The sequence below is a fragment of the Rosenbergiella nectarea genome, from assembly GCF_900111105.1.
In the GTDB taxonomy this organism is placed as follows: Bacteria; Pseudomonadota; Gammaproteobacteria; order Enterobacterales; family Enterobacteriaceae; genus Rosenbergiella; species Rosenbergiella nectarea.
In genome coordinates this window covers 531,233-588,903 of the sequence record NZ_FOGC01000001.1, presented here as the reverse complement: position 1 = coordinate 588,903, position 57,671 = coordinate 531,233, and the positions used below count along the sequence as shown (strand labels likewise).

Below are 57,671 nucleotides of genomic sequence, written 5' to 3'. Positions count from 1 at the left end.
ACTAACCACTGGTCTGCATGCTGGCTTAATCCATGATGAATATAGATAGCGCGTAAAGAGAGCGATTGAGTAATTCGTAATTGCGATAATTGATGTAATAAAACGGTGGAATCAAGTCCCCCACTAAAGCCAATCAGAAGCTTTTGATGACCCTGAAGCTTCAAATCACTCAACATCGTCTAGTCCATCTTGATAAAATTCCAGCGGTAAGCCATCAGGATCACTAAAGAAGGTAAAAGCTTTATCCGTAATAGGATCAATGCGGATCGGTTCACATTCAATATGATGCGATGTTAAACACTGTATTGCCTGCTCAAGATCTTCCACAGCAAAGGCGAGATGACGTAACCCACATGCCTCAGGATAACTGATACGAGGAGGGGCATCAGGGAAGGAGAAGAGTTCGATAACATACCGTCCGTCTAGCGCGAGATCCGCCTTCCAAGATTGACGCTCAGCACGATAGGTTTCGTTGAGTAGCTGAAGACCTAGTATTTCACAGTAGAAATGTCGACTCTGTTGATAATTGGAGGCGATAATCGCGATATGGTGGATACCTTTAAGATTCAGCATAGCCGCTCTCCCCTTATAAAACGTGATAAAAAAAGGCCGCCAAAGCGACCTTATTTATTAGCGAATGCTTAGGCGTAACCGTAGCTCATCAGACGCTCGTAACGGCGATCTAATAGCTCTTCGGTGGAGAGTTGATCAAGCTCGGCCAGATCCGATAATAATTGCTCTTTAAGCGCTGCAGCCATCTCTTTAGGGTGACGGTGTGCCCCCCCTAATGGCTCAGGGATCACAGAGTCAATTAGCTCAAGTTCGGAAAGACGATCAGCAGTAATGCCCATTGCTTCGGCAGCCAACGGCGCCTTATCCGCACTCTTCCACAGGATTGACGCACATCCTTCTGGCGAAATAACAGAGTAGGTGCTGTATTGCAGCATGTTGACTTTATCGCCCACACCGATTGCCAATGCACCACCCGAGCCGCCTTCACCAATAACGGTACAAATTACTGGTACCGTTAAACCTGCCATTTCACGTAGGTTACGGGCAATCGCTTCTGCCTGACCCCGTTCTTCAGCCCCGACACCTGGGTAAGCCCCTGGGGTATCGATAAAGGTGATGATAGGCATTTTAAAGCGCTCAGCCATTTCCATCAGACGCAGTGCTTTACGGTATCCCTCTGGCGCAGGCATACCAAAATTGCGGCGAATTTTTTCTTTCGTCTCGCGACCTTTTTGATGACCAATAATCATCACTGGACGCCCGTCTAAACGTGCGATACCACCAACGATTGCTTTGTCGTCTGCATAAGCCCGATCACCCGCTAACTCATCGAAATCATCAAACGCATTACGCACATAGTCCAAGGTGTATGGGCGCATTGGATGACGCGCTAATTGTGCAACTTGCCAAGCGCCTAAATCTGCGAAGATTTTTTTAGTAAGCTCAACACTTTTGCCACGCAAGCGTTGAATTTCATCATCAAGATTAATGTCGTGCTTTTCATCTTGAGGGCCAAGGGATTTCAGTGAATCAATTTTCGCTTCAAGTTCAGCGATAGGCTGTTCAAAATCCAGGTAATTAAGACTCATAATGTTCCTGTTTTAATCAAACTCCAGTTCAACCTGCTCCGTTCCGATGACGAGACGTAGATCGTTGAGTAAACGATCACTCGGCGTTACCCGCCAAGTTGCCCCAAATCGCAATTTAGCCCGAGCATCGTCTCTTTGGTAATAGAGATTCACCGGGATGGTGCCTGAACGGTGAGGTTCAAGAACCTGTCGAAGACGGTTTAAAAGCTGGTCATCAATTTGCCTGTCCATTAGTGAGAGAGCAAGCCCGCGAGCATATTTTTCGCGAGCTTCATCAATATCCATCACTTCTCTTGCAATCATTTTAAGACCACCAGAGAAATCATCGAAACTGACCTGTCCACTAACGATCAGAATTTTATCTTTTTCCAGTAACTGCTGATATTTGTCTAGCGCGTCAGTATATAACATTACTTCTAAACGGCCAGAGCGATCATCCAGTGTACAAATACCAATTCGGTTGCCACGTTTAGTAACCATGACTCTTGCAGCCAGGACTAACCCTGCGGCGATGGTTATTTTTCCACGCTCAGTAGGATGCATATCTTTTAAACGCATCCCGCCAACATAACGTTCGATTTCCTTCAGATACTGATTAATCGGATGACCTGTGAGGTATAATCCCAACGTCTCCCTTTCACCGTCTAACTGTACCTGTTCTGGCCATCGATTTATACTGGCATATGACTGTTCGATTTGTTCGGGTTCTTCTGCGAGAACACCAAACATATCGCCCTGCCCTGTTGCTTCTGCCTTTGAATGCTGATCAGCAGCCTTGAGTGCATCATTTAGCGCACTCATCAATGCCGCCCGATGTGGCCCTAATCGGTCGAAGGCACCGGACATTATCAGTTTTTCCATCACACGGCGATTAATTTTTTTGATATCCGTGCGCGCACAGAGGTCAAATAGCTCCTTAAAATAACCGCCTTGATTCCTCGCTTCAAGTATTGCTTCAATTGGACCTTCACCGACACCCTTTATTGCACCTATCCCGTAAACAATTTCACCGTCGTTATTGACGTGGAATGGATAGAGCCCAGCGTTAATATCGGGTGGTAGGACCTTTAAGCCCATTCGCCAACATTCATCGACTAACCCAACCACTTTTTCCGTATTATCCATATCAGCGGTCATGACGGCGGCCATAAACTCAGCCGGGTAGTGTGCTTTTAGCCATAATGTTTGGTAGGAAACCAGCGCATAAGCCGCTGAGTGGGATTTGTTAAAACCATAGCCAGCGAATTTTTCCACTAGGTCGAAGATCTTCATCGACAATTCGCCATCGACGCCCATTCGCTCTGCGCCCTCTTTAAAGACTGAGCGCTGCTCAGCCATCTCTTCGGGTTTCTTTTTACCCATCGCCCGGCGCAACATGTCAGCACCGCCTAGTGTATAGCCGGAGAGTACTTGCGCAATCTGCATGACCTGTTCTTGATACAAAATAATGCCATAGGTTGGCTCAAGTACTGGTTGCAAAGTTTCATGCTGCCACTGAATGTCCGGGTAAGAGATTGCTTCACGGCCATGTTTACGGTCAATGAAGTTGTCAACCATTCCTGACTGTAATGGCCCGGGGCGGAATAACGCTACCAATGCGATCATGTCTTCAAAGCAGTCGGGCTTTAATCGCTTGATCAGATCTTTCATCCCGCGCGATTCAAGCTGGAATACGGCGGTGGTTTCCGCGCGCTGAAGCATATCAAAGCTTTTTTTATCATCGAGCGGGATCGCATCAATATTGATCGGCGGCTCGCCTTGCTTCTCGCGCCGTGCATTGATCATCTGCAATGCCCAGTTGATGATAGTTAGCGTCCGTAAGCCTAGGAAGTCAAATTTGACCAGTCCTGCATATTCCACATCGTTTTTATCGAATTGCGTGACAGGATGTTGGCCGAGTTCATCACAGTACAGTGGGGCAAAATCGGTGATTTTAGTCGGCGCGATAACCACGCCTCCCGCATGTTTGCCAGCATTACGCGTCACACCTTCGAGCTTACGAGCCATATCGATAAGCGCTTTAACTTCTTCATCCGCTTCGTAGATCTCAGGTAGCTGAGGCTCAGCAATAAAGGCTTTCTCTAATGTCATCCCCGGGTCAGGTGGGATTAATTTTGAAATACGATCAACGAAGCCGTAAGGATGCCCGAGAACTCGACCGACATCACGAATAACCGCTTTCGCCGCCATGGTTCCAAAGGTAATAATCTGTGATACCGCTTCGCGACCATACATCTCGGCCACATGATCAATGACTAAATCACGTTTCTCCATGCAAAAGTCAACATCGAAGTCGGGCATCGAGACACGTTCAGGATTTAGGAACCGTTCAAAAAGTAGATCAAATTCTAATGGATCGAGGTCAGTAATTTTCAGTGCATAGGCGACTAATGATCCGGCACCGGATCCCCGACCAGGGCCAACAGGCACGCCATTATCTTTCGACCACTGGATAAATTCCATCACGATAAGGAAGTATCCGGGGAAGCCCATCTGGTTGATAACCGTTAGTTCTATCTCTAATCGTTCATCATAGGCTGGGCGCTTAGCCGCACGGATTTCATCGTCTGGGAATAGGAAAAGTAGCCTCTCTTCCAATCCTGCTTTGGAACTCGCGACCAAAAAGTCTTCCGTGGTCATCTCCCCCGTTGGAAATTGAGGGAGAAAATACTCACCGAGTCGGATGGTGACATTACAACGACGGGCTATCTCGACACTGTTAGCCAGTGCTTCGGGAATATCGGCAAAAAGTTCGCACATTTCTTCTTCAGTACGAAGGTATTGCTGTTCCGTATAAAGCTTGGGACGCTTGGGATCATCAAGCGTGTAGCCATCGTGGATGGCAACTCGAATTTCGTGTGCGTCAAAATCTTGTCGGCTGAGGAAACACACATCATTACTTGCTACGACGGGAATTTGATGATTAACCGCTAATTGTAGCGCTTGGTGCAAATAGCTCTCTTCCTCGTTACGACCCGTTCGTGTGAGTTCAAGATAGTAATTATTTGGGAAGTATTCTTGGTAAAAGGCAAGACACTGTTCTGCCAGCGCAACGTTACCTCTCAACAAGCTGTAACCCACATCCCCTTTAAAGCCCCCCGACAAAAGGATAAGACCCGAGGCATGCTCAGTTAACCATTGTTGATCAACAATCGGCCCTTGATGCCCGTACCCTCGTTGATAGGCTTTAGAAATAAGCAGTGTCAGGTTCTGATAGCCATCATTGTTGGCCGCGAGTACCGTTAACTGCATCGGCTCGTCACCCAACAGAGGAGTGATGACCTTGAGGTCAGCACCAATGATCGGTTTAACACCCGCGCCTAACGCTGCACCATAAAATTTGACCAATCCACACAAGTTCATATGGTCCGTGATACCCAGAGCAGGCATGCCTAAACTCGCAGTTTTTTTTACTAAGGCACCGGTTTTAGCGATACCATCAATCATGGAGTAATCGCTATGGACATGAAGATGAATAAAACGTGGGTTAGCCATAATGCTCGCTTATCGGGTTTACCGTTCTCTGATTAGTTTGACAGGGCGGCCAATATATTTCTGACCGGCGCAAAACTGCGACGATGTTCAGGAATTGGACCAAAACGTGCCAATTGCTCAAGATGCTTAGCGGTAGGATAGCCTTTATGCTGAGCAAATCCATACTGTGGGTATTGCTCATCGAGTAACGCCATTTCGTGGTCTCGAGTAACCTTCGCGATAATAGAAGCCGCACTGATCTCAGCCACTAAACTATCGCCCTTCACCACCGCTTGAGCAGGCATTGATAAGGCTGGACAACGATTACCATCAATCAATACAAAGTCAGGCGTAATTGAAAGCCCGGTCACGGCACGCTGCATTGCAAGCATCGTAGCATGAAGGATATTGAGCTGGTCAATCTCTTGCGGCTCTGCACGACCAATCGACCAAGATAACGCTTTTTCCTTGATTTCGCTGCATAACATCAGCCGTTTCTTTTCACTTATTTTTTTCGAGTCCGCTAATCCCAAAATAGGTCTATTGGGATCTAGAATGACTGCAGCCGTGACAACAGCGCCCACCAAAGGTCCACGTCCCACTTCATCAACACCAGCAATACAGTGGGCGATGGGGTAAACTAACTCAGGCATCGATAAGTTCCAGTACTGCTTGTGCAGCTTGATTATCAGCATCCCAACGTATTTGCTGATGCAATGTTTGAAAAGTTGCGAGCAGCTCCTGCCGCTCGGTGCTGTCATGCAACAACGGCTCAAGCGCTGTGGCTAAATGTTGGGGGGTACACTCTTCTTGAAGCAGCTCTTTCACCAATTCCCTGCCAGCGAGAAGGTTGGGTAAGGATACCCATTCTGTTTTCACTAATCGTTTTGCCAGCCAGAAAGTAAAAGGCTTCATTCGATAGCCAACGACCATTGGACATTTCGCTAACATACATTCTAATGCCGCAGTACCCGAAGCCAATATTGCTGCATCGCTCGCGATCATCACTTCACGCGCTTTCCCCTCAACCAAATTTAGCGATAACGTCGGCGCGACCTCCTGCTTGATGGCAAGGAATTGCTCGGCACGATGTGCATTGGCGGCAGGAACGATAATTTCAAGATCGGGGTAACGCTCTCTTAGCAAGACCGCTGCACGGATAAAATCTGCACTCAGCATGTCAACCTCACTCGAGCGACTGCCGGGAAGTAGTGCTAAGCAGCGGGCTTGAGGGGGAATATTTAACGTCTGTCTCGCCGCTAACTTATCAGGGTGCAGGGCGATATCGTCCGCCATTTTATGGCCGATAAATTGGCAAGGCACATCAAAACGATCGTAAAAGGCTTTTTCGAAAGGTAGAAAAGCTAACACCAAGTCAGTATTGCGACCTATTTTGAAGACTCTTTTTTGACGCCATGCCCAAACAGAGGGACTGACATAGTGAATGGTCGGGATCCCTGCTCGCTTTAATTTACCTTCTAAGGGAATATTGAAATCGGGGGCGTCAATACCAACGAAAACATCAGGCTTAAGCGCCGTCAACCGCTCAGTTAACTCACGACGGATGTGCAGCAACCTTCTTAAACGGCCCAGTACCTCGACAATACCCATTACCGCCAACTCTTCCATTTCGTACCATGCCTCGCAACCTTCAGCTTGCATGAGCGGGCCAGCGACCCCAACGAATCGGATATTTGGATTTTTTTGTTTAAGCGAACGGATTAATCCGGCACCTAAAATATCGCCGGAGGTTTCTCCGGCGATAAGGGCAACAGTCAAAGGGCGCATGAGAACCTTTTATCGTATTAGACCGCGTGTCGAGCGAGCGAAGAAATCATAGAAAGGTTGAACTTCACTGTGTTCTTGAGCCAAGGCAGCGATTTCTGGCTTAACCTCTTCGAGAGGTCGGCCACTGCGGTAAAGTAATTTATAAGCATTACGAATTGCGTGTAGAGCTTCCTTACTGAAACCGCGGCGTTTTAGACCTTCGATATTGATACCATAAGGTGAAGCGTGATTACCCTGTGCAATCACATAAGGTGGAACATCTTGTACCACCCCAGAGCAACCACCAACCATCACGTGAGCACCAATAGTGCACCATTGATGCACTGCGGTCATTCCACCAATGATAGCGTGATCATCCACTGTTACATGCCCGGCAAGGGTAGCATTGTTAGCAAAAATACAGTGATTACCAATCAGCCCATCATGCCCAACATGGGTATTCCCCATCAGAAGGTTATGATTACCGATTCGGGTAACACCTCCTCCTTGCACACTACCACGGTGAATAGAACAGCCTTCACGAATACTATTATGATCACCGATGATCAGCTTAGTATCCTCTCCCGCATATTTTAGATCTTGGTTAACTTCACCAACAGACGTAAATTGGAAGATGAGATTATCTTGTCCTATCTGCGTGAAACCATTGACCACCACGTGAGATTTCAATACCGTTCTGGCACCGATTTCGACATTCTTTCCAATGATTGAAAAGGGACCAATCGTCACTTCAGGGCCGATTTTAGCACCTTCTTCGACAATTGCGGTGGGATGGATGCGAGCTGATTGATCAATCACTTTACGCCTCCCGGCTACGGGCACACATCATAGTCGCTTCACAGACGACTTTACCGTCAACGGTTGCGACCCCTTTGAAGCGAGTCAGTCCACGGCGAGTTTTTTCAAACGTGACTTCCATCACCATCTGATCACCAGGGACAACAGGCTTTTTAAAGCGCGCGTTATCGATACCAGCAAAATAGTACAGTTCACCAGGCTCTAGACCCCCCACGCTTTTAAACGCGAGGATCCCTGTGGCTTGTGCCATCGCTTCCAGAATCAATACGCCTGGAAAAATAGGCTTACCGGGGAAGTGACCTTGGAAGAACGGTTCATTAACACTGACATTTTTAACCGCACGCAAAAAAGTATGTGGTTCAAAATCTAAAACGCGATCAACGAGTAAAAACGGATAGCGGTGTGGAAGTAGATCAAAGATCTCTTCAATCGCCAGAGTATGTGTTTCAGTAGTCAAGATACTCTTCCTGCTCTAAAATGTTAGCAAAAAACGACACGATAAAAAAAGTTAATCGGTCGCAAAGGGTAAACAGGCCGCGCACATTTCATTGTTTATATAATTATGCAACGATGACGTGAGGATGGCCTTTGGCTCTTAAGTGTCGCTGTTCGAGGTAGCTTGACGTTCGAGCGTTTTCAAACGTTTATTGATCTCATTGATGTTCATGACCAATGCAGCAGTCTTACGCCACTGCTTATTAGATTGTAACGGAATACCTGAAGAATAGATGCCTGGCTCGGTGATTGGCCGCATGACCATTCCCATTCCTGTTACCGTTACTTTATCACAAATTTCCATGTGGCCATTGATGACACTAGCGCCGCCAATCATGCAGTAACGTCCAATTTTTAAGCTACCTGCCATGATGACACCACCCGCCACTGCGGTATTGTCGCCAATAATGACATTATGTGCAATCTGACATTGATTATCGATAATCACACCATTACCGATTTGCGTATTATCTAACGCGCCGCGATCGATTGTCGTACATGCGCCAATTTCAACACGGTCGCCAATCACAACGGTACCGAGCTGAGGGATTTTTATCCAATTGCCTCGATCGTTTGCGTAACCGAATCCATCTGCACCGATCACGGTGCCAGACTGAATTAAGCAATGGCTACCAATTTTGATTTCATGATAAATCGATACGTTTGCCCACAGCCGCGTATGGGATCCGATTGTCGTCTTTTTCCCGACAAAACAGCCTGGGCCAATCACGACATTATCCCCTAACACCACACCTGACTCTATGACAGCATTAGCGCCTATAGAGACGTTATTACCTAATGAAACGTCACTCGCGATAACGGCAGAGGGTGCAATGTTTTCTGCTGGTTGAGGTGTCGTATCTAAAATTTGCGCTAATTTCGCATAAGTAAGGTAGGGGTTATTAACCACTAATGCCGCACTGTGACAAAATTCTAAATCAGCTTCCGTCAGCACCACAGCTGCAGCGTTGCACTGAGAGAGTTGCTCGCGGTAGCGACTGTTTGCGAGAAAAGTGATCTGTTCGGCACCCGCAGATTGCATCGACGCAATGCCGGAGATGGCGATATCGCCATCTCCATGCACCGTTGCATCTAATTGGCGGGCTAGTTCAGCCAGACTAATAGATGCCATCGGTTATTTAACCTGTTTCAGCACATCAGCAGTGATGTCTTTAGAATTCGCTGCATAAGCAACTGAGTTGGTATCTAAAACTACGTCATAGCCTTCATCATCCGCAACTTTCTTCACTGCAGTTTGGATGTTAGAGAGAATCTTGTTACGCTCTTCCATTTGACGACGACGGTTGTCTTGTTCAAAAGCTTGTGCTTTGTTCTCAAAGCTTTGACGCTTAGCCATGATGTCTTTCTCTAAGCTTGAACGCTCGCTTGCTTTCATGGTTGAACCATTACGTTGCAAGTTCTGCATTTGAGCTTGGATAGCACGCTCTTGTGCTTGAAGATCAGTCGCACGACCTTTGAACTCATTTTCCAATTGCTTCGCAACGGTTGCACGTTGGGGTAATTGTTGGAAAATATTGGAGACGTTCACTACTGCAATTTTATCAGCAGCTTGTGCAGCTGATGCAGCTAATGCCAATCCAAGACCCGCGGCACATAACAACTTTTTCACTATATACTCCTTTCCATTACCTTGAGTGCGTAAAACACCATTTTATGCAAAATGACAGGGAGAATTCCCTGCCATCGCAATTGATTTACCGATAATATATTACCACGTTTTACCGATATTAAACTGGAACTGTTCCGATTTGTCGCCTTCGTATTTCTTAATCGGTAGTGCATAAGAGAATACAAGTGGTCCAAGCGGAGACATCCATTGTAGAGCGACACCCGACGAAACGCGAATGTTGCCTGGTTTGCTGTAGTCAGGAATGCCTAGCGCACGCATTTGTGCAGTATCGTCCCAGTTAGTATCCCAAACCGTCCCCGCATCAACAAAGACAGAGGTTCTTAACGAGTTAGAGTATTTTTCGCTGACAAACGGAGTCGGAGTAATAAGTTCTAAACTCGCCACTGCCATCGCGTTACCGCCCACCGCATCATTCGACTTACAAATTGCGCTGGTTGAATTATCACAATTTGAAGAAGAACCGTAGTTATAGTAAGCGGCTTTCGGTCCGATAGTGTTCGATTGGAAACCACGAACAGTGCTTGAACCCCCTGCATAGAAGTTCTCATAGAACGGCATCTCTTTACCGCCTAGCCCATCGCCGTATCCTAAGCGACCACGACCTAATAGGACCCAAGTACGGTCCTTATCAAGTGGGACATATTGTTGGCTATCCAGCGTCACTTTGTAGAACTTGTTATCCGATCCAGGAATCGTGACTTTACCGTTCACATTGGTCTGGTTACCCGATGTTGGGAAGAATCCACGATCAAGTGTGTTATAAGTCCAGCCCAGATTAAGGGTGAAGTCATCAGTAGAGTAATCGCTGTCGTCATTACTGGTAGGGAAGTTTTTGCCTACTGATTTAAAATAACGCCACATCGCGACTTGCGGTTGCATGTCAGACAGATCGTTATGCACATAACCCAGGCCAACACGTAAGGAGTTGTCTTCGTTAATCGGGAAACCTAAGGTTCCATCTAAGCCATAACTTCTATTGGTATAGTCAGACAGGTCTGCATCGTCAGCTTTGAAGTCGTTATAGAATAGGCGCCCACCTAAACTCACTCCGTCAACGGTAAAGTACGGGTCAGTCATGGAAAGCTCAGCGTAGGTTTGGTAGTCGTTTTTCGTCCCACTAATCCCTACAGTGTTACCTGTTCCCATCCAGTTATCTTGTGTAACACCCACTTGGAAGCTGACGCCACTTTCAGTACCGTAGCCCACACCGATGTTAAAGGTACCTGTATTGCGTTCTTTAACCTTATAGACAACATCAACTTGGTCAGCGGAACCTGGAACACGTTGTGTATCGACATCAACGGTTTCAAAGTAACCGGTACGGTTTAAACGCTCTTTACCTTGGTCGACAAGTCCGCTTCCTAGCCAAGACCCTTCCATTTGACGCATTTCGCGACGTAAGACTGAATCTTTAGACGTGGTATTACCTTCAAAGCGAATTTTACGGACGTAGAAACGATTACCCGAATCAACACTGATATGCAGTTTAACGGTCTTATCCGTATCGTTGATCTCAGGTTGAGTCATCACACGTGGATACGCGTAACCATAGTTGCCCAGCAGTTTTTTGATGTTATCTTCAATCTGCGTAACCTTGGCACCGTTGTAAAGTTCACCTGGCTCAATTTTAGCCAGCTTTTCAATTTCAGCTGAGTGACCGGCCATGCTTCCGTTAACATCAACACCGGCAATTTTATATTGGCTGCCTTCGTTAATGTTGACAGTAATATAAATACCCTTCTTATCAGGGGTTAAACTCACTTGGGTCGAGTCGATATTAAAACGTGCATAACCACGGTCTAAATAAAAACTGCGTAGGGTTTCTAAGTCACCGGCAAGTTTTTGTTTCTGATATTTCTGATCAGCAACGAGGTTCCACCACGGTACATCATCACGTAATTGGAAGCGCGAAATTAGCTCGTCAGAGCTAAATGCCTTATTCCCTACGATATTGATCTGCTGAATTTTGGCAGAAACACCTTCAGAGAAGACAAATTTGAGATCGACGCGGTTACGTGGCAGTGGCGTAACGATAGCCTTAACGCTAGCGGTATACTTACCGACACTGTAGTAGAAGTCTTCAAGTCCCTTCTCAATAGAGGAGATAGTCGTGCGGTCAAGCGCTTCGCCGACACGGACTCCAGAAGCCTCTAGGTTTTGTTTAAGTTGGTCCTCTTTGACTGCCTTATTACCTGAAAAGGTAATACTTGCAATCGTCGGGCGTTCTTTGACTTGAACAATCAGGTTATTACCATCACGCAATACCTGAACGTCTTCAAAGTTACCCGTCGCAAAGAGGGAACGAATACTGTTTTTAATGTCATCGTCGTTGACTGTATCACCAACACGTACCGGCATACTGAGCAGGGCCGCGCCGACAGCGACTCGCTGCAGGCCTTCGAAATGAATGTCTCTCACCACGAAATCGTCTGCACCGTACACGGTGGCGCTGCTGAACAGCAGCGACGCTATGAGCAATTTTTTCATCGCCATCGTTTTTTTGCGTGTTCCTAACTAATCCTCACAAGTAGATTATCGTCTACAAGCGAGAGAAATCATTGAAAAGTGCCAGGCCCATTAACAGTATTAGTAGTACTGAACCAATACGATAACTGAACGCCTGAACTCGCTCTGACACTGCTCCGCCTTTGATTTTCTCAATCAAGAGGAAGAGTAAGTGACCTCCATCTAACACAGGTAAGGGAACTAAGTTGATAATCCCTAAATTCACACTAATTAATGCCAAAAACATTAAATAGTAAATCATACCATAACCCGCTGAAGCCCCTGCACCTTGTGCAATCGAAATTGGACCGCTAAGGCTATTCAGCTTGATATCGCCTAACACTAACTTACCAAGCATTGTCACAGTAAGCTTTATCAGTTGCCAGGATTTAGTCGTGGCCTCTGCCAAGGCAGATAATGGACCGTAACGGTGCTCGGTTTTATAAGCATCCGGTAGCGGTTCAACACGAGGTATTACCCCTGCAAAGCCTTCTTTACTTGAGCCCGGCTTAGCTTCTGGCGTTAAGGTCAACGCCACCAAACTTCCCCCGCGCTCGACGTCAACTTTCAACGGCTGTTGTGGACTGTCTTTAATCACCTTGGCAAAAAAGGCCCAATCGTTCACCTGCTGACCGTTGACTTTAGCGATCCTATCGCCAGCTTGCAAACCTGCTTTATCAGCTGGAGAATTTTTTTGCACTTGGGCGAGCACTTGTTCTATTTTTGGTTGAACCGGAATCAAGCCTAATGCGACCAACGGATCCTGCTTTTCAGGGTCAAATTTCCACTGTCTTAAATCGACATGTTTTTCGATCTGCCCCTGTTGACCACTCAGCGTTACCATTAGTTCAGCAGAAGGATCACCAATTTTTGATATCAAGGCTAAACGTGCAGCATCCCAGTCAGGCGTTTCGATACCATCTATCGATTTTAGTTCCGTCCCAGCCACCAAATGAGATTGCTCAGCGATTGAGCCACTCATTACCTGCCCGATAATGGGTTTGACTGCCGGAACGCCATGCATGAAAACTAACCAATAGGCCACTATCGCAAACAGGAAATTTGCCACCGGCCCCGCTGCAATAATGGCACTACGTTGCCCCACGGTTTTAAAGTCAAATGCTTCGTGACGGCGGTTTTCTGGAACGGTTTCAACGCGGCTATCCAGCATCTTAACGTAGCCGCCAAGGGGAATAATCGCGATAACAAACTCAGTCCCTTGCTTGTCCTTACGTCGCCAGATGGCGGGGCCAAAACCTATTGAAAAGCGTTCAACCCAAACTCCACAACGCCGCGCTACCCAAAAATGTCCAAATTCGTGGACAGTAATAAGAATCGCTATAGCAACAATAAAGGCTGCAAGACTCCAGAAAAAACTTCCCAAAGGTTAACTCCTTATTTCACCTGAAATATGAGTAATAACACGCAAGTAAAGACGGGGACTGCAGCCGTCAAACTATCGATTCTGTCGAGAATACCGCCGTGTCCTGGGATCAAGTTGCCACTATCTTTAATTCCTGAGGCACGCTTGAACATGCTCTCAGTCAAATCACCCAGCACAGAAGCCAACGCGGCAACTACTGCACTACAGATTAGGCTAGTCGGCGCAACGTTGAGGGGCGCATAATACGCGAAAACCCAGGCAATCCCCGCAGAGGTCGCTAACCCACCTAAACAGCCTTCTAGCGTCTTACCCGGTGACACTTTAGGCGCAAGTTTATGTCGACCAAATAGCTTTCCAAAAAGGTAGGCTCCTGAATCGGCGCCCCACACTAAGAGAAGGACAAATAACAGCCACCACGCACCAGCGTAACGGTCAAAATCATAATGATATTGGCGTAGAACCAGCATGCCCCAGAAAAAAGGAACGAGTGTTAAGGCACCGAAAATTAAAGGTAAAAATCGTGAGCGTTCCCATAAAATTTTCGATTTTGGGTAGGCAAGTACCATCAGCAGTGCGACACACCACCAACTCAGTGAGATCCACAATGAGAGTGCGACATAGGGTTGGTGTATATCCCGTTGATAGGGAGGGAGCATAAACACCATACCCGCGAGTAACAATCCGAATACCAACGCTAAAAGAATACGCTGCAAAGGTGTCTTAAGCCCTGCGAACTGTCCCCACTCCCATGCAGCTAGCATAGTGATGGCTAATACGACCAGAATAAAGCCGTCGGCGGGTAGGAAAAAAAGTGCCGCAATAACAAGTGGTATCAGAATTATTGCAGTTAAGAGACGAGACTTTAACAAAAAAACCCCCGGATATTAAGATTCATTGGAGACAACACCGCCAAATCGGCGTTCCCGTTGGGAAAAAGCATCCAAAGCACCTTGAAATTCTTGTTCATCAAAATCGGGCCAAAGCACCGGGCTAAAATAAAACTCTGCGTACGCCACTTGCCATATCAAGAAATTACTAATTCGATACTCACCACCGGTTCTAATCACGAGATCTACTGCAGGTAAGTCCGAGAGGCAGAGCTGCGAGTTCAAGCTATCTTCCGTAATATCTTCTGGTTGTAGTACTCCCTTTTTCACTTGTTCCGCTAGCTGTTTTACGCCGTGAACGACATCCCAACGTCCACCATAGTTCGCGGCTATGTTTAAGGTTAACCCACTATTATTTGCCGTTAACATTTCCGCTTTAGTAATGCGGTCTTGGATTTTTTTATTAAAGCCTGAGGTATCGCCAATCACGCGTAAGCGGACATCATTTTTATGTAAAGATTTTACTTCGCTCTCTAAAGCCCAGATAAAAAGTTCCATTAACGCAGTCACTTCTTGAGCCGGACGGCTCCAATTCTCGCTACTAAAAGCATAAAGAGTGAGCGCCTTAATGTGGTGTTTAGCCGCAAAACGCACCGTTTTCCTCACTGCTTTGGCGCCAGCTTTATGGCCTGACACCCTTAATTTACCGCGATTTTTCGCCCAACGCCCGTTCCCATCCATGATGATAGCAACGTGTTGTGGTAAAACTTGAGGTAGCCATTCTGCTTCATTTTGGCCTTGTGACAACATATCGGGCTTTACTCTCTATTAAAAACGCATCGATTTATTCGCAACTTTTTCCCGGTAGCCTATTCCAATCAATTAAGAGTACGAGTGAAATCAGAAAAAGACGGCGAGCGACTATACCATTTTCCGCATAGAGCGACAAATCTGTTGCCCTGCTGAAAAGGCTTAGAAGTGTCTTTCTATCCGTTGACGCGCTAAGGCGCGACTCTCTTCATCAATTTGTAAAACGTCGTCGATACTCTTAGGCTCATTAAAGTGTATTTGACCTAAAATATCTGAATTAAGTGCCGCAACGTCAGTAAATAAAATTCGCCCTTCTAAAAAAGCGGCTACAGCAACTTCGTTGACTGCATTTAATGCCGTTGTAAAGGACTGCCCTTCATCACACGCATCGATAGCCAGTGCTAAGCAAGGGTAGCGTTGGTAATCAGGTTGATTGAAGCTCAGAGACTGCAGCTGCGTGAAATCTAACGGTTTGCCGCCGGTACTCACGCGATTCGGCCAAGCCATTGAGTGAGCAATCGGCGTTTTCATATCCGGTGTCCCCAGCTGAGCAATAACACTCCCATCCCGATAACGCACCATAGAGTGAATCACTGATTGCGGATGAATGATGACCTCCATCTGCGAGCGCTGGGCATTGAATAACCACCTTGCTTCAATATATTCCAGCCCTTTATTCATCATGGTCGCAGAATCTACGGAGATCTTTCTGCCCATTGACCAATTAGGGTGAGCACAGGCTTGATCGGGCGTTTTATTTACCAATTCTTCTACTGGCGTCTGTCTAAAAGGCCCGCCTGACCCCGTAAGGATGATTGAATCCACACCATTTTCGCTTAGGTCACCATACCCAAGTTGTTGCTGTAAAGTCTCAGGTAAACTCTGAAAAATAGCATTGTGTTCACTATCTACCGGTAGCAAACGCGCATTGAAGTCATGGACTGCATCCATAAACAATTTGCCGCACGTCACTAAGGACTCTTTGTTAGCTAATAGAACGCGTTTGCTTGCTTTGATCGCGGAGAGTGTAGGCAGGAGTCCAGATGCGCCAACGATGGATGACATGACTTGGTCAACTTCAGGTAAAGCCGCTAATTCTGACGCTGCCTGTATTCCCGAAGAGACATCAACCGTCAATTTCAATGTAGCCAGTCTCTCACGAAGTGCGTTAGCTGATTCTTCATCCGCCATCGCGACGTAATCTGGTCGAAATTCTGCACACTGCTCTGCCATTAAAGTCGAATTTTTTCCACCGACTAATGCACTCACCTTATATAGATCGGGATTTTCTCTCACCACATCCAAGGTATTGGTGCCTATCGAGCCGGTAGAACCCAGTATCGTTAATCGTTGCATTGATTTTCCATTCTCTTAGTGAGGTGAGAACCCATCATTCCTAAATGACATAAACAAAACGCCGTAAGAAAACTCAATCGCTGAGCCTTCATTACGGCGTTGTGAAGCAGAATTAATGCTTAGAAATCGAGAAGTTCTTTCTCTTTATCCGCAAGTGCGGCATCAACTTTTTTGATGCTCACATCAGTAAGCTTTTGAACATCATCTTGTGAGCGACGATCGTCATCTTCACTGATTTCTTTATCTTTTAATAATGCCTTCACTTTATCATTCGCGTCACGACGTACGTTACGAACCGAGACACGACCTTGCTCAGCTTCTGCTCGAACAATCTTGATTAAGTCTTTACGACGCTCTTCCGTCAGCGCGGGAAGTGGCACACGAATATCAGCCCCTGCAGAACTTGGGTTTAATCCCAAGTCTGACGCCATAATCGCTTTTTCGACTGCCGGGCCCATAGAACGATCAAACACGTTGATCTTCAACGTTCGTGAATCTTCTACCGTGACACTGGCTAATTGGCGCAGTGGCGTAGGGGTACCGTAGTATTCTACGACAATACCATCCAGTAGTGACGGGGACGCACGTCCGGTACGAATTTTGCTGATTGCTGTTTTGAATGCTTCGACGCATTTGTCCATGCGGACTTCAGCATCTTTTTTAATATCGTTAATCACGTTAAAACCCTTGGATTGTTAATGCACTTCGATAACTCTCGAAGTTATTCACTTTACCTGTCACTCTGGCCGACAGCCCCGAACGAACTTATCTCTACCAGAATATACCTTATTTTCTAAGACACAGGAATTATTGCGAAATTAATGTGCCTTCATTTTCGCCCATTACAACGCGGCGTAGCGCACCTGGCTTGTTCATGTTGAAAACACGGATCGGTAAATTATGGTCACGCGCTAGCGTAAATGCAGCGAGGTCCATCACTTTCAGCTCGCGTTCTAAGACATCTTGATAACTGATTTTATCGTGAAGCACTGCATCAGGGAATTGGACGGGATCGGCAGAAAAGACTCCGTCAACTTTTGTTGCTTTTAAGACGACGTCTGCTTCAATTTCGATACCGCGCAGACATGCAGCAGAGTCGGTGGTGAAGAACGGATTTCCCGTACCTGCCGAGAAGATAACGACTTTATTTTGGCGCAACAAGCTAATGGCTTCTGCCCAGCTATAGTTATCACATACACCGTTCAAAGGAATGGCTGACATTAAGCGAGCATTGACGTATGCACGATGAAGTGCATCACGCATCGCCAAGCCATTCATTACCGTCGCGAGCATTCCCATGTGATCGCCGACAACACGGTTCATACCCGCTTTCGCTAGACCGGCTCCACGGAATAAATTGCCGCCTCCAATAACGACACCGACCTGGATACCAAGTTCGACTAACTCTTTAACTTCCTGAGCCATGCGGTCTAAGATACTCGCATCAATTCCAAACCCTTCAGTCCCCTGAAGCGCTTCGCCACTCAGTTTTAGAAGAATACGTTGATATACAGGTTTTGCGTTCGTCGCCATAATAGTTTATTCCCGGAAATTGGCTGAATAATAGGAGTGGTTTTCGGGTTAATCATCCCATATTTTTCGTTGAAAAAAACAGAATGAGAAAAAATCGGATAGTGTTACCTTTGACAAAAAAGAACCGCCTGACTGGCGGTTCTTTTTAGCATTAAGACTGCTTAGACATTGCTGCAACTTCAGCAGCGAAATCAGTCTCAACTTTCTCAATACCTTCACCCACTTCAAAGCGGATAAAGCCCGTTACGTCAGCGCCTTTTTCTTTCAGCAGTTGACCAACAGTTTTGCTTGGATCCATAACGAAGCTTTGTCCAGTCAGTGAGACTTCACCGGTGAACTTCTCCATACGGCCTTTAACCATTTTTTCTGCGATTTCTTTGGGCTTACCAGATTGCATCGCGATGTCGAGCTGTACTTGGTACTCTTTCTCAACAACTTCAGCAGAAACGTCTTCAGGCTTAACGAATTCTGGCTTGCTTGCAGCGATGTGCATAGCAATTTGCTTGACCAGCTCTTCGTCTGCACCGGTTGCTGCGACAACAACACCGATACGAGCACCGTGCAGGTAGCTACCTAAAACGTCGCCTTCTAGTACTGCAACGCGACGGATGTTGATGTTTTCGCCAATTTTAGCGACTAGTGCAACGCGCTCTTCTTCGAATTGCGCTTTTAATACTTCAACATCCGCTACTTTATCAGCAGCTGCAGCGTCTAACACTTTATCAGCGAACGCTTGGAAACCAGCATCTTTAGCAACGAAGTCAGTTTGGCAGTTAACTTCTAAGATTACAGCGAAATCGCCAGCAATCTTAGTTTTGATCACGCCATCTGCTGCGACGTTACCCGCTTTTTTAGCCGCTTTGATCGCACCAGATTTACGCATGTTTTCGATTGCAAGCTCGATGTCGCCACTCGCTTCAGTCAGCGCTTTTTTACAATCCATCATGCCTGCGCCAGTACGCTCACGCAGTTCTTTTACCAGAGCAGCGGTAATTTCAGCCATTCTATTTTCCTCGGTTAACTGTGACCTGTTTACTTCCATTATTGGGCCTAAACAGCATCATTTTCGTAGGAGTGGATATGTATCAAACGATAAGAGGACGTTCAATACATTGAATATACGAAGGGGCCATTGCTGGCCCCTGACAGATTACATCTGATGCCAGTACTCTTTCGAGTAAAGATTATCAGGCGTTTTCTAAAGATGCAGCTTCTGCTTGTGCAGCCAGATCTTGTGAACGCGCTTCGCGAACAGTTGTCGCTACAGCGGTCAGGTACAGGGTGACTGCACGGATCGCATCGTCGTTACCAGGGATGATGTAATCAACACCATCTGGATCAGAGTTGGTATCAACGATAGCAAATACTGGAATACCTAAGTTGTTTGCTTCTTTGATTGCGATGTGTTCGTGATCAGCATCGATGACGAATAATGCATCAGGCAGGCCGCCCATGTCTTTGATACCGCCTAAGCTGTTTTCCAGTTTAGCCAGTTCACGACCACGCATTAACGCTTCTTTCTTAGTTAACTTCTCGAAAGTACCGTCTTGTGATTGTGCTGCAAGATCTTTCAGGCGTTTGATTGACTGACGAACAGTTTTCCAGTTAGTCAGCATACCACCTAACCAGCGATGGTTAACGAAGTACTGGTCACAGCTTAGTGCTGCTTCTTTAACAGCTTCGCTTGCTGCGCGCTTAGTACCAACCATTAAGATTTTCCCTTTACGAGAAGAAATCTTGTGCAACTCAGCCAGAGCGTCGTTGAACATTGGTACAGTTTGCTCAAGGTTGATGATGTGAACTTTATTACGTGCTCCGAAAATGAAAGGTTTCATTTTTGGATTCCAGTAACGAGTTTGGTGACCGAAGTGAACACCAGCCTTCAGCATATCGCGCATTGAAACAGTTGCCATTATAACCTCTAAAATTTTAATTGGGGTTGAGCCTCCATGTACCCCATACCACCGACCTTTGCAGGCACCCCGGAGTATGTGTCGGTACATGTGTGTTTTGGTTTGACCTTCACAGTAAACTGCGAAAACCACCTTTCACATAATGAGTGTAAGTGATGCCCTATCTTTCGAGAGGAGAGATAAAGAATCATCGGCGCGCTTTATACCATAAAATAGTCCTTGGTGCTATATTTTGTTCACTTTTTAGAGACTTCAATAGTGCTTTACGACGGGGATATTGGCAGCGCAGGGGCAGCCTGTGTTAACCTATGTCGCAATTATTAGGTAATCGCCAGCACTGTGTATTCTGGCTACTTTGGAAACGAAATTTATGGCTATCTCAATTAAAACACCTGAAGAAATCGAAAAAATGCGTGTGGCAGGCCGTCTTGCCGCTGAAGTGCTGGAAATGATTGGTGCACACATTAAACCCGGTATATCCACGGGTGAGCTAGATCGCATCTGCGCGACGTATATTACCGAACAGCAGCAAGCAGTCTCAGCATGTTTGGGTTATCACGGCTTCCCAAAATCCGTCTGCATCTCTATCAATGAGGTGGTTTGCCATGGTATTCCCAGCGACGAACGCTTATTAAAAGAAGGCGATATCGTCAATATCGACGTCACCGTAATCAAAGACGAGTATCACGGCGATACCTCAATGATGTTTATCGTGGGTAAACCGACTATTCTGGGTGAGCGTCTGTGTAAAATTACTCAAGAAAGTCTTTATCTGGCATTACGTTTGGTGAAACCGGGTATTCGCTTACGTACTCTGGGTAAAGAAATTCAGAAGTTTGTTGAAGCCCAAAACTTCTCTGTAGTCCGTGAATATTGCGGCCACGGTATCGGTAAAGGCTTCCACGAAGAGCCACAAGTGTTGCACTACGATGCCGATGATCAAGGTGTGCTGTTGCAAGCAGGGATGACGTTTACTATCGAACCGATGGTTAACGCTGGTGACTATCGTATTCGCAGCATGAAAGATGGTTGGACAGTAAAAACTAAAGATCGAAGCTTGTCTGCACAATACGAGCATACTATTGTGGTCACAGATACTGGCTGTGAGATTTTAACGCTTCGTAAAGATGAAACCCTACCTGCGGTGTTAGTTAACTAAGTAAGATCTTACTGAATTAATCATAAAGCCGGCAACCTGCCGGCTTTTTTTATGATGAGAATAAGTAAATGAGCGTGCCTGTTCCTCAAGCTTTGACTGCATTAATCCACGTTCCAGAGAGTTGGCAAGACGACCAATTGCAGCGTGATAGTATAAAAGCCGCTCTTGACCGCTTTCAGCAACTCTCCGCTGAAGCTTTTGATCAAGGTGTAGCCGTTGAAGAACTTATCGTTGCACGAAGTCTTTTTATCGATCATCTCTTGCAGCGGCTCTGGAAATTGTATCACTTAAGCGAATCTCCGGAACTCGCGTTAGTCGCCGTCGGAGGCTATGGCCGTCAAGAATTGCTGCCCCTTTCAGACATTGATCTATTAATTATTAGCCGCCAGCCCCTTACTGAGCATCAAGCCCAGCATGTTAGTGAACTTATTACCCTGCTCTGGGATGTAAAGCTTGAAGTGGGGCAAAGCGTTCGCACACTTGATGAGTGTCTAACTGAGGGCCTGGCAGACTTAACCATTGCCACCAATTTGATTGAATCAAGAATGTTGATCGGCGATGTCTCGCTATTTCTTGAACTTCAAAAGAATATCTTCAGCGAAGAGTTCTGGCCTTCAGTCCACTTTTTCTCAGCAAAAATTAAAGAGCAAACCGAGCGCCATCTTCGCTATCACGGCACCAGTTATAATTTAGAGCCCGATATTAAAAGTAGCCCGGGGGGATTACGTGACATTCATATGTTGCAATGGGTTGCACACCGCCACTTCGGCGCAACATCCTTAGACAATATGGTGCAATTTGGGTTTCTTACCGTCGAAGAACGCGATGAACTTAAAAAATGTCAATCATTCCTCTGGCGGTTACGTTTTGCCTTGCATCAAACCTTAACGCGCTATGACAATCGGTTGTTGTTCGATCGCCAGCTCTCTGTCGCAACACGCCTGAATTACCTTGGCGAAGGTAATACCCCCGTTGAAAAGATGATGAAGGACTACTATCGAGTGACCCGTCGTATCCGCGAGCTGAATACGATGTTATTACAGTTGTTTGATGAAGCCATTCTCACTCTACCGACCACCGAACGTCCCCGCCCTATCGATGACCTTTTCCGCTTAAGGGGAGACCTGATTGAACTACGGGATAGCCAGAGCTTTACGCAATCGTCAGAAACGATCTTAAAAATGTTTCTAGTGATGGTTCGCCATCCAGAAATCACCGGAATCTATTCAGCTACGCTGCGTCAACTTCGGTTGGCGCTGCAGCAGTTGGAAAAACCGCTATGCGATATAGCGGCCGCCAGACCTCTGTTTCTCGAAATTTTAGGGAGTAGCGGCGCGGTGAGTCGAGCGTTGATGCCGATGCACCATCATGGTGTGTTAGCAGCCTATCTGCCGCAATGGGAGTCGATAGTCGGTCAGATGCAGTTTGATCTGTTCCACGCCTACACCGTTGATGAACACACTATGCGGGTGCTGCAGAAGCTCGAAAGTTTCGGCAGAGAAGACGTCCGACCTCAGCACCCGTTGTGTGTAGAAATTTGGCAACGTTCACCCAATCACCTGATTTTAATCATCGCCGCTATCTTCCACGATATTGCCAAGGGTCGCGGGGGCGACCATAGTTTACTGGGTGCAGAGGATGTTTACGCCTTTGCCAGGCTGCATCAGCTTAATTCACGCGACAGTGCACTGATTGCTTGGCTGGTCGAACATCATCTTTTGATGTCAGTCACTGCGCAACGTCGAGATATTCAAGACCCCGAAGTTATTCGTCAATTCTCAGAAATAATGGTCAATGAGCGCCAACTTAAGTTCCTGACCTGCCTAACAGTGGCTGATATTTGTGCAACCAATGAGAGCCTGTGGAATAGCTGGAAACAGAGCTTATTACGTGAACTCTTCTTTGCAACCGAAAAACAGCTGCGTCGTGGCAAAGATAAACGGCCCGACCTCCGTTCTCGTGTTAGACATAACCGCCAACAAGCGCTAGCGCTATTACGCATGAACGATGTGGACGAAAATCGCCTGTTCCATTTATGGAATCGTTGTCGAGCAGATTATTTCTTACGCCATACTCCGACACAATTAGCTTGGCATGCACAGCATTTGCTCAATCATACGTTGTCCGAGCCGTTAGTATTAATTAGCCCACAATCCGCCCGGGGCGGGACAGAGATATTTATTTGGAGTCCAGACCGCGCCTATTTATTCGCCACCGTTGCCGGTGAATTAGACAGAAGAAATTTAAGTGTTCACGACGCACAAATTTTTACTAACCGTGATGGTATGGCGATGGATACTTTTATTGTCTTAGAGCCAGAAGGTTCCCCTTTAGCGCAGGATCGTCATGCCTCAATCATCCAAGGTCTGACGCAATCCTTACAGCAAGAGAAATGGACAATACCGAAAACGAGACGGACTTCGTCACGCTTGCGCCACTTTACCGTTGAAACGCGGGTGCATTATTTACCGGGGCATACGGACCGCAGAACATATTTGGAGCTTGTTGCTTTAGATCAGCCCGGACTACTGGCGCAGATTGGCGCGATATTTGCTGAGCTTGATATATCACTCCACGGCGCCCGTATCAGTACAATTGGTGAGCGTGTTGAAGATTTATTTATTCTTGCAGACAACGAACGCCGAGGATTGAGTAAAAAAATGCGCGAGCAGTTACGTCAAAGGTTGACAGAGACCCTCAATCCAACCGATAAAATGTAGTTCAAGGAAGATCGTAATGGGTAAAGTGTTGATGCTTTACCCCACACTGGTAGTTAAGTTTTATTTACTGCTTACTTAGACAATGAGAATTTTTGGGAAATTATGATGCAACAGTTAGAAAAAATCATCGAAGCTGCTTTTGAACGCCGTGCAGAAATCACGCCTAACAACGTTGATAGCGAAACGCGCGATGCCGTAAATCAGATCATTCAACTGATCGATAAAGGTGAAGTACGTGTCGCCGAGAAAATCGACGGTGAGTGGGTAACGCATCAGTGGCTTAAAAAAGCAGTTCTTCTATCGTTTCGCATCAATGATAACCAAGTGATGGATGGGGCTGAAACCCGTTATTTCGATAAAGTCCCTTTAAAATTTGCAGACTACGATGACGCTCGTTTCCGTCAAGAAGGCTTACGTGTTGTCCCACCCGCAGCCGTCCGTCAAGGGGCGTATATTGCCCGTAACACCGTGCTAATGCCTTCCTATGTCAATATTGGTGCTTATGTCGATGAAGGGACAATGGTCGATACTTGGGTGACCGTTGGCTCTTGTGCGCAAATCGGTAAAAATGTTCACCTTTCAGGTGGTGTAGGGATTGGCGGGGTATTAGAGCCGCTTCAAGCAAATCCTACTATCATCGAAGATAACTGCTTTATTGGCGCACGTTCTGAAATTGTAGAAGGTGTCATCGTCGAAGAGGGTTCGGTTATTTCCATGGGCGTTTATATTAGCCAAAGTACGCGTATCTATGATCGTGAAACCGGTGAAGTCTTCTTTGGCCGTGTTCCAGCTGGCTCAGTAGTCGTTTCTGGTAGCATGCCAGCCAAGGACGGTAGTCACAGCCTATACTGTGCCGTTATCGTGAAGAAAGTTGATGCGAAAACCCGCGCCAAAGTTGGCGTGAACGAATTACTTCGTAGCATTGACGATTAATTGATCCACTCGCTTCTTGTCTATGATGTGATTGATTTTTGACAAAGGTGAACTCAAGAGGTTAACAACTATGTTTGATAATTTAAAAAGCTTAGGGATCACCCATCCTGAAGTAATCGATCGCTACAATCTTCGCCAAGAAGCGCATCACGATATTTTAAAGATTTATTTTAGGAAGGATAAAGGCGAGTTTTTCGCGAAAAGCGTCAAATTTAAATATCCTCGCCAAAGCGAGTCAGCTGAACAGTTATCTGAAAACGAGGCTCAACGGATCAACCCCAATCTCTCTTATGTGATTGAAGAGCTGGATCAGTTATGCCAACAAAATCCACTAGAGGTCGATTTGAAAAATAAAATCCTTGAAGACCTGCGTCATTTAGAGGCGGTAGTCTCTAATAAGATCGCGGAAATTGAAGCTGATCTCGATCGACTTACTCGCTTTAAGTAATCGTAGATAAAAAAAATCCCGCATTACGCGGGATTTTTTTATGTGATAGTTAACTGCTCCGGTCAACACCTTCATCGCTATCGTAACTATCACTGCATCTAAAAAATTAGATAGCAACAACGTTTGCAGCAGAAGGGCCTTTCGCGCCGCTCTCAATTGAGAACTCGACTTTTTGACCTTCGTCTAACGTTTTAAAATCGTTGCTTTGGATCGCAGAGAAGTGAACGAACACATCTTTACTGCCATCTGCAGGAGAGATAAAACCAAAGCCTTTACCTGCATCAAACCACTTTACTAAACCAGTCATTTTATTAGACATCGTTGAATCCTTACTTATCGATTCGCTCAGAATGGCGAATCTGATCTGCTATACAGTAAATGGCTTATGGTCACTTAGAAGAAGGCACATGAGGAAGGATATCGATGGATAACGCTTGAACTGATGACTGCTTTACTAAAATTGCTTACATAAGGTCTGTACTACAAACCGATGCCTCTATAATAGCCACACTCTTAACGATTACACAACTCTTTTCGAAAAAAAAATCATAGCCTGGCGTCGGCTAAATCACGACATCCCTTGTTCTACGCAGCCCACAGAGTCTATGTGGGCTGACAGTAAAACCTGAAAAAGTGGGTATTTTATTGCGCAAGTAAATATAAAACGTCGTTTCCACGCTTGATATTTAAGGCTAACACTGCAGGTTTTGAATCTAATACCTTACGGAGTTCACCAAGGTTAGCAATGGATTGCTGGTTGATGCCAAGGATAACATCGCCTTTGCGTAAACCAATGCGTGCGGCAGTTGAGCCAACTTTAACAGCATCCACATGTACACCTTTCTGTCCGTTACTCACTGAATTACTTAACTCTGCCCCTTCAATTCCAGCGTAAATCGTTGCTGAAGAAACGTTATCTTGGCGACTTTGTTGCAATTCGAGCGTAACATTTACCGGTTTACCATCACGGATAATACCGAGTGATAACTTGGTGCCGACAGGGAGTGACCCGACTTCTGCCCGTAAGGCTGCAAAGCTATTCAACGGCTTACCGTTCATCGAAACAATGACATCTCCCGGTTTAATTCCCGCTTTTTCTGCTGAGGAGTTAGGTAAAACTTGGCTAATAAAGCCCCCGCGCTGTGCATTGACATTAATAGCTTTAGCTAACTCTGAGTTGAGTTCTGTCCCCATGATGCCCAATTCCCCGCGCTTAACCTGACCATATTCGATCATCTGTGCCGTGAGGTTTTTCACCATATTGCTAGGGATAGCAAAGCCAATACCAATATTACCGCCATCTGGCGCAAGGATAGCAGTATTGATACCGATCAGCTCGCCATTGAGATTAACTAAAGCCCCTCCAGAGTTCCCGCGGTTTATTGCGGCATCGGTTTGAATAAAGTTCTCATAATTATCAACATTTAATCCACTGCGACCGAGTGCCGAGACGATGCCCGAGGTGACAGTCTCTCCCAATCCATAAGGGTTACCAATCGCCACAGTATAATCGCCGACTTGCAGATTATCAGAGTCAGCCATCTTAATTGCGGTCAAATTGGTCGCTTCTTTAAGCTGGATTAAGGCGATGTCGGAGCGAGGATCTTTACCTAATACTTTGGCATCAAATCGACGTCCATCACTCAATTGAACGGTGATTTTAGTGGCATTATCGACCACATGATTGTTGGTCACCACGTAACCTTTTTGGGCATTAATCACCACTCCAGACCCTAGCGCACGAAACTTCTCCTGCTGACCGCCTTGGCCTCTACCTTGGTTAGGCATTTGGCAAAGCGGTGAATTCATGAAAGGAGAACCTTGCTGACAAAAGGGTGTCATGTCACCAAAAAATTGCTGGAATTGTTGATTCGCTTGGTTTTTAACAGTGGTAGATCCTTCAACACTGATACTCACCACGGAGGGCATGATTTTTTGTAGCATCGGCGCGAGGCTCGGCATTTGTTGGCTATCTGCCGAGGCGGTTTGTGCCGCAGTGACGCTCACTGACCCCAATGCTAAACTTAAACTGAGTGCAACCATACTGAGTGATAAAATATTCTTTTTCATAGTCGGATTCTCTTATTTTTACTATCCTAAATCATTGCTGTGATGACTCACTTAAGAATGAATGTATACCAATTAGTTCCTTCTCAACTCCCTGTAAAAACGTAAAAAAATATTTGAATTCTTGACACTTTCTAGACGAAATCCACGGCCATCAGACGGCGATATTCTTCCCAGGCATAAAGATCAGTCATTCCACTCACATAATCTTGTATCAACCGATATCGGTAATAGCGTTCCCACAACATTAAGGTTGAATGGGGGAAGTGTTGGCACTGCTGCACATGGTGGCAATACGCTTTGCAATGTTTATCCGATAAGCGGTGAAAAAGCCGTGTTTCAATCGGGTAGCCAGGCAATTCATCTTCGGTGATCAGTCGATGGAAATGATCATAGGAGAGTAGCATCATCGGTTGATAAATATCCAACAGTCCTCTAATCACCCGGTAACCTTGAAGCTCTAATTGTTCCACTTCCGAGTGACGGAAAACATATTTACGCGCCACTTTCTTGAACATCGCTAATAGTCGCCCTGCATCCCCTTCGTCTTCAAGCAGCGCATGGTTAAAGCTTCCTGTAAAGATCGCGGGTAAATGATCAATAAAACGCTGCACTGCATGTTTGACAAGTTCCCGCTGCACATGCACGCGCAAGGACATAAAAAATTGGTCACCCTTGCTCCGCCGTTTCTTCGTTTTCGCTTCACTCCATGCTTCTTCTACGGTGCGCGAAAACAGATCATTATGTTGTACAGCCCCCCACTCCATGGCTAAATACCCATATAGCGCATCAACATTGAAAATCGCTTTCTCCACCGCATCGTCTAAATCGGCGATACAATAAGAAATATCGTCTGCCGCTTCCATAATATAAGTCAAAGGAAAGCGATGAAACTCAGCAAGTTGCGTCTCCTGTCTCAGTTTATTGATGTAGGGTTGTTCCGACAGGTAAAACCCCGGTTTCTTCATCAACGTTGAGTAGGCTTCCGGCTTTTCGCCCTGCCACCAAGCCGGGGCCGTGTACTTCATAATACAGGCAACTTGGGCATAGCTAAGATTGAGCTGCAAGATGGTGTGTACTAAGCGAATACCCTGTGCATTGCCCTCAAAATGGCTGAGGTCGGTACGAATCTTTGCTATCAGTGAGGTAAGGTGGGGTTCATCATTAGTGATACCGGGAATACCCGCGGCTAAGTGCTCCTGAAACCAATCTTTCAAAGCCGCTTCGCCAAAGTGTCCAAAAGGCGGATTACCCACATCGTGCAGTAAACAGGCCATCTCAACTAAACTCTCGAAACTGCGGGCAAAATTTTCTAGGCCATAGTGTTCAAGTCCAGATTGCCGCTGTAATTTCAATAAAATTTCACGAGCGATATAGCGTCCTGCCTGCTGGACTTCAAGAGAGTGTGTCAGCCGCGAGCGAACGGAGGCGTTGCGTTCTAAGGGAAAGACTTGCGTTTTTTGCTGTAAGCGACGTAATGCCGCAGAGTGGATAATACGCCCGCGATCGCTTTCAAATACCCGACTAATTTGTTCTTCGGTATCAGGAATACGGCCGTTATTAAAAGGCCTTTTAACGCTAATCTTATCTTTAAAATTGATCCTCACCCTCTCCACCCCTTAGACAACATCAATTCCTTCTTACAGCATGATAGACTATGCTAACTCACATAATTGAATCCACCGTTTTAGTAGGAAAGACAATGAAAATAGGCATTATCGGGGCGATGGAGCAAGAAGTTACGCTGCTCCGCGAAAAAATCGAACAACGCCAAACGATCAGTTTGGCAGGATGTGAGATCTATACAGGTAAACTGCATGGCGTCGACATTGCGCTATTAAAATCAGGAATTGGTAAAACGTCTGCCGCGCTAGGGACAACATTGTTACTTCAACTCTGTAAACCTGATGTGATCATCAATACCGGCTCAGCAGGCGGCTTAGAGAGTAGCCTTAACATTGGTGATATCGTAGTGTCCAGTGAAGTGCGCTATCACGATGCGAACGTCACCGCATTCGGTTACGAGCTTGGTCAAATGGCTGGCTGTCCAGCGGCTTTCCAAGCCGATCAGAATCTTATCTCTACAGTAAAAACATGCGCGGCTGACTTAGCCTTGCACACTGTCACGGGCCTAGTCGTCAGTGGCGATGCATTTGTGAATGGGGCGGAAACCTTGACTCGTATTCGCTCCACCTTCCCTCAAGCCATTGCAGTGGAGATGGAAGCCACTGCGATAGGCCATGTCTGCCATCAATTCGCGACACCTTTCGTCGTCGTCCGTTCTATCTCCGATGTGGCCGATCAAGCCTCCCATTTAAGCTTTGATGAATTCCTGACGATTGCAGCACAACAGTCCTCGTTGCTGGTCGAAGCCATTGTTAAGAAGCTCGGCTAACCTCGAAAAAAATCCCGCTGAGCGCGGGATTTATTCTCTATAAAACTTTACGCTAGTTCACAAAACAGCGGTTAAAACTCACATTAACTCAACGTCTTTTAAAGTCAGGAATGATCTTTTTATCGATCAATTGGTCGAATAATTTATAGAAACTCTGTTCTGTCGACTGATAATCCGTGAAACCCGCCAAACGACTTTTTGTCATATCGGTGAACGCCTCAAAAGGTCGACCAAGATCCGCATCGGTATGCCACCATGAAGCGAGCTTATCAATCTCTTTCGTCTCCAACTGATATTTTTCCGCTAACGCCACCCACAATTGTTGCGCATTCGCCTGCTGCATTCGCGCGTCGAGTGGCGTAGGGCTGCCCGAATAATCAGCCGGCTCAATACCAAAATAATGCGCTAATCGCGGCCATAGCCACTTCCAGCGAAAGTGCTCGCCATTAACGATATTAAACGCTGCATTTTGTGCATCGATTGCGTCGGTGGACCAGACGAGTTGTCGGGCCAAGATCCCTGCATCGGTGACATCAGATACTCCTTGCCATTGCTCAGGAGAGCCCGGGAAAATAAAAGGCCATCCTTGTTCACGGCAGAGTGCCGCATAAACCGCGAGAGTCTGCCCCATATTCATGGCATTACCTTGGGCAGCACCAATCACCGTATGTGGACGATGTACGCTCCAGCGGTAACCATAGCGTTCGGCCCCTGCAAAAATCTCATCCTCCTGCGCATAATAAAAATTATCGACAGGTTGGCGCGGTTGTTCTTCTCTAAAAGGAGTAATCACTGTTTCGGCCGCGCCGTAAGCCTCGAAAGGCCCCAGATAATGTTTGAGTCCTGTAACCAGTGCCACGTGGCTGCTCGATAAGCGATCGCCTAACGCATCGATGACATGTCGAACAATTGCTCCATTTACGCGTATATTTTCCTTCTCATTCTCTTGACGAGACCACACAGTGAAAAATACCGCATCCGGATGCTGCTCACGGAGCGCGGCAGCGACTTGTTCCGCAGAAGTGAGATCGGCAGTCAGCCCTTTAACCCCTTGTGGCAGAGCCGAATGACCGCGAGAGAGTCCGGTTACTTCCCACCCTTGTTGTCGTAATTCCACAGCGAGAGCGCTGCCTGTTATGCCACTACAACCAATGATAAGTGCTTTTTTTTGCATACAACCTCCAAAATTTTGCCTATCCCTCTAGCTTAGTCGAGAATTAAATGCTTATCTCAGGTAAGATTTCACGCTACTTTTGAATAGAATTCACAAATATGCATGATCAACGTTTCAAAAATATTCATCAATTCATCGCTTGTGTGCAAACAGGTAGCTTTACTGAGGCAGGAAAACGCCTACATCTCTCACCGTCGGCAATCAGTAAGGCAATTCAAGCATTAGAGCAACGGTTAGCATGTCGGTTGTTTGAGCGAACGACTCGAACGTTGCAGCTCACCGATGCGGGCAATACCTATTACGAAACCTGTTTACAGATCCTCCGCCAGCTAACTGAGACCGAGACGGCTTTACAACTCAGCCAAGATTTACCGACTGGGAAAGTTGCCCTCGCCCTTCCGGAGACCTTTGGAAAAGTTGTGGTGCTGCCGATACTCTGTTCCCTGATGCAACGCTATCCTGAATTACGTCTGACGTTACATTTCTCGGATACATTACTTGAGCTTGAACAAGAGAAGATCGATATCGCGGTGCGAATCGGTGGGGGGATCCCTTTAGCTATACAGGAAGGCTTTCAGCATTTTGGCTATGAAAAGATGGTTTTTTGTGCAAGCCCTAGCTTTATTAAAGAATACGGTATGCCGGCTACACTAAGCGACCTTTGCGCCCAACATATCGTTGGCTATCAAGCACAGAACGGGCAAATGAAACCGTGGATTATCCCTACGGATAACCCTCCACAAGCTTGGCACCCTTCTCACTACCGGTTGATCGTTAACAATACTGACGCACACTTAATGGCAGTCAGCCATGGGATCGGCGTTGCACAGCTGCCCTACTGGTTAATTAAAGAAAAGTTAGAACGAGGGGAACTGGTGTTAATTCTGCCGCAGGTCAAACTGGAGGGATTACCCTTAACCTTACGCTATAAAGCCGCACAGCAATCTTCCCCGAAAATTCAGGCCGTGCTTAATGCGTTACACACATTAAGCTTGGTAAATTAACGGGAAAAAGCTTAAACGCTGAAGGAGGAGCCGCACCCGCAGGTGGTTTTAGCATTAGGGTTGGTGACGATAAAACGAGCTCCTTCAAGGCCTTCGGTATAATCGACAGATCCGCCGACTAAATATTGTAGACTCATTGGATCGACCACTAAAGCTACGCCTTGTTTCTCAATGGTCATATCGCCATCGTTCACTTTATCGTCAAACGTAAATCCGTATTGGAAACCACTGCAGCCCCCACCGGTTATATACACCCGTAATTTCAGTTCTGGATTCTCTTCATCGGCAACTAAGGTTTTGACCTTATTCGCCGCTGCGTCGGTAAATTGTAACGGCACATTGGCCACGTCATCGCTCATTATTCTGCTCCAAAAAGAGAGGGTCAACTTACAACCTTATTTCTCTATTATCAGTCAGCATAGCTTCGCAATCAAGCCTACAACTAAACCGACCGTGCCGTGATAAGCCCCATCGTTCATCCTGCCATTAACAGCATGGGGGGTTTTCCATTACACTGTAGGGTATTCTTTCTCTGTTAGGCAGGAATTTGTCATGAATAAGTCTGAAGCACTTTTTAAAGAAGCCCAATCCGTTATTCCGGGTGGCGTTAACTCACCGGTTCGTGCGTTTTCAGGGGTTGGCGGCACACCTCTGTTTATCGAGCGTGCAGAGGGTGCCTATATCTATGATGCGGATGGTAAAGCCTACATAGACTATATCGGCTCATGGGGACCAATGGTGCTGGGGCACAATAACGCGGAAATCCGTAATGCTGTCATCCAAGCAGCTGAACGTGGCTTAAGTTTCGGTGCGCCCACCGAAATGGAAGTCAAAATGGCGGAACTCGTCTGTGAGCTGGTCCCCTCAATGGATATGGTGCGTATGGTGAACTCTGGAACAGAGGCCACTATGAGTGCTATCCGTTTGGCACGCGGCTATACCCAGCGCGATAAGCTAATCAAATTCGAAGGTTGTTATCACGGACACGCCGACCACTTACTCGTTAAGGCCGGTTCCGGCGCCCTAACACTCGGACAACCTAATTCTCCAGGTGTACCGGCGGATGTAGTACGTCATACCTTAACTTGTACCTATAACGATCTCGATTCCGTTCGCCAAGCCTTTGAACAATACCCGGACGATATTGCTTGTGTGATTGTAGAACCCGTCGCAGGAAATATGAACTGCATTCCTCCACAACCGGGTTTCCTACAAGGCCTACGTGATTTATGTGATGAGTTCGGTGCACTATTCATTATTGACGAAGTGATGACCGGCTTTCGAGTTGCCTTAGGCGGCGCCCAAGCGTATTACAATGTCACGCCAGATCTTACCTGCCTAGGTAAAATCATCGGCGGCGGTATGCCCGTCGGGGCATTCGGCGGTCGTAAAGAAGTGATGGAAGCTCTTGCCCCGTTAGGACCGGTTTATCAAGCGGGTACGCTTTCAGGTAACCCTATCGCCATGGCAGCAGGCTATGCATGCTTAAAACAGCTCTCACAGCCTGGTGTTCATAGCACACTGACCTCACTGACTGAACGCCTTTGCGCCGGACTTCAGCGTGTGGCTGAGCAACACGCTATTCCGTTAGTTACCAATCAGGTTGGCGCGATGTTCGGCCTGTTCTTCACCGAAGATAAAGACGTCACCTGTTACGCGGATGTGACCCGTTGCGATACCGAGCGCTTTAAGCAATTCTTCCATCTGATGTTAGAAGAAGGTGTCTACTTCGCCCCTTCAGCCTTTGAGGCGGGCTTTATGTCACTGGCACACAGTGAAGAAGATATCGATCGCACAATCGAAGCGGCCCGCCGTAGCTTTGCGAAATTAGCTTAAACGGTCGTTGAGATAAAAAAAGCGCTGCCATGGCAGCGCTTATTTAACATTAGCCCACTAAACTTAGTGACCAAACATATCTTTTATCCAACCCGCAACACTATTACTTTGGCTGCCTTGTTGTTCTTGCTGTTGTTGCTGCTGTAACTGCTGCTGCTGTTGCTCAACCTGTTGCTGTTGTTGCTGACACAGTGCAGTCGGATCAGCGGTCCATACTGGCAAGCTACGCCAGGTGGTGCTGCCGGTATTACAGACAAAATTCCCTGCAGAGTCGACAGGCATCATCGATACATCATCCGGAGGCGTCAGCTGTAAAGGCGTTGGCGGTTGGCTGGCAAGATAGCGACGGTAAATTTGCATCGCACCGCTAGCCCCGTAGAGACGGGTCGATTGGTTATTATCGCGACCAATCCACGTAATGGCGACTTCTTTACCATCTATCCCCGCAAACCAGCTATCGACCAAGTTATTGGTGGTACCCGTTTTACCGGCTAAGTGCATGGTGTTGTATTGACTGCCTAATGCATGAGCGGTACCGTGATCGACCACTTGCTGCATGGAGTAAAGCGTCAGATAAGCAGCTTCTGGCGGCTCTACCTGCTGTGCTTGAGGATAGCTCTGATACAGCACCTTGTTATCTTCGGAGATCACAGAACGCACTGCCGATAATGTCGCACGGTTACCTCCGCTTGCGATCGTTTGGAAGGCCTGAGCGACCTCGACCGGAGTCAGGTTCAGCGCCCCCAGTAACATCGCGGGAACAGGTGATAACTGATCTTGGCTGACACCGAGCTTCGTCCAAGTTTCTACCACATTTTTAAGCCCTAATGACATTCCTAAGTTAACCGTAGGGACGTTCATCGAGCGGGTCAGTGCATCCACCAGCATGACTTTACCGCTGAACTGGTGATCATCGTTTTCTGGACGCCACACCTGCCCGTTGGGTTGTTTTAACGCTAAGGGTTGGTCAGCGATCCAACTGTTCAAACGATACTGCTGTGGCTGGCTTAATGCGGTGAGGTAGGTCGCGGGCTTAGCTAAAGAACCAATAGAACGACGCGCCTGCATCGCACGGTTATACCCGGCAAACTGAGGGTTTGCTCCCCCAACCATGGCGCGCACTTCGCCGCTGAAACGGTCCACAACGACCATTGCTGTTTCCAAATCGGCGAGACGACGTTGTTTGCGTAAAACCGGGATCCCTTCTTCAACCGCTTTTTCGGCTGCATCTTGCGAGATAGGATCAAGCGTGGTGAAAATTTTCACGCCCGAGAGATCTTGTACCTTATCCCCAAGCTTTTGCTGCAGTTCATTGCGAACCATTTGCATAAACGCTGGCTGAGGAGTGATCACACCGCCTTTAGGCTGAACCCCTAATGGTCGCGCCGAGAGCATATCGTAGAGTTCTTGGTTAATGACTTTCTGCTGTTGCAGTAAACGCAGCACCAAGTTACGACGCTCTAACGCTAATTTCGGATTACGCCAAGGGTTGTAAAGCGAAGCCCCTTTTACCATACCGACTAACAGCGCTTGCTGATCAAGACTCAGTTCATCAACTGGACGGCCAAAGTAATATAAGCTTGCTAGCGGGAACCCACGAATTTGGTCATTACCCGCTTGGCCTAAATAGACCTCATTAAGGTAAAGTTCCAGAATCCGATCTTTGCTATAGCGTGCATCAACTATCACGGCCATGTAGGCTTCGCGCACTTTACGCCACAGTGAGCGTTGATTGGTTAAGAATAAGTTTTTAACCAATTGCTGAGTCAGGGTACTCCCCCCTTGCACGGCACGTCCTGCAGTAAGGTTCGCAACGAAAGCGCGTCCGATTGAGTAGAGGCTGATACCATCATGCTCATAGAAATGGCGATCTTCTGTCGCAACCAACGTATCCACGAGGAGATCCGGGAACCCAGCACGAGGAACAAACAGCCGCTGTTCACCATTCGGTGATTGCATCATGGTGATTAATCGCGGATCGAGACGGAAATAACCAAAATCACGACCGGTATCGAGGTTTTTGATCTCGCTAAGCTCACCGTCTTCAAAATTCAATTGAGTATGAATTTGGCCTTCCTTGCCCTCTGGGAAATCGAAAGGTCGGCGTAACAACTCAATACTATTCCCTTTAACAGAGAACTCGCCGGGACGAGTAATTTTTGTTACCTGACGGTATTGTGTTCCTTCAAGCAAGGCGACCATATCTTTGCGATCGAACGGCATGCCTGGCTCAAGACTGACCATACGCCCATAAACCGTCGCTGGCAGGTCCCATACTCGCCCATCAATCCGGTGACGAATTTCAGAGTCAAGGTAAACACCCCATGCTGCTAAGATGACAGCAATGACTAAGATGATTTTCAGTAGTAGACCTAGCCAACTTCTTTTATGGCTTTTTCGCGGGGCTTTTCCGCGTTTTTTAGTTGCAGGCAATGACGTATTCTCCTCATCATCATAGCTATCCGGATCGTCTTGGTATTTCTTATTGCGTGGTGAAGCCGGGGGGCTTTTACCCTTTGGCGTGGATTTTCCTTTACGCCCTATGGGTTCGCGATCATTCCCAGACATGGATTCTCTCTCCAGGCTTTGCCTCAATCGGCGACATACTTTATCTTTATTTTAGGTCTAAAAACACAGAACCTTCCGAAAGATTCGTTGCTAAATTTCACGTGGACGATTTTCTCGTTCTCGTCGTCGGTAAGGTGTTGGCCGGATCGTCAGGCCACAGATGTTTAGGATAGCGCCCTTTCATCTCTTTTTGTACTTCGCGCCAACTTCCTTGCCAAAAACCCGCTAAATCTTGCGTTATTTGGATCGGACGCTGTGCCGGGGATAATAACTCAATCACCACATTAATACGCCCACGAGCCAGAGTGAGAGGGCGTTGCTGGCCATACATCTCTTGTACTTTTATTGAGAGTAAAGGCGCGCGTGGAGAAAGATAATCAATCGCCACTTTTCTCCCCGTGGGCACCGTAATGTGGGTGGGAACCTCCGTCTCCAGACATTTCCATTGTTCCCAGGATAACTGGGCTTTTAATGCTTCGTAGAGATTAATCCGTGAGAAATTCCCCAATGAAGGCAAGTGTGCAAGTTCTGGTCCTAGCCACCCCTCAAGATTATCCATAAGATCGGTATCGGTCACTGATGGCCAGCCGAGCTCAGGTAGCCATTGTTGAGCAAAACCGAGTCTTTCTCTCAGCTCGAGTGCTGACTTATCCCAGGGTAAAGCCGCTAACCCCTTGTCTTTAATCCACACTAAATAAGCGGCAATCAACTGCTCTGGATTGGGTTTTTCACCAGGCCGCGAGCTGACAATGATTTCGCCAATGACATCATGCTGCCATACTTTGAACTGCGCCTGACTCTCGTCCCACTCTAGCGCGTGCCGATGGGTGATTAACTGCGGCGCCTCGCGTCGAATATCGTCCAGCGAGAAGGGAAAAGCTAACTGAATGTGGGCCTCATGCCGGTCGGCCGGTAGCTGTAATTGTACCGCTATCAACCAAGTATAACGGGTTAAGGGATGATCTAGGCCCAGTGTCGCGCCACGACCATCCGCCAGTTGGTAGCGATGTGTTGCCCCGCGTCGATAGGCGATGCGGTCAGCAAACGCCGTCAATAATAGCGGCAGGACTTTATCGGGATGGCTAGGGGTAAAGCTCACCCCCAGCTTACGGCAAACCTGCCTAGCCCGAGTATTCCACCCAGCGCTTGGCGCGGCGAGGTTATCGCGTAAATCCCCCTCACCGCGTCGTTCCGGTTGCTCAATGATGGCCGTCAACATCGCCGCGGTAGATTCGCTATTGTTTATTGAGTCGCTTGCGATCAACATTGCCGCTAGACGGGGCGCAACACCTAGCTCGGCCATTTTCCTTCCCTTCGGCGTCAATGCGCCGGTCGCATCAATGGCGGCTAATTGGCGTAATTGTGCCCTAGCATAGGCCAGCGCAGGCTGAGATGGCTCGTCCAGCCACTGCAGCGCCGTCACATGTTGGCATCCCCAAGCGAGCACATTGAGTAGCAGCCCGGTTAAATCACTCCGTAAAATCTCAGGGGGGGCTTGTTCGGCCAAACGTTCAGCTTGCTCTGTCGTAATTAAATGCCAACATTTTCCCGGCATTAAACGGCCAGCGCGCCCTGCCCGCTGGGTCATTGACGACTGGCTTATATATTGGGTTTTAAGTCGGTGAGCACCCGCCCGTAAATCAAACAGCGAAACACGTTCCAAAACCGAGTCGATAATTAAGCTTATCCCTTCGATAGTCAGACTGGTTTCGGCAATATTGGTGGCGAAAACAACTTTACGTTGCCCCGTGGCCGATATCGTGATCGCTTGTTGTTGTTGCTCGATAGACAACGCTCCGTAAAGGGGCCTTAATTCTACGCCCGCCGGGCATCGTGCCGCCACCTCGCTAATCACTTGATGAATTTCACGCTCGCCGGGTAAGAAGACCAGCATATCGCCCTGTTCGTGTCGCAGCACTTCAAGGATTTTATTGGCGAGGTTGACGGAGAATACTCCCTGAGACGATATCCCGTGATAGAAACGTTGCACCGGAAAGTGTCGACCTTCAGAGGTAATGGTCGGCGCTTGAGTTAACACCTCTCCTAACCGTCGATTGTCTAAGGTTGCTGACATAATCAACAGTTTAAGATCGTCACGTAATCCTTGCTGAATATCCAGCATAAACGCTAAAGCCAGATCTGCCTGTAAACTACGTTCATGAAACTCATCGATGATCACCAGCGAGATATCTTCCAACATGGGATCCTGCTGCAATCGACGTGTTAGCACACCTTCGGTAACGACCTCTAACCGTGTCGTCTTACCAATGCACTGCTCCGCACGCATCCGGTAACCGACCGTCTCACCGGGGGGTTCACCCAAATAATGTGCAAGACGGAAAGCCACATTTTTGGCGGCAAGCCGTCTTGGCTCTAACATAATAATTTTGCCGTTTAGCGGAAGACGTTGCAGTAGCTGTATAGGAAGCCAAGTCGATTTGCCAGCACCAGGGGGCGCCTGAAGAATAACTTGAGGTGAATGAGAGAGGGCAAGCACTAACTCATCAAGCACGTCGTGAATCGGGAGGGTGCTCAATCTTCGCTCCGTTTAGGGATTATGATACTATGGCCACTATAGCATTAATTGGTATTGGATACTTGCCCCCTATCGTCCTAAGGAACTCTGTGGTTTCCCGAACAGCTACCGTGGCAGATAATTACTTTTTCGCATTAACCTTACCCAGTCGCACCACTGAGCAATTGCTCCATTGGCGCGCCACCGCTCTGCCAGCAGATACGGGTATCCCGGTTGCCCGAGAGCAGCTTTATATGGTGCTCGCCTGGATGAACGCTCCGACGGCGTCACAGCTGACTCAACTACAGCCTATTATTAGCGGGCTACGTTCACCGTCATTCACCTTTACCCTGAATGACGCCGGTTACTGGCCTCGATCTGGACAGCTTTGGGTAGGATGTCGGCCTGCCCCGCGTGAACTTTTACAGTTAGCCGATCTATTACGCTCAAGGGTAGCCCGTATAGGCTGCCCGCAACCCGCTTTCCCTTTTCATCCACATGTCACGCTGTTAAGGCAGGCGCCAACCTCAATCCGCTTACCGAAACGCGACTTCTCGTGGCCCGTCACCTGCCAGCACTTTTCTTTAATCAGTAGCCGTTACCAGCGTGGCAGAGTTATCCTTAACACAGAACAGCACTATCCACTGTTTGATAGAGAACAAGATTAGATGGAATTTCCCTCCCCCCTGCAGCCTGCCACCTTAATTAAACGGTACAAACGCTTTCTCGCCGATGTTCGTCTTCCCAGCGGAGAAATCACCACCATTCACTGTGCCAATACAGGTGCAATGACGGGTTGTGCGACGCCGGGAGATACGGTCTGGTACTCCACTTCCCCCTCAACAACGCGTAAATACCCCTATAGTTGGGAACTTAGCCAAACCACTGACCATCATTGGATCGGTATTAATACTCTACGCGCTAATCAGCTGGTGGAAGAACTCCTCACCCGGCAGGGTGTTCCCTCCCTAGCGCAGTTTACGCATTGGCAACGAGAAGTGGCATTCGGCGATGAAAAGAGCCGGATTGACTTCGTTCTGTCTAATGAAAAAGATCAAAAATATTATCTTGAGGTGAAATCTGTCACATTATTAGCCAACGGAAAAGGCTATTTTCCCGATACCGTTACGGCGCGCGGACAGAAACACCTTAGAGAATTGATGTCAATCGTGAAACAAGGTCATCGTGCAGGACTCTTTTTTGCCGTGTTACACACGGGAATTCACCAAGTCAGCGCCGCCAAACATCTTGACCCAGTCTATGCGCAGCTATTACGTGAAGCGATAGCAATAGGGGTCGAGGTAATTGTCTATCGTGCACAGATTAGCCGCCATCAACTGTTACTGGTGGACCCGATACCATTCATCGAATAGCGGGTTAAATCTTTTCTTTTAGGAGTTTTTCCTCTTTAATTAGAAACATATTATCAATAACGCGAAACTCATCGTTATCAGCAATTGCCAACCCCCAAGGATTCTGATATTTATAGCGCCCTGTTTTTTTTCCCTTAGTGGGAATCAGGAATCGATAGTGCGTGTTATCCAGGAGAAGCAACATGCAAGAAGGGCAAAAACGTAAAACATCGTCTCTAAGTATCCTCGCCATCGCTGGGGTGGCGCCGTATCAGGAGAAACCGGGCGAAGAGTATATGAACGAAGCCCAGCTGGAACACTTCAAGAAAATTCTTGTTGCTTGGCGCAATCAACTCAGGGATGAAGTAGACCGTACCGTTAGTCATATGCAAGACGAAGCGGCTAACTTTCCTGACCCGGCCGATCGCGCAACACAAGAAGAAGAGTTCAGTCTGGAACTGCGTAACCGAGATCGTGAACGCAAATTAATTAAGAAAATAGAAAAAACGCTGAAAAAAGTTGAAGATGACGACTTCGGTTTTTGTGAAGCTTGTGGTGTAGAAATCGGCATTCGCCGTCTTGAAGCTCGTCCTACTGCCGATATGTGTATCGATTGTAAGACATTAGCAGAAATTCGCGAAAAACAGATGGCAGGCTAACCCTACCGCTGATCGAGGATATACCTAATTGCACGGCCGCAGCGCCTAATCGCGAGTGGCTGTGCGATTACTCTCATTATGACTCACTCTACGCCTATCATTGGACGCTTTGCGCCCTCCCCCTCCGGTGACCTTCACTTTGGTTCGTTAATGGCTGCGCTAGGAAGCTATCTGGATGCGCGCTCACAAAACGGCCAATGGCGAGTTCGTATTGAGGACATCGATCCTCCCAGAGAGATTGCGGGAGCCTCCCAACGGATCCTCCAACAACTCGAACACTATGGGTTAGCGTGGGATGGGCCGGTTATTTGGCAGTCACAGCATCATGCTCGTTATCGAGAAATTTTAGCGTGGTTAATCACGCACCGGCGAAGTTATTACTGCACCTGTACCCGTAAAGCGATTCAGCAATCGGGGGGTTATTATCTTGGTACCTGCCGCGATGTCCATCACCGTGCAGAAGGTGCAGCGCTTCGCTTGTTCCAACAATCTCCCGTGACCCAGTTTACTGACCTGTTGCGGGGAACCGTTCACTGTCATCCGCAGTTAGCGCAAGAAGATTTTATAATTCATCGTCGAGATGGGCTATTTGCCTATAACCTTGCCGTTACGGTAGATGATCACGACCAAGGCGTGACGCAGGTGGTGCGAGGGGCGGATTTGATTGAACCCACTGTGCGACAAATTGCGCTGTTTCAGCAGCTGGGATGGAATGCTCCCGACTATCTTCACCTTCCGCTCGCGTTGAATCAGGAAGGCAGTAAGCTCTCAAAGCAAAACCATGCCCCGCCACTCCCACGCGAAGCGCCACAGCGAATGCTGATATTAGCCCTCGCTGCGTTAGGACAAAAAGTCGACGATGAGTGGCATGATTTCAGTGTCGAGCAGCTGATCCAGCAGGCAACACGACAGTGGCAGAGAGCAAAAATCCCAATTAATAGCACTTTCATTACTACAGATGTGTTAACAACATTCTAAAATGATTCACAACAGGCTATGATGAGCCTCTCATTTTGGAACCGTATCTACTTTTTATTGTTGAGGTGTACTATTTTTACCCGAGTCGCTAATTTTTGCCGAAAAATCCTTACGCGTGACGAGGAGAGCACCTCTGCAGAAAATGTCCCACCGCCGATAACGATCATTCCACGCGATCAACACACTATCTCTCGTCGAGAGATTAGTGATAATGCATTGAAGGTACTGCATCGTCTTAATAAGTCTGGTTTCGAGGCTTACTTGGTCGGTGGGGGAGTTCGTGACCTTCTTCTGGGTAAAAAACCTAAAGATTTCGACATCACCACTAATGCCACCCCCGAGCAGATGCGCAAGCTATTCCGCAACTGCCGTTTAGTGGGTAGACGTTTTCGCTTAGCACACGTTATGTTTGGCCCAGAAGTCATTGAGGTTGCCACCTTTCGCGGGCATCATGAGCAGGAAGAAAGCGTTGATCGCAACACCTCGCAACAAGGGCAAAACGGCATGCTACTGCGCGACAATATTTTCGGCAGTATCGAAGATGATGCCCAACGCCGTGATTTAACTATCAATAGCCTGTATTACAGCGCTGCAGACTTTACCGTGCGCGACTACGTCAACGGTTTAAGTGACCTAGAGCAAGGCATTATTCGCCTGATTGGCCACCCTGAAACGCGTTATCGTGAAGATCCGGTTCGGATGCTACGAGTCATCCGTTTTAGTGCGAAGCTTGGAATGACTATCGCACCTGAAACTGCTGCGCCAATTGGTGAACTTGCTGGACTGCTAAAGAATATTCCGCCAGCACGTCTATTTGAAGAAACATTGAAGTTACTGCAATCCGGTTACGGTGAGTATACCTATCCGTTATTACGTAAGTACCATCTTTTTGAGCCGCTCTTCCCGCTAGTCCATCAGTATTTCACTGAGAGTGGCGACAGCCCAATGGAGCGTATTCTAGTACAGGTATTCAAAAATACCGATAACCGTATCCAAAACGATAGACGCGTCAACCCTGCGTTTCTGTTTGCGGTAATGTACTGGTATCCGCTGCAAGAAAAAGCCCAGCAAATCGCACAAGAGAGTGGCCTGCCTTTCTTTGAAGCCTTCTCATTAGCCATGAACGATACGTTAGATGAAGCCTGTCGGGCGATAGCGATTCCTAAACGCTTCACTACCATGATCCGTGATATCTGGACGCTCCAGCTGCGGATCTCTCGCCGTCACGGTAAACGCGCTTGGAAATTGATGGAACACCCTAAATTCCGCGCTGCCTATGACCTTTTAGTCCTGCGTGCGGGGGTAGAATCCTCAGCAGAGCTTCAACGATTAAGCGATTGGTGGACCGAATTCCAGACTAAGAATGCGAACGACCAAGCGACAATGTTGCAAGAGTTAGGCAGCGATCCTGCTCAGCGCCGCCGCTACAATAGACCGCGTAAGCGTGCGCCTAAAGGCAACACCTCACGTCGAAACGAGAGTTAATATGGCTCGTGTCTATATTGCACTCGGTAGCAATTTACGGGACCCACTCGATCAGTGCCAGAGGGCGATTGCCGCCCTCGCGGCCTTGCCTGCCTCAACGCTGGTCAAGACGTCCTCCTTTTACCGAACACCACCTTATGGCCCACAAGATCAGCCTGACTTTTTGAACGCCGTGGTGGTGCTGGAGACGGAATTATCACCTCTAGCGCTGCTAGACCATACCCAACGAATCGAATGGGAACAAGGCCGAGAACGTAAAGACGAACGTTGGGGTCCGCGTACCCTCGATCTTGACCTACTTCTTTTCGGCGAACAGCACATGAATAGCACACGACTGACACTGCCTCATTACGACATGCACAACCGCGCATTCATGCTCGTCCCCCTAGCAGAAGTAGCGGGTGATCTGCCCCTTGGTGACAAGGGCAGCATAGTAAGCTGCTTAGCCTCGTTAGACAGCTCAACCATTACCCTGTGGTAACCGCCTAAAGTCGGCAGGGATTCCAGTCAAGAACAAGTTACTGTAAACTTCGCGCCATGTGCATCCTTGACAAGAGTTTATAATGACATCTATCACCCTGAAAAATTTACGTCAGTGGAAACTTGAAGGTAAAAAATTCGCCTCACTTACGGCGTATGATTATAGCTTCGCGAGACTGTTCGCCGAGCAAGATATTCCCGTATTACTGGTCGGCGACTCCCTTGGCATGACGATTCAAGGGCATGACTCAACGGTTCCCGTTACCGTCGATGATATGGTTTACCATACCCGTCATGTGCGTCAAGGTGCGCCAAACGTCTTACTGCTTACCGACTTACCCTTCATGAGCTATCCAACCCTTGAACAAGCCGGTCACAATGCTGCGCGCGTCATGCAGGCCGGTGCGAATATGGTCAAGATCGAAGGGGGAGCATGGCTGGCAGAGACCATTCGTCATCTCACTGAACGTGCAGTCCCCGTATGCGGTCATCTAGGATTAACCCCCCAATCGGTAAACATCTTTGGCGGCTATCAGGTCCAAGGTAAAACGGAAGAACAAGCTGAACAACTTCTCAATGATGCGCTAACCCTCGAAGCCGCGGGTATGCAGCTACTGGTACTGGAGTGCGTGCCGATTTCCTTGGCAAAACGCATTACCGAAGCACTATCAATTCCGGTGATCGGGATTGGTGCAGGGGCTGATACCGATGGTCAAATTTTAGTGATGCAAGATGTTATCGGCATTACTTCTGGCTATGTCCCCAAATTCGCGAAAAACTTCTTAACTGAAACCGGATCGATTGCACTCGCCGTTGCCCAATACCAGCGCCAAGTGCAAGACGGGACTTTCCCCGAGTTAGCCCACAGCTTTAAAGGATAGATTTCTTGCCATGCAGACTTTTCATGAAATACCCGCCCTGCAACAACAGTTGAGCGATTTACGTCGCCAAGGCAAAACCATTGCTTTTGTCCCGACCATGGGAAATCTCCATCAGGGACATATCACTCTAGTGGAGCGAGCGAAACAGTTAGCGGATTGTGTTGTCGTCTCTATCTTCGTTAACCCGATGCAGTTTGATCGGCCAGATGACTTAGCGCGCTATCCGCGTACGCTTGAGAATGATCAGCAACTATTATCTGATAAAGCGGATCTATTGTTTGCCCCTGCAGCCAACGCACTCTACCCAACAGGGCTCACCGAGCAATCCTTTGTTCATGTGCCGGGTCTCTCTGAGCTGTTAGAAGGTGCCAGTCGCCCTGGACATTTTCGCGGTGTGAGCACGGTGGTCAGTAAATTATTTAATATCGTTCAACCGGATGTGGCGTGTTTTGGCGAGAAAGATTTTCAGCAATTAGCCATTATTCGTAAAATGGTGATCGACCTTAATTATCCCATCACAATTGTTGGTGTACCGACAGTCCGCGCTGAAGACGGCCTTGCCCTCAGCTCACGTAATGGCTATCTCACTGACGCTGAACGCCAGCAAGCGGTTCAACTGAGTCAGGTCATGAACTCAATGGCCGAACGTTTACGGCAAGGTGATCAAGATCATACCGCCATTATCGATAGCGCTGTGGCGAGTTTGACGGAAAAGGGATGGCAGCCCGATGGTATTGCTATCTGTGATGCGGAGAATCTACTGCCATTAACCTCTCACAGCCCTAAGGCAGTTATTCTCATGGCGGCATGGTTGGGGAAAGCCCGACTGATCGACAATCAGCAAGTGACACTGCCATAGTGTGATGCGTTACCTCCTCACACTATGGCTATCAGGTGTTGAGGGGGTTAACTGCGTAACCCTTTACCCCGTTCGATTAACGCCCAGACAATCGCATAAAACACTGCCACAAAAACCACGAGTATCGCTAGCGTCAAGGGTACTGGCACATCTTGGATCCCCAGAAAACCATAGCGAAAACCACTAATCATATAAACAATCGGGTTCAGCTTGGATACCGCTTGCCAAAAAGGTGGCAATAACGATAACGAATAAAAGACGCCGCCCAAATAGGTGAGAGGAGTCAATACAAAGGTCGGGATCAGGCTAATATCGTCAAAGCTACGAGCAAAAACAGCGTTCAATAAGCCTGCCAAAGAGAAGACGATAGCCGTCAGTAGAATAGTTAATGCCACCATTGGCCAATAGAAGACATGAAAAGGAACGAATAGCAGTGAAATGGCGGTCACCAATGCGCCAACGCAAATCCCCCGCGCAACGCCACCGCCCACATAGCCTGCAATAATGATGTGGGTAGGGACCGGGGCGACCAACAACTCTTCGATGTTATGCTGAAATTTAGCACTAAAAAAGGATGAGGCAACGTTGGCGTAAGAGTTAGTGATCACCGACATCATAATCAGTCCCGGTACGATAAATTGCATGTAAGTAAATCCATGCATATCCCCGATACGCGATCCAATCAGATTACCAAAAATGATAAAATAGAGCGTCATGGTAATAACTGGCGGAACTAAGGTTTGGATCCAAATACGTCCGAAACGATGGATTTCTTTCGCCCATAGCCGCTTAAGTGCAACCCAATATAAGTGTGCCATTAATTATCTTTCCCCGTGTTACTCACTAAATCTACAAATAGCTCTTCCAAGCGATTTGCCTTATTTCGCATACTCAATACTTGAATATTCTGGGCAGAAAGCTGGCTAAAGACTTGATTAATTCCTTGCTCACGCAGCACTTCGACCTCTAAGGTTGTGCCATCGATAACGTCGTACTGGAAGCCCTCTAATACCGCGGGAGCCGTGTGAGGAGCGAGATCCAGAATAAAGGTTTCCGAGACCACTTTGGCGAGCAACGCCTTCATACTGGTATTTTCAACCAACTCACCACGTTGAATGATGCCGATATTTCGGCATAGCATTTCCGCTTCTTCCAGATAGTGTGTGGTGAGGATGATGGTCGTTCCGGCTTCATTGAGCTGCTTTAGAAATCCCCACATTGAACGCCGTAGTTCAATATCCACCCCGGCGGTGGGTTCATCGAGAATCAGTAACTTAGGCTCATGCATTAAGGCGCGGGCAATCATTAGACGTCGCTTCATCCCTCCGGACAGCATCCGTGATTTTTGGTGACGCTTTTCCCACAAATCGAGTTGTCGTAAGTACTTCTCGGCTCTCACTAAGGCCAGTTTTTTCTCTACGCCGTAATACCCTGCTTGGTTGGTCACTACCTGTAGGACACTTTCGAAGGGGTTGAAATTAAACTCTTGCGGGACCAAGCCAAGCTGAAGTTTGGCGCGTACTTTATCAGTATCGAGGTCATGACCAAACACGCGGACAGTTCCCGAGGACTTATTCACTAACGAACTGATAATCCCGATAGTCGTTGACTTTCCTGCCCCATTTGGGCCGAGTAGCGCGTAGAAATCTCCTGCTTCCACCGTTAAATCGATCCCTTTTAACGCTTGAACTTGATTGCCATACGTTTTTGTTAGCCCGGAAATTTCCAGTGCATAATTCATATCAACTCCACGCCTGTTTATGACAGATGAGTATTTAAAAAAAGTCCTCATTCAACCTTATGGTGGAAGGAGGTAATGAATGGATCTGAATGACCGCCCTGAAGCAGTATCAAAGAGGGTTAGTGGTCTTTATTGTACCGCCACGACCCTTAACAGATTAAGCATACGCTCTTGAATAAAGCGTTGGTAAAGCTGATCGCGACTCGATATAAACCTATCGGCATTCTGTTCATACTCAAGCGTTGACTCCCCCCACTTCTCGAAGTGGCAGAGAAATCTAACGGTACACAGAGAGAAATATCTTTAAGGATCTCGTGTCATCACAAGATGAAGTGAAAACTGATATGCCACCGTCGTCAGGTCAATCCCCTGACGCACAACGCCTGAACATACCGAGGCGACCTTGAGTCTCAACGCTGCGTGCAACCACTTACTCGCTGTCCATTATAGAACAGGCCAGCAAGGCTGGCCTGAAACTTTGTGCTATTTACCCGTTACTCAGGGACGACACGTCCAACGTAAGGGAGGTGACGATAGCGTTGAGCATAATCGATTCCGTAGCCGACAACGAACTCATCAGGGATTGAGAAACCGACATATTCCACGGTAACGTCAACTTCACGACGCTCGGGTTTATCCAATAAGGTACAGATCGCGACGGAAGCAGGCTCACGTAATTGTAAGATTTCGCGCACTTTGCTCAATGTATTACCCGAGTCGATAATATCTTCTACGATCAAGACATCTTTACCGCGGATATCTTCATCCAAATCTTTCAGTATTTTTACATCTCGCGTTGAAGACATGCCATTTCCGTAACTTGAGGCAGTAATGAAATCAACTTCGTGAGAAACGTCAATCGCCCGACAAAGGTCCGCCATAAACATAAATGAACCGCGTAGTAGTCCTACTAACACCATCTCTCTGCCACGATCTTGGTAGGCGGTGGTGATCTGTTGCCCTAATTCTGTAACACGGTTCTTTATTTCCTGCTCGGAAATCATCACTTCAACGGTATGTTTCATAATCTCTATCTCACTGAGAGTACTCAGTTTTCATTGTGCGGCAAAGCGTAAAAGTCCTGAAAGGGTGGGATATATCACCCCCAGAAATTTACAGCTTAAATTCAGGGGCTGCAGTATAACAGGGAATCTAATCGAGATAAAAACCCTGTATCGTGCTTAATTCATCCTACTTACCGACAGTGAAACTCATCATCATGCCAGTATCTTCATGCTCTAATAAATGACAGTGGGCCATGTAGGGGGTCTGATGATCGGCAGTATGCGGGAAGGAGACCAATACTTGGCTCACCCCACCCTCAACTCGAACGGTATCTTTCAAACCTTGGCGATGCGCCGCAACCGGCTGGTCATTTTCGCGCAGAATCCGATACTGTGTTCCATGGATATGGAAAGGGTGTAACATCATGTCGCCTTCGCCACTGATCTCCCAAATCTCATGCTGGCCTTGAGGGCTTTGCCAAGCAATATCCCCAATTTGGTAAGCCTTGCCATTAATCTTATTACCCTGATGAAAATCATAGCCTTGCGTAGCTTTTGGCATACCCTGCATGCTTGACATTGCATGCCCGTGTTGCTGATGGGAGTTATCGGTGTTATCTGCCATCGGCATAGAGTGGTGCATCGGCATTCCCGCCATCGCTTGATGACCATAACGCTGCATTAATTGCTGCATCCCGAGGGTATCAAGCTGTTTATCCATCGATAGGGCTATACGGCGGCGCGTCAGTCCTTCACTACTCGGCAACGTAGGTAATGTTGCGAGATGATCGGGTAATTCTGCCCCGCCACCAATGCGTAGCGGGAGAATTTTTAATAGGGGTAAGGGCTGGTCAAAAGGTGGGAGAGTCATCCCCATTTGCGTCACCGGCAGAGTAACAAGATCAAACGGCTTAGTATCGGTTAACTCTATCATCACCTCAAAACGTTCACCGGGTAACATAGCCAATTGCTCAACCTTAACCGGCTCAGCCAATAACCCCCCATCACTGGCAATAACGTAAAAGGGGTGGTCATGGCTAAGCGCCAAATTCATCGACCGAGCATTACAGCCATTCAATAGCCGTAAACGTACCCAGCCGTTCGGTAACGCGACTTGTGGATATTGGCTACCATTGGTCAACATCATGTCGCCAAACCATCCCACCGCCGCATGCATAATATCGAGCTGGTAATCGATATCCGTGCCCGCATCAGTCAATTTTTTATCCTGGAATACCAGTGGAATATCGTCAACGCCCCATTGCGCGGGGATCCGTAATGTTTTGATATGTTCGTCTTCAATAACAAGCATACCCGCGAGTCCTTTGGCGACTTGGAAACCCGAGGTCATATGCGGATGAGGATGATACCAGCAGGTCGCTGCAGGTTGATCGGGCGTAAAAGTGACTTCTCGCTGTGCCCCCGCTCGGATCACCTCCTGCGGACCGCCATCAACCTCGCCTCCCACCACTAAACCATGCCAGTGAACCGTCGTATCGACCGGCAGGTGATTATGCACGCGCAATGAAACAGGCTGGTTGCGTCGGAGTTTAATCGCCGGCCCTAAATAGCGACCATTGTAACCCCACGTCGATACCGAGTGATTATTCCAGACGCTAGTCCCGGCCATCGCAGTTAAATCGATGCGTTGATGCAGGTCGGGTTCAAGTAAGCTAGGCGTAGTAAGAAGTGGTCGCTGTCCTGATAAGGCCACTCGGCTCCATGCAGGCAGTGCTCCTGCGCCAATCAGTAATGAGCTGAGCTTGATAAAATCTCGACGTTGCATACGTATCCCCTCTAATTATCCAGTCATTGACGTTACGCTATCCCCCTATGGCAAGGTCAAGCGTTCTCTGCGTAAACCTGTCGTCATTATTCCCTATTCTGTGATAACGTTAATTGATATTTGTAGTGATGAGAATTTTCATGAAAACCTTAGTTAAAATACTCTTTATTCCACTATTTTTACAGTTATCGAGCAATTGCTATGCCTTAGACGATTCGCAAGCCGACGATATGGCCGATCTCACCGCTGTCTTTATTTATCTTAAAAACGATTGTGGATATCAAGACCTGCCCGATCCACAAATCCGTAATGCACTCATCAATTTTGCGCGCAACAATGGCTGGAATTTGAGTAATTATAATCGCTTCAATATGCAACAGCGTGGTGAAAGCAGCTACGCAGATTTACGCGGTATCCGTGTCGATAGCAAACAGAAATGTCATCTCTTAGCAGAGAAAACCTTAGGGCTATTGGCTTTTGTGAATAAACAATCTCACTGACCACTAAATTGGCGATATGCGTCAACTAACGCAAAGAAATCCTCAAAACCACAAAACGCGAGGGATTCTTGGTCGTAGTAACTCATTCCTTCATCCAGTTCATCTACACTTATCGCCAATAAGTTCGCTTGAATCATCACCTCATCGTCACTCAATGCGATAGTGTATTCACGCCCGACATGTTGCCATTGTAGCTCTGTGCCTTTGACCTGTGTTGCGCCGGTAACCACCGCATCCAGGAGTGCCGAGTCGGCATTCACTTCTTCGTTAAACCATTGTCCAATCACTTCATGATCCATCGACATCTGCACACGGACGCGGCCCTCTATATCTTTAACAAACTGATAATCCATGATGATTCCTCTTTTCGCCAGGACTGGGGGATGCTGCCCCCACAACGATAAAAAGGGGAGCCATTGGCTCCCCTTTTCGGTTAGATTATTATTTCATAGGCGAGTGCTAATTACACCGCGCTTTGGAAAATAACTTCATCCGCTTTAGACGTATATTGGTTGAGGCGGTCAAAGTTGAGGTAACGATAAGTATCATCGGCACTCTTATCCACTTCATTCATATAGGTCTGGTACTCATCTGCCGTCGGTAATTTGCCCAGTAATGCAGAGACCGCAGCAAGTTCAGCCGAGGCTAAGAAAACATTAGCCCCTTGACCAAGGCGGTTAGGGAAGTTACGGGTTGATGTTGAAACAACTGTAGCCCCTTCCGCGACGCGAGCTTGGTTACCCATACAGAGTGAGCAGCCAGGGATCTCAACACGCGCGCCACTTTTACCAAAGATGCTGTAATAGCCCTCTTCCGTCAGTTGTGCCGCATCCATCTTAGTGGGGGGAGCGACCCACAGCCGGGTTGGAAGTTGGCCTTTGAATTTATCGAGCAGTTTACCTGCTGCACGGAAGTGACCAATATTGGTCATACATGAGCCGATAAAGACTTCGTCGATCTTCTCACCCTGAACATCGGAGAGCACACGCGCGTCATCAGGATCGTTAGGTGCGCAGAGGATCGGTTCTTTAATCTCTGAAAGGTCGATCTCAATAATCGCTGCGTACTCAGCATCCGCATCGCCTTCAAGCAATTGTGGATCAGCCAGCCATTTTTCCATGTTTTGAATACGACGTTCAATGGTACGACGATCACCATAACCTTCGGCGATCATCCACTTCAACAGCACGATATTCGAGTTAAGGTATTCAATGATCGGCGCTTGATCTAACTTGATCGTACAACCTGCCGCTGAACGTTCTGCTGAGGCATCCGAAAGCTCAAAGGCTTGCTCAACTTTTAAGTCAGGTAACCCTTCGATTTCTAAGATACGGCCAGAGAAAACGTTCTTTTTACCTTTCTTTTCTACGGTAAGCAGTCCTTGTTTAATCGCATAAAGAGGGATCGCATGAACCAGATCGCGCAGCGTAATACCAGGTTGACGTTCGCCTTTGAACCGCACCAGTACTGACTCAGGCATATCGAGAGGCATCACACCTGTTGCCGCCGCAAAGGCGACTAATCCAGAGCCAGCAGGGAATGAGATACCGATAGGGAAACGGGTATGTGAGTCTCCACCCGTGCCGACAGTATCAGGTAATAGCATACGGTTTAACCAACTATGAATAATACCATCGCCTGGGCGCAGTGAAACGCCACCACGGTTCATGATGAAATCGGGTAGCGTATGGTGGGTTTGAACATCCACTGGTTTAGGGTAAGCCGCAGTATGACAGAATGACTGCATGACTAAGTCGGCGGAGAAACCTAAGCAAGCGAGATCTTTAAGTTCATCACGCGTCATGGGTCCGGTGGTATCCTGAGACCCTACCGAGGTCATTTTCGGCTCGCAATATTCTCCTGGGCGTATACCGTCGACACCACAAGCACGGCCCACCATTTTTTGTGCTAAGGAGTAGCCACGCGTACTGGTTTCAACGGGTTTTGCACTGCGGAATACATCGCTAACGGGTAAATCGAGCGATTCACGCGCTTTAGTCGTCAGTCCACGGCCAATAATCAGTGGAATACGGCCACCCGCCCGGACTTCGTCCAATAAGACTTCGGTTTTCAGTTCGAAACGAACCAGCACTTCATCGGTATCATGGCGACAGATTTCACCCTTGTAAGGGTAGATATCAATCACATCGCCCATATTCAGATCGCTGACATCGACCTCGATCGGTAATGCCCCAGCATCTTCCATAGTGTTAAAGAAAATCGGGGCGATTTTAGTGCCCAATACCACTCCACCGCCCTTCTTGTTCGGTACATGCGGGATATCATCCCCCATAAACCATAACACAGAGTTCGTGGCTGATTTCCGTGAAGAACCGGTTCCCACAACATCCCCAACATAGGCTAGTGGGTAACCTTGGGCAGCGAGTTGCTCGATTTGTTTAATTGGACCGACATTACCCGGCTCGTCTGGCACTATCCCTTCACGCTCGTTTTTCAGCATAGCTAAAGCATGTAATGGGATATCAGGACGGGACCATGCATCTGGAGCGGGGGATAAATCATCCGTATTCGTTTCACCGGTTACTTTAAAGACGGTTACGGTGATCTTTTCGGCTAATTCAGGACGCGCTTTGAACCATTCGGCTTCCGCCCACGACTTAAGAATTTGCTCGGCGTAGGCATTACCCGCTTTCGCTTTTTCCTCAACGTCATAAAAATTATCAAACATTAGCAGGGTGTGGGATAGGGCTTTTGCTGCAATAGGGGCCAGAGTGTCATCTTCTAATAGTTCGATTAAAGGATGGATATTATATCCGCCTTGCATCGTCCCTAAAAGTTCAGTGGCTTTTTCACGAGATATTAATGGCGATGCAGTTTCGCCTTTTGCTACGGCCGCTAAGAAACCAGCTTTGACATAGGCCGCTTCATCTACACCCGGCGGAACTCGATTCACTAATAAGTCGACCAGAAACTCTTCTTCGCCTTGGGGGGGATTTTTGAGTAATTCTACTAGGCCAGCCATTTGGGTCGCCTCTAAAGGCTTAGGTACGATCCCTTGGGCAGCACGTTCAGCAACGTGCTCACGGTATTCTTCTAGCACGACGTTCTCCTCGCTCACATTGTTATAGCTTTTCAACCCTCTACTACCGATAAATTATTATCTTTTTATAGGTTTTTGATGGTCGGTTTAGCTCACTGAGAATAGCAGTATTTTTATTCTTTGTTAATCTGTTTACAAAAACACAACATAATGACTACTAAATAAAAAGCGGTATCGTGATAAAAATAACTCTTTGTGACAGGGTGTTAGGGGATCATGCTGCGCGACTTTCGCGGCAATGCCTCGAACCCGTTCAAATGTAGCCTTTACCGATACCCGTTAGTGCTATGTGACTCTCATGGCGTTAATCACATTTCTACCACGTATAGGTTGAAATCATTATCTTACTAAACGCTTATTTTCGACCGCTGTCGAGCATTTTAATTGTTGTTCACACGGCTTGTTCAGCAACTTTAGGCAAAAAAAAACCGCGATACGTTATCGCGGTATAGAGTAAAGCATCGCTAAGTAACGCTTACTTTTTCTTAGCTTTAGGGTTAGGCAGATCGGTAATGCTTCCTTCAAATACTTCCGCAGCCAGACCGATAGACTCGTGTAACGTTGGGTGAGCATGGATAGTCAGCGCGATGTCTTCTGCATCACAGCCCATCTCGATCGCAAGACCAATTTCACCCAGTAGCTCGCCACCGTTAGTCCCGACGATAGCGCCACCGATTACACGGTGTGTCTCTTTATCGAAGATCAGCTTCGTCATCCCGTCTGCGCAATCTGAAGCGATCGCACGACCTGACGCTGCCCAAGGGAATGTCGCGGTTTCGTAGCTAATTCCTTGTTCTTTCGCTTCTTTTTCAGTTAAACCGACCCAAGCAACTTCTGGCTCAGTGTACGCAATGGATGGGATCACTTTTGGATCAAAGTAATGTTTTTTACCGGCGATGACTTCTGCAGCAACATGTCCTTCATGCACGCCTTTATGTGCCAGCATCGGTTGGCCGACGATATCGCCAATGGCGTAGATATGCGGTACGTTGGTACGGAGTTGCTTATCGACACGGATAAAACCACGCTCATCGACAGTCACCCCAGCATTCTCAGCATCTAGGTTTTTACCATTTGGAACACGGCCGATGGCGACCAATACTGCGTCGTAACGCTGTGGTTCAGAAGGCGCTTTTTTACCTTCCATCGTCACATAGATCCCGTCTTCCTTCGCTTCAACGGCGGTGACTTTAGTCTCAAGCATTAGATTGAATTGCTTGCTAATACGCTTAGTAAAGACTTTCACCACATCTTTGTCTGCAGCTGGGATCACTTGGTCAAACATCTCGACCACATCAATCGTCGAGCCTAATGCATGGTAAACTGTACCCATCTCTAGCCCAATGATTCCGCCACCCATTACCAATAGGCGCTCAGGGACAGTAGTGAGTGCGAGTGCGTCAGTCGAATCCCATACACGGGGATCATCATGTGGGATAAACGGTAAAGTAATTGGGCGAGAACCTGCCGCAATGATGGCGTTGTCAAAGTTAATCGTGGTCGTTCCGTTTTCGCCTTCAACCGCTAGCGTGTTAGCCCCCGTGAATTTACCCAGTCCATTCACTACGGTCACTTTACGGCCTTTTGCCATTCCCGCAAGACCACCGGTTAATTGTCCAATGACTTTGTCTTTCCAAGCGCGAACTTTATCAATATCCGTTTCAGGTTTTCCGAAAACAATACCGTGAGCTTCCAATGCTTTCGCTTCTTCGATGACTTTTGCGACGTGTAATAATGCTTTAGATGGAATACAACCGACATTCAAACAGACTCCACCTAGAGTGCTGTAACGCTCAACCAATACGGTTTCTAAGCCTAAATCGGCGCAGCGAAATGCTGCAGAATAACCTGCAGGACCGGCTCCAAGTACCACAACTTGGGCTTTAATCTCTGTACTCATCATGACCTCTTATTCGATTCTCCGGGGATACAGCGCAATGACAATTTATACACTTATTTTCCCGGAACCTATGTAATGCAAGAGTTTACATAATTGTTAAAATTGTGCAAACGAGATTGCGTAAAGGTTGGTTGTTTTGGGGATTAGCGCATTATTTCACAATTAAAATTTCGCCCTAGTCCCAAATGAGATTGAGGCCGGCAAGCGCCGACCTCAAGATATTACATAACGAGACGACGAATATCGCCAAGTACCTGACCAAGATAGGAGATAAAGCGTGCGCCTTCTGCTCCATCAATCACTCGGTGGTCGAACGAGAGTGAGAGTGGCAGCATTAAACGTGGAGCAAACTCTTTACCATTCCAAACGGGTTTCATCGAGGACTTAGAGACACCTAAAATCGCGACCTCAGGGGCATTGACGATTGGCGTGAAGGAAGTTGTTCCCAAACCGCCTAAGCTTGAAATCGTAAAGCAACCGCCTTGCATATCGGAGGCTGTCAGTTTACCCGCACGAGCTTTCTTAGAGATTTCCATCAGTTCACGAGAAAGTTCGATAATGCCTTTCTTGTTCACATCACGGAATACCGGTACAACTAACCCATTTGGCGTATCGACCGCGACACCAATGTTGATGTATTTCTTCAACGTTAAGCGTTGCGCGTCTTCCGATAGGGAACTATTGAAACGAGGGTAGGCTTCAAGCGCCTTCGCCACGGCTTTCATAATAAACACGACTGGCGTAATTTTTACGTCCAGTTTTTGTTTATCTGCTTCAACGTTCTGTTGCTTACGGAAAGCTTCCAGCTCGGTAATGTCTGACTCATCGAAGTGAGTAACGTGTGGGATCACCATCCAGTTACGGCTGAGGTTGGCGCCAGAAATTTTCTGGATACGGCCTAACTCAACTTCTTCAACTTCACCAAACTTACTGAAATCTACTTTCGGCCAAGGCAACATTCCTGGGAGGCCACTTGCCGCAGCAGGTGCTGCATCCGCACGTTTTAGTGCCTCTTTGATGTAAGCTTGAACGTCTTCTTTAACGATACGCCCTTTACGGCCAGTCGCGTTGACTTTCGCTAAGTTCACCCCAAATTCGCGCGCAAGCCGACGAATAACAGGCGTCGCGTGCACATAAGCGCTATTTTCAGCGAACTCATCCTTCGCGGTAGGCGCAGCGGATGGAGCGGTAGTTGCAGCAGCCTTCGCTGGGGCTGGAGCGGCCGGTTTTTCTGGCGCAGGTGCAGACGCTTTTTCAGCGGCTGGCGCATCGCTGCTAAAGACCATGATGGCAGAACCAGTACTGACTTTGTCGCCAACAGCGACTTGAATCTCGGTGACCGTACCCGCGAAAGGTGCCGGAACTTCCATCGATGCTTTATCGCCTTCAACGGTGATCAGTGATTGTTCAAGTGAAACCTTATCACCCACTTTCACCAGAATTTCCGTCACTTCGACTTCGTCGCCACCGATATCAGGCACATTAACCACTTGATTAGCTGAACCTTTGGCCGCCGCCGCTGGCGCAGACTCTTCTTGCGCAGAAGGCGCGCTAGCAGGGGCCGCAGCTTCACCAGCCACCTCGAACGTCATAATCAATGAGCCGGTATTCACTTTATCGCCGGTATTGACTTTGATCTCTTTCACTTTTCCAGCAAAAGGCGCAGGCACTTCCATTGACGCTTTATCGCCTTCAACGGTAAGTAGCGACTGCTCAAGTTCAACGGTATCGCCGGCCTTGACCAGGATCTCAGTGACTTCCACTTCATCACCGCCAATATCTGGCACCATCACGTCTTTTACCGAAGCGGAAGCCGAAGCTGTCGGAGCTTTCTCCGCGGCGGGTTGAGCAGCCTCAGGGGCTGCTGCTGCCTTTTCTTCGCTTTCGAAGATCATGATTAATGATCCCGTTTCGACTTTATCGCCTGTCGCAACGTTAATCTCTTTAATCACGCCTGCTTGAGGTGAAGGCACTTCCATTGAGGCTTTATCGCCTTCAACCGTAAGCAGAGACTGTTCGACTTCAACTTTG

General features: G+C 47.5%; 50 protein-coding genes (2 of these 50 running past the window's edge). 16 read left to right on the top strand and 34 right to left on the bottom strand.

From position 1 onward, the window contains the following. The 19 genes from tilS to rpsB all read right to left on the bottom strand — a co-directional run. On the bottom strand, window positions 1-176 hold the beginning of the coding sequence (tilS, locus tag BMX14_RS02720) for a tRNA lysidine(34) synthetase TilS (RefSeq protein WP_092672362.1). The gene continues 1,177 nt to the left of window position 1, outside the view; only the first 176 of its 1,353 coding nucleotides appear in the window; it begins with the start codon at window positions 174-176; its stop codon lies beyond the left edge, outside the window. Beyond that, window positions 166-573, bottom strand: a complete 408-nt coding sequence (locus BMX14_RS02715) for a VOC family protein (RefSeq protein ID WP_092672359.1) — start codon at window positions 571-573, stop codon at window positions 166-168. Before BMX14_RS02715 ends, tilS begins: the two co-directional genes overlap by 11 nt. Window positions 574-641: 68 nt before the next feature. Then, complete coding sequence (gene accA, locus BMX14_RS02710) at window positions 642-1,601, bottom strand: acetyl-CoA carboxylase carboxyl transferase subunit alpha (RefSeq protein WP_092672356.1); 960 nt, start codon at window positions 1,599-1,601, stop codon at window positions 642-644. A 12-nt stretch (window positions 1,602-1,613) separates the two neighbouring features. Continuing rightward, the gene (gene dnaE / locus BMX14_RS02705; protein ID WP_092672353.1) at window positions 1,614-5,096 is read right to left on the bottom strand and encodes a DNA polymerase III subunit alpha; all 3,483 of its coding nucleotides are present in this window, start codon (window positions 5,094-5,096) and stop codon (window positions 1,614-1,616) included. A 32-nt stretch (window positions 5,097-5,128) separates the two neighbouring features. Beyond that, a complete protein-coding gene (rnhB, locus tag BMX14_RS02700) occupies window positions 5,129-5,728 on the bottom strand; it encodes a ribonuclease HII (protein ID WP_092672350.1) in 600 nt (199 codons plus the stop codon). Next, window positions 5,721-6,863 carry a lipid-A-disaccharide synthase gene (gene lpxB, locus BMX14_RS02695; protein WP_092672347.1) on the bottom strand — a complete coding sequence of 381 codons (1,143 nt, stop codon included), beginning with the start codon at window positions 6,861-6,863 and terminating at the stop codon, window positions 5,721-5,723. Before lpxB ends, rnhB begins: the two co-directional genes overlap by 8 nt. 9 nt (window positions 6,864-6,872) lie before the next feature. After that, entirely contained in the window at window positions 6,873-7,661 is a 789-nt protein-coding gene (gene lpxA / locus BMX14_RS02690) for an acyl-ACP--UDP-N-acetylglucosamine O-acyltransferase (RefSeq protein ID WP_092672344.1), read from the bottom strand. 1 nt (window position 7,662) lies between these two features. Further along, entirely contained in the window at window positions 7,663-8,118 is a 456-nt protein-coding gene (fabZ, locus tag BMX14_RS02685; RefSeq protein WP_092672341.1) for a 3-hydroxyacyl-ACP dehydratase FabZ, read from the bottom strand. A 138-nt stretch (window positions 8,119-8,256) separates the two neighbouring features. Further along, complete coding sequence (gene lpxD / locus BMX14_RS02680; RefSeq protein WP_092672338.1) at window positions 8,257-9,288, bottom strand: UDP-3-O-(3-hydroxymyristoyl)glucosamine N-acyltransferase; 1,032 nt, start codon at window positions 9,286-9,288, stop codon at window positions 8,257-8,259. Window positions 9,289-9,291: 3 nt separating this feature from the next. Beyond that, window positions 9,292-9,786, bottom strand: a complete 495-nt coding sequence (skp, locus tag BMX14_RS02675; protein WP_092672335.1) for a molecular chaperone Skp — start codon at window positions 9,784-9,786, stop codon at window positions 9,292-9,294. 99 nt (window positions 9,787-9,885) lie between these two features. Further along, window positions 9,886-12,300 carry an outer membrane protein assembly factor BamA gene (bamA, locus tag BMX14_RS02670; protein ID WP_092672332.1) on the bottom strand — a complete coding sequence of 805 codons (2,415 nt, stop codon included), beginning with the start codon at window positions 12,298-12,300 and terminating at the stop codon, window positions 9,886-9,888. Between the two features lie 46 nt (window positions 12,301-12,346). Then, on the bottom strand, window positions 12,347-13,696 hold the full coding sequence (gene rseP, locus BMX14_RS02665) for a sigma E protease regulator RseP (RefSeq protein WP_092672329.1): 1,350 nt from the start codon (window positions 13,694-13,696) through the stop codon (window positions 12,347-12,349). Between the two features lie 11 nt (window positions 13,697-13,707). Then, a complete protein-coding gene (cdsA, locus tag BMX14_RS02660; RefSeq protein WP_092672326.1) occupies window positions 13,708-14,565 on the bottom strand; it encodes a phosphatidate cytidylyltransferase in 858 nt (285 codons plus the stop codon). Window positions 14,566-14,580: 15 nt separating this feature from the next. Beyond that, on the bottom strand, window positions 14,581-15,333 hold the full coding sequence (gene ispU / locus BMX14_RS02655; RefSeq protein ID WP_092672323.1) for a (2E,6E)-farnesyl-diphosphate-specific ditrans,polycis-undecaprenyl-diphosphate synthase: 753 nt from the start codon (window positions 15,331-15,333) through the stop codon (window positions 14,581-14,583). A 162-nt stretch (window positions 15,334-15,495) separates the two neighbouring features. Then, window positions 15,496-16,689, bottom strand: a complete 1,194-nt coding sequence (gene ispC / locus BMX14_RS02650; protein WP_092672320.1) for a 1-deoxy-D-xylulose-5-phosphate reductoisomerase — start codon at window positions 16,687-16,689, stop codon at window positions 15,496-15,498. Between the two features lie 119 nt (window positions 16,690-16,808). Then, the gene (gene frr / locus BMX14_RS02645; protein WP_062811997.1) at window positions 16,809-17,366 is read right to left on the bottom strand and encodes a ribosome recycling factor; all 558 of its coding nucleotides are present in this window, start codon (window positions 17,364-17,366) and stop codon (window positions 16,809-16,811) included. A 130-nt stretch (window positions 17,367-17,496) separates the two neighbouring features. Beyond that, the gene (pyrH, locus tag BMX14_RS02640; RefSeq protein WP_092672316.1) at window positions 17,497-18,222 is read right to left on the bottom strand and encodes a UMP kinase; all 726 of its coding nucleotides are present in this window, start codon (window positions 18,220-18,222) and stop codon (window positions 17,497-17,499) included. A 151-nt stretch (window positions 18,223-18,373) separates the two neighbouring features. Further along, the gene (gene tsf / locus BMX14_RS02635; RefSeq protein ID WP_092672313.1) at window positions 18,374-19,225 is read right to left on the bottom strand and encodes a translation elongation factor Ts; all 852 of its coding nucleotides are present in this window, start codon (window positions 19,223-19,225) and stop codon (window positions 18,374-18,376) included. Window positions 19,226-19,409: 184 nt separating this feature from the next. Beyond that, window positions 19,410-20,135 (bottom strand): 30S ribosomal protein S2, encoded by a 726-nt coding sequence (rpsB, locus tag BMX14_RS02630; protein WP_092672310.1) that lies wholly within the window; start codon window positions 20,133-20,135, stop codon window positions 19,410-19,412. A 370-nt stretch (window positions 20,136-20,505) separates the two neighbouring features. Between rpsB and map the strand changes: the two genes are divergently transcribed. The 4 genes from map (at window position 20,506) to BMX14_RS02610 (ending at window position 25,395) form a co-directional block, all read left to right on the top strand. Then, a complete protein-coding gene (gene map / locus BMX14_RS02625; RefSeq protein ID WP_092672307.1) occupies window positions 20,506-21,294 on the top strand; it encodes a type I methionyl aminopeptidase in 789 nt (262 codons plus the stop codon). Between the two features lie 68 nt (window positions 21,295-21,362). Next, entirely contained in the window at window positions 21,363-24,014 is a 2,652-nt protein-coding gene (gene glnD / locus BMX14_RS02620) for a bifunctional uridylyltransferase/uridylyl-removing protein GlnD (protein WP_092672304.1), read from the top strand. A gap of 105 nt (window positions 24,015-24,119) precedes the next feature. Then, complete coding sequence (gene dapD / locus BMX14_RS02615) at window positions 24,120-24,947, top strand: 2,3,4,5-tetrahydropyridine-2,6-dicarboxylate N-succinyltransferase (RefSeq protein ID WP_092672301.1); 828 nt, start codon at window positions 24,120-24,122, stop codon at window positions 24,945-24,947. Between the two features lie 70 nt (window positions 24,948-25,017). Continuing rightward, complete coding sequence (locus BMX14_RS02610; protein WP_092672298.1) at window positions 25,018-25,395, top strand: DUF3461 family protein; 378 nt, start codon at window positions 25,018-25,020, stop codon at window positions 25,393-25,395. Window positions 25,396-25,501: 106 nt separating this feature from the next. Here the strand turns inward: BMX14_RS02610 and cspE are convergent, their stop codons facing one another. The 3 genes from cspE to dgt form a co-directional block, all read right to left on the bottom strand. Next, a complete protein-coding gene (gene cspE / locus BMX14_RS02605; protein ID WP_092672295.1) occupies window positions 25,502-25,714 on the bottom strand; it encodes a transcription antiterminator/RNA stability regulator CspE in 213 nt (70 codons plus the stop codon). Between the two features lie 323 nt (window positions 25,715-26,037). Beyond that, window positions 26,038-27,465: a serine endoprotease DegP gene (degP, locus tag BMX14_RS02600; protein WP_092672292.1), complete on the bottom strand. Its 1,428-nt coding sequence runs from the start codon at window positions 27,463-27,465 to the stop codon at window positions 26,038-26,040. Window positions 27,466-27,596: 131 nt separating this feature from the next. After that, window positions 27,597-29,069, bottom strand: a complete 1,473-nt coding sequence (gene dgt / locus BMX14_RS02595) for a dGTPase (RefSeq protein ID WP_092672289.1) — start codon at window positions 29,067-29,069, stop codon at window positions 27,597-27,599. A 95-nt stretch (window positions 29,070-29,164) separates the two neighbouring features. Between dgt and mtnN the strand changes: the two genes are divergently transcribed. Continuing rightward, a complete protein-coding gene (gene mtnN, locus BMX14_RS02590) occupies window positions 29,165-29,857 on the top strand; it encodes a 5'-methylthioadenosine/S-adenosylhomocysteine nucleosidase (RefSeq protein ID WP_092672286.1) in 693 nt (230 codons plus the stop codon). Window positions 29,858-29,945: 88 nt separating this feature from the next. Here the strand turns inward: mtnN and BMX14_RS02585 are convergent, their stop codons facing one another. Beyond that, window positions 29,946-31,031: an SDR family oxidoreductase gene (locus BMX14_RS02585; protein ID WP_092672283.1), complete on the bottom strand. Its 1,086-nt coding sequence runs from the start codon at window positions 31,029-31,031 to the stop codon at window positions 29,946-29,948. A 98-nt stretch (window positions 31,032-31,129) separates the two neighbouring features. Between BMX14_RS02585 and BMX14_RS02580 the strand changes: the two genes are divergently transcribed. Continuing rightward, the gene (locus BMX14_RS02580) at window positions 31,130-32,035 is read left to right on the top strand and encodes a LysR family transcriptional regulator (protein WP_092672280.1); all 906 of its coding nucleotides are present in this window, start codon (window positions 31,130-31,132) and stop codon (window positions 32,033-32,035) included. Between the two features lie 11 nt (window positions 32,036-32,046). On the opposite strand, the gene erpA is transcribed toward BMX14_RS02580, so the two are convergent. Continuing rightward, window positions 32,047-32,394 carry an iron-sulfur cluster insertion protein ErpA gene (erpA, locus tag BMX14_RS02575; protein WP_048911552.1) on the bottom strand — a complete coding sequence of 116 codons (348 nt, stop codon included), beginning with the start codon at window positions 32,392-32,394 and terminating at the stop codon, window positions 32,047-32,049. Window positions 32,395-32,587: 193 nt separating this feature from the next. Here erpA and hemL point away from each other — a divergent pair, with 193 nt between their 5' ends. After that, window positions 32,588-33,871 (top strand): glutamate-1-semialdehyde 2,1-aminomutase, encoded by a 1,284-nt coding sequence (gene hemL, locus BMX14_RS02570; RefSeq protein WP_092672277.1) that lies wholly within the window; start codon window positions 32,588-32,590, stop codon window positions 33,869-33,871. A 63-nt stretch (window positions 33,872-33,934) separates the two neighbouring features. Here the strand turns inward: hemL and mrcB are convergent, their stop codons facing one another. Then, entirely contained in the window at window positions 33,935-36,439 is a 2,505-nt protein-coding gene (gene mrcB / locus BMX14_RS02565; protein ID WP_092672273.1) for a bifunctional glycosyl transferase/transpeptidase, read from the bottom strand. 97 nt (window positions 36,440-36,536) lie between these two features. Beyond that, entirely contained in the window at window positions 36,537-38,975 is a 2,439-nt protein-coding gene (gene hrpB, locus BMX14_RS02560; RefSeq protein WP_092672270.1) for an ATP-dependent helicase HrpB, read from the bottom strand. Window positions 38,976-39,004: 29 nt separating this feature from the next. Between hrpB and thpR the strand changes: the two genes are divergently transcribed. From thpR to panC, 8 genes are all read left to right on the top strand, one after another. Continuing rightward, entirely contained in the window at window positions 39,005-39,622 is a 618-nt protein-coding gene (gene thpR / locus BMX14_RS02555) for an RNA 2',3'-cyclic phosphodiesterase (RefSeq protein WP_092672267.1), read from the top strand. Beyond that, window positions 39,623-40,327 (top strand): DNA/RNA nuclease SfsA, encoded by a 705-nt coding sequence (gene sfsA / locus BMX14_RS02550; RefSeq protein WP_092672264.1) that lies wholly within the window; start codon window positions 39,623-39,625, stop codon window positions 40,325-40,327. Between the two features lie 182 nt (window positions 40,328-40,509). Continuing rightward, window positions 40,510-40,965, top strand: a complete 456-nt coding sequence (dksA, locus tag BMX14_RS02540; protein WP_071431570.1) for an RNA polymerase-binding protein DksA — start codon at window positions 40,510-40,512, stop codon at window positions 40,963-40,965. A gap of 78 nt (window positions 40,966-41,043) precedes the next feature. Continuing rightward, window positions 41,044-41,943 carry a tRNA glutamyl-Q(34) synthetase GluQRS gene (gluQRS, locus tag BMX14_RS02535; protein WP_092672258.1) on the top strand — a complete coding sequence of 300 codons (900 nt, stop codon included), beginning with the start codon at window positions 41,044-41,046 and terminating at the stop codon, window positions 41,941-41,943. A 72-nt stretch (window positions 41,944-42,015) separates the two neighbouring features. Continuing rightward, on the top strand, window positions 42,016-43,428 hold the full coding sequence (gene pcnB / locus BMX14_RS02530) for a polynucleotide adenylyltransferase PcnB (protein WP_230527242.1): 1,413 nt from the start codon (window positions 42,016-42,018) through the stop codon (window positions 43,426-43,428). A 1-nt stretch (window position 43,429) separates the two neighbouring features. Further along, the gene (gene folK, locus BMX14_RS02525; RefSeq protein ID WP_092672255.1) at window positions 43,430-43,909 is read left to right on the top strand and encodes a 2-amino-4-hydroxy-6-hydroxymethyldihydropteridine diphosphokinase; all 480 of its coding nucleotides are present in this window, start codon (window positions 43,430-43,432) and stop codon (window positions 43,907-43,909) included. A gap of 82 nt (window positions 43,910-43,991) precedes the next feature. After that, window positions 43,992-44,789, top strand: a complete 798-nt coding sequence (gene panB, locus BMX14_RS02520; protein ID WP_092672252.1) for a 3-methyl-2-oxobutanoate hydroxymethyltransferase — start codon at window positions 43,992-43,994, stop codon at window positions 44,787-44,789. A 10-nt stretch (window positions 44,790-44,799) separates the two neighbouring features. Next, entirely contained in the window at window positions 44,800-45,648 is an 849-nt protein-coding gene (gene panC / locus BMX14_RS02515; RefSeq protein ID WP_092672249.1) for a pantoate--beta-alanine ligase, read from the top strand. 47 nt (window positions 45,649-45,695) lie between these two features. On the opposite strand, the gene BMX14_RS02510 is transcribed toward panC, so the two are convergent. The 4 genes from BMX14_RS02510 to cueO form a co-directional block, all read right to left on the bottom strand. Next, a complete protein-coding gene (locus tag BMX14_RS02510) occupies window positions 45,696-46,466 on the bottom strand; it encodes an ABC transporter permease (protein WP_092672246.1) in 771 nt (256 codons plus the stop codon). Continuing rightward, window positions 46,466-47,389, bottom strand: coding sequence for an ABC transporter ATP-binding protein (locus BMX14_RS02505; RefSeq protein WP_092672243.1), 924 nt, complete (start codon window positions 47,387-47,389; stop codon window positions 46,466-46,468). Before BMX14_RS02505 ends, BMX14_RS02510 begins: the two co-directional genes overlap by 1 nt. A 494-nt stretch (window positions 47,390-47,883) precedes the next feature. Beyond that, entirely contained in the window at window positions 47,884-48,414 is a 531-nt protein-coding gene (hpt, locus tag BMX14_RS02500) for a hypoxanthine phosphoribosyltransferase (protein WP_092672240.1), read from the bottom strand. A gap of 166 nt (window positions 48,415-48,580) precedes the next feature. Next, complete coding sequence (cueO, locus tag BMX14_RS02495) at window positions 48,581-50,179, bottom strand: multicopper oxidase CueO (protein WP_092672237.1); 1,599 nt, start codon at window positions 50,177-50,179, stop codon at window positions 48,581-48,583. A gap of 140 nt (window positions 50,180-50,319) precedes the next feature. On the opposite strand from cueO, the gene BMX14_RS02490 reads away from it, so the two are divergent. Further along, window positions 50,320-50,679, top strand: a complete 360-nt coding sequence (locus BMX14_RS02490) for a YacC family pilotin-like protein (RefSeq protein ID WP_092672234.1) — start codon at window positions 50,320-50,322, stop codon at window positions 50,677-50,679. On the opposite strand, the gene BMX14_RS02485 is transcribed toward BMX14_RS02490, so the two are convergent. The 4 genes from BMX14_RS02485 to aceF form a co-directional block, all read right to left on the bottom strand. Then, complete coding sequence (locus BMX14_RS02485; RefSeq protein ID WP_092672231.1) at window positions 50,673-51,032, bottom strand: YacL family protein; 360 nt, start codon at window positions 51,030-51,032, stop codon at window positions 50,673-50,675. The two genes, BMX14_RS02490 and BMX14_RS02485, sit on opposite strands and share 7 nt — an antisense overlap. Window positions 51,033-51,142: 110 nt before the next feature. Further along, window positions 51,143-53,740, bottom strand: a complete 2,598-nt coding sequence (gene acnB, locus BMX14_RS02480) for a bifunctional aconitate hydratase 2/2-methylisocitrate dehydratase (protein WP_092672228.1) — start codon at window positions 53,738-53,740, stop codon at window positions 51,143-51,145. 475 nt (window positions 53,741-54,215) lie between these two features. Next, entirely contained in the window at window positions 54,216-55,640 is a 1,425-nt protein-coding gene (gene lpdA, locus BMX14_RS02475) for a dihydrolipoyl dehydrogenase (RefSeq protein ID WP_092672225.1), read from the bottom strand. A 221-nt stretch (window positions 55,641-55,861) separates the two neighbouring features. Further along, on the bottom strand, window positions 55,862-57,671 hold the 3' portion of the coding sequence (gene aceF / locus BMX14_RS02470; protein ID WP_092672222.1) for a pyruvate dehydrogenase complex dihydrolipoyllysine-residue acetyltransferase. 77 nt of this gene lie beyond the right edge of the window; the window shows 1,810 of its 1,887 coding nt (coding positions 78-1,887); its start codon lies beyond the right edge, outside the window — the gene reads right to left on this strand; the stop codon is at window positions 55,862-55,864.

Bases quoted from the DNA above. Each gene is read 5' to 3' on its own strand.
- bamA (WP_092672332.1), bottom strand. From the start codon at position 12,300: ATGGCGATGAAAAAATTGCTCATAGCGTCGCTGCTGTTCAGCAGCGCC.
- dnaE (WP_092672353.1), bottom strand. From the start codon at position 5,096: ATGGCTAACCCACGTTTTATTCATCTTCATGTCCATAGCGATTACTCC.
- BMX14_RS02580 (WP_092672280.1), top strand. From the start codon at position 31,130: ATGCATGATCAACGTTTCAAAAATATTCATCAATTCATCGCTTGTGTG.
- panB (WP_092672252.1), top strand. From the start codon at position 43,992: ATGACATCTATCACCCTGAAAAATTTACGTCAGTGGAAACTTGAAGGT.
- pyrH (WP_092672316.1), bottom strand. From the start codon at position 18,222: ATGGCGACGAACGCAAAACCTGTATATCAACGTATTCTTCTAAAACTG.
- folK (WP_092672255.1), top strand. From the start codon at position 43,430: ATGGCTCGTGTCTATATTGCACTCGGTAGCAATTTACGGGACCCACTC.
- BMX14_RS02505 (WP_092672243.1), bottom strand. From the start codon at position 47,389: ATGAATTATGCACTGGAAATTTCCGGGCTAACAAAAACGTATGGCAAT.
- rnhB (WP_092672350.1), bottom strand. From the start codon at position 5,728: ATGCCTGAGTTAGTTTACCCCATCGCCCACTGTATTGCTGGTGTTGAT.
- accA (WP_092672356.1), bottom strand. From the start codon at position 1,601: ATGAGTCTTAATTACCTGGATTTTGAACAGCCTATCGCTGAACTTGAA.
- map (WP_092672307.1), top strand. From the start codon at position 20,506: ATGGCTATCTCAATTAAAACACCTGAAGAAATCGAAAAAATGCGTGTG.
- BMX14_RS02585 (WP_092672283.1), bottom strand. From the start codon at position 31,031: ATGCAAAAAAAAGCACTTATCATTGGTTGTAGTGGCATAACAGGCAGC.
- degP (WP_092672292.1), bottom strand. From the start codon at position 27,465: ATGAAAAAGAATATTTTATCACTCAGTATGGTTGCACTCAGTTTAAGT.
- cueO (WP_092672237.1), bottom strand. From the start codon at position 50,179: ATGCAACGTCGAGATTTTATCAAGCTCAGCTCATTACTGATTGGCGCA.
- glnD (WP_092672304.1), top strand. From the start codon at position 21,363: ATGAGCGTGCCTGTTCCTCAAGCTTTGACTGCATTAATCCACGTTCCA.
- erpA (WP_048911552.1), bottom strand. From the start codon at position 32,394: ATGAGCGATGACGTGGCCAATGTGCCGTTACAATTTACCGACGCAGCG.
- lpdA (WP_092672225.1), bottom strand. From the start codon at position 55,640: ATGAGTACAGAGATTAAAGCCCAAGTTGTGGTACTTGGAGCCGGTCCT.
- BMX14_RS02485 (WP_092672231.1), bottom strand. From the start codon at position 51,032: ATGGATTATCAGTTTGTTAAAGATATAGAGGGCCGCGTCCGTGTGCAG.
- dapD (WP_092672301.1), top strand. From the start codon at position 24,120: ATGCAACAGTTAGAAAAAATCATCGAAGCTGCTTTTGAACGCCGTGCA.
- hemL (WP_092672277.1), top strand. From the start codon at position 32,588: ATGAATAAGTCTGAAGCACTTTTTAAAGAAGCCCAATCCGTTATTCCG.
- BMX14_RS02490 (WP_092672234.1), top strand. From the start codon at position 50,320: ATGAAAACCTTAGTTAAAATACTCTTTATTCCACTATTTTTACAGTTA.
- ispU (WP_092672323.1), bottom strand. From the start codon at position 15,333: ATGTTGTCACAAGGCCAAAATGAAGCAGAATGGCTACCTCAAGTTTTA.
- gluQRS (WP_092672258.1), top strand. From the start codon at position 41,044: ATGACTCACTCTACGCCTATCATTGGACGCTTTGCGCCCTCCCCCTCC.
- mrcB (WP_092672273.1), bottom strand. From the start codon at position 36,439: ATGTCTGGGAATGATCGCGAACCCATAGGGCGTAAAGGAAAATCCACG.
- BMX14_RS02715 (WP_092672359.1), bottom strand. From the start codon at position 573: ATGCTGAATCTTAAAGGTATCCACCATATCGCGATTATCGCCTCCAAT.
- lpxD (WP_092672338.1), bottom strand. From the start codon at position 9,288: ATGGCATCTATTAGTCTGGCTGAACTAGCCCGCCAATTAGATGCAACG.
- sfsA (WP_092672264.1), top strand. From the start codon at position 39,623: ATGGAATTTCCCTCCCCCCTGCAGCCTGCCACCTTAATTAAACGGTAC.
- BMX14_RS02610 (WP_092672298.1), top strand. From the start codon at position 25,018: ATGTTTGATAATTTAAAAAGCTTAGGGATCACCCATCCTGAAGTAATC.
- BMX14_RS02510 (WP_092672246.1), bottom strand. From the start codon at position 46,466: ATGGCACACTTATATTGGGTTGCACTTAAGCGGCTATGGGCGAAAGAA.
- dksA (WP_071431570.1), top strand. From the start codon at position 40,510: ATGCAAGAAGGGCAAAAACGTAAAACATCGTCTCTAAGTATCCTCGCC.
- lpxB (WP_092672347.1), bottom strand. From the start codon at position 6,863: ATGCGCCCTTTGACTGTTGCCCTTATCGCCGGAGAAACCTCCGGCGAT.
- hpt (WP_092672240.1), bottom strand. From the start codon at position 48,414: ATGAAACATACCGTTGAAGTGATGATTTCCGAGCAGGAAATAAAGAAC.
- thpR (WP_092672267.1), top strand. From the start codon at position 39,005: ATGGCCACTATAGCATTAATTGGTATTGGATACTTGCCCCCTATCGTC.
- panC (WP_092672249.1), top strand. From the start codon at position 44,800: ATGCAGACTTTTCATGAAATACCCGCCCTGCAACAACAGTTGAGCGAT.
- ispC (WP_092672320.1), bottom strand. From the start codon at position 16,689: ATGCAACGATTAACGATACTGGGTTCTACCGGCTCGATAGGCACCAAT.
- mtnN (WP_092672286.1), top strand. From the start codon at position 29,165: ATGAAAATAGGCATTATCGGGGCGATGGAGCAAGAAGTTACGCTGCTC.
- cspE (WP_092672295.1), bottom strand. From the start codon at position 25,714: ATGTCTAATAAAATGACTGGTTTAGTAAAGTGGTTTGATGCAGGTAAA.
- tsf (WP_092672313.1), bottom strand. From the start codon at position 19,225: ATGGCTGAAATTACCGCTGCTCTGGTAAAAGAACTGCGTGAGCGTACT.
- rpsB (WP_092672310.1), bottom strand. From the start codon at position 20,135: ATGGCAACTGTTTCAATGCGCGATATGCTGAAGGCTGGTGTTCACTTC.